General features: G+C 71.1%; 56 protein-coding genes and 4 pseudogenes (1 of these 60 cut by a window edge). 27 read left to right on the top strand and 33 right to left on the bottom strand.

Features of this window, described 5'->3' with window-relative positions; all coding sequences use genetic code 11:
• On the bottom strand, positions 1–226 hold the 5' portion of the coding sequence (locus tag ACFPFQ_RS43210; protein WP_379629085.1) for a TetR/AcrR family transcriptional regulator. It extends 446 nt beyond the left edge of the window; the window shows 226 of its 672 coding nt (coding positions 1–226); its start codon is at positions 224–226; the stop codon falls past the left edge of the window.
• A 52-nt stretch (positions 227–278) separates the two neighbouring features.
• Here ACFPFQ_RS43210 and ACFPFQ_RS43205 point away from each other — a divergent pair, with 52 nt between their 5' ends.
• A complete protein-coding gene (locus ACFPFQ_RS43205) occupies positions 279–719 on the top strand; it encodes a YybH family protein (RefSeq protein WP_379629084.1) in 441 nt (146 codons plus the stop codon).
• Between the two features lie 815 nt (positions 720–1,534).
• Here the strand turns inward: ACFPFQ_RS43205 and ACFPFQ_RS43200 are convergent.
• Positions 1,535–2,200 carry a TetR/AcrR family transcriptional regulator gene (locus tag ACFPFQ_RS43200; RefSeq protein ID WP_379629083.1) on the bottom strand — a complete coding sequence of 222 codons (666 nt, stop codon included), beginning with the start codon at positions 2,198–2,200 and terminating at the stop codon, positions 1,535–1,537.
• A gap of 57 nt (positions 2,201–2,257) precedes the next feature.
• Between ACFPFQ_RS43200 and ACFPFQ_RS43195 the strand changes: the two genes are divergently transcribed.
• A complete protein-coding gene (locus ACFPFQ_RS43195; RefSeq protein ID WP_379629082.1) occupies positions 2,258–3,634 on the top strand; it encodes an FAD-dependent oxidoreductase in 1,377 nt (458 codons plus the stop codon).
• Positions 3,635–3,865: 231 nt separating this feature from the next.
• Here the strand turns inward: ACFPFQ_RS43195 and ACFPFQ_RS43190 are convergent, their stop codons facing one another.
• On the bottom strand, positions 3,866–4,711 hold the full coding sequence (locus ACFPFQ_RS43190) for an SRPBCC domain-containing protein (protein ID WP_379629081.1): 846 nt from the start codon (positions 4,709–4,711) through the stop codon (positions 3,866–3,868).
• Entirely contained in the window at positions 4,708–5,052 is a 345-nt protein-coding gene (locus ACFPFQ_RS43185; RefSeq protein ID WP_379629080.1) for an ArsR/SmtB family transcription factor, read from the bottom strand. Before ACFPFQ_RS43185 ends, ACFPFQ_RS43190 begins: the two co-directional genes overlap by 4 nt.
• Positions 5,053–5,693: 641 nt before the next feature.
• Between ACFPFQ_RS43185 and ACFPFQ_RS43180 the strand changes: the two genes are divergently transcribed.
• Entirely contained in the window at positions 5,694–6,356 is a 663-nt protein-coding gene (locus ACFPFQ_RS43180; RefSeq protein ID WP_379629079.1) for a phosphatase PAP2 family protein, read from the top strand.
• A 461-nt stretch (positions 6,357–6,817) separates the two neighbouring features.
• Here the strand turns inward: ACFPFQ_RS43180 and ACFPFQ_RS43175 are convergent, their stop codons facing one another.
• Positions 6,818–7,435, bottom strand: a complete 618-nt coding sequence (locus tag ACFPFQ_RS43175) for a TetR/AcrR family transcriptional regulator (RefSeq protein WP_379629078.1) — start codon at positions 7,433–7,435, stop codon at positions 6,818–6,820.
• Between the two features lie 221 nt (positions 7,436–7,656).
• On the opposite strand from ACFPFQ_RS43175, the gene ACFPFQ_RS43170 reads away from it, so the two are divergent.
• Together ACFPFQ_RS43170 and ACFPFQ_RS43165 are read left to right on the top strand one after the other, a co-directional pair.
• Positions 7,657–8,658, top strand: a complete 1,002-nt coding sequence (locus tag ACFPFQ_RS43170) for an NAD(P)-dependent alcohol dehydrogenase (RefSeq protein ID WP_379629077.1) — start codon at positions 7,657–7,659, stop codon at positions 8,656–8,658.
• 79 nt (positions 8,659–8,737) lie between these two features.
• A complete protein-coding gene (locus tag ACFPFQ_RS43165) occupies positions 8,738–9,436 on the top strand; it encodes a hypothetical protein (RefSeq protein ID WP_379629076.1) in 699 nt (232 codons plus the stop codon).
• Positions 9,437–9,714: 278 nt separating this feature from the next.
• Here ACFPFQ_RS43165 and ACFPFQ_RS43160 read toward each other — a convergent pair whose 3' ends face one another.
• From ACFPFQ_RS43160 to ACFPFQ_RS43150, 3 genes are all read right to left on the bottom strand, one after another.
• Positions 9,715–9,867, bottom strand: coding sequence for a hypothetical protein (locus tag ACFPFQ_RS43160; RefSeq protein ID WP_379629075.1), 153 nt, complete (start codon positions 9,865–9,867; stop codon positions 9,715–9,717).
• Between the two features lie 308 nt (positions 9,868–10,175).
• Positions 10,176–10,340: a hypothetical protein gene (locus ACFPFQ_RS43155; protein ID WP_379629074.1), complete on the bottom strand. Its 165-nt coding sequence runs from the start codon at positions 10,338–10,340 to the stop codon at positions 10,176–10,178.
• Between the two features lie 193 nt (positions 10,341–10,533).
• Positions 10,534–11,286: an isocitrate lyase/PEP mutase family protein gene (locus tag ACFPFQ_RS43150; protein WP_379629073.1), complete on the bottom strand. Its 753-nt coding sequence runs from the start codon at positions 11,284–11,286 to the stop codon at positions 10,534–10,536.
• Positions 11,287–11,512: 226 nt separating this feature from the next.
• On the opposite strand from ACFPFQ_RS43150, the gene ACFPFQ_RS43145 reads away from it, so the two are divergent.
• On the top strand, positions 11,513–12,784 hold the full coding sequence (locus ACFPFQ_RS43145; protein ID WP_379629072.1) for a RidA family protein: 1,272 nt from the start codon (positions 11,513–11,515) through the stop codon (positions 12,782–12,784).
• A gap of 23 nt (positions 12,785–12,807) precedes the next feature.
• On the opposite strand, the gene ACFPFQ_RS43140 is transcribed toward ACFPFQ_RS43145, so the two are convergent.
• Positions 12,808–13,515: a LysR family substrate-binding domain-containing protein gene (locus tag ACFPFQ_RS43140; protein ID WP_379629071.1), complete on the bottom strand. Its 708-nt coding sequence runs from the start codon at positions 13,513–13,515 to the stop codon at positions 12,808–12,810.
• A gap of 44 nt (positions 13,516–13,559) precedes the next feature.
• On the opposite strand from ACFPFQ_RS43140, the gene ACFPFQ_RS43135 reads away from it, so the two are divergent.
• The 3 genes from ACFPFQ_RS43135 to ACFPFQ_RS43125 all read left to right on the top strand — a co-directional run bounded on the left by ACFPFQ_RS43135 (position 13,560) and on the right by ACFPFQ_RS43125 (position 15,874).
• Positions 13,560–13,961 (top strand): DUF5997 family protein, encoded by a 402-nt coding sequence (locus tag ACFPFQ_RS43135; RefSeq protein WP_379629070.1) that lies wholly within the window; start codon positions 13,560–13,562, stop codon positions 13,959–13,961.
• Between the two features lie 24 nt (positions 13,962–13,985).
• On the top strand, positions 13,986–14,189 hold the full coding sequence (locus tag ACFPFQ_RS43130; RefSeq protein WP_379629069.1) for a 2Fe-2S iron-sulfur cluster-binding protein: 204 nt from the start codon (positions 13,986–13,988) through the stop codon (positions 14,187–14,189).
• 89 nt (positions 14,190–14,278) lie between these two features.
• Positions 14,279–15,874, top strand: a complete 1,596-nt coding sequence (locus tag ACFPFQ_RS43125; protein WP_379629068.1) for a phospholipase D family protein — start codon at positions 14,279–14,281, stop codon at positions 15,872–15,874.
• Positions 15,875–15,902: 28 nt separating this feature from the next.
• On the opposite strand, the gene ACFPFQ_RS43120 is transcribed toward ACFPFQ_RS43125, so the two are convergent.
• The 5 genes from ACFPFQ_RS43120 to ACFPFQ_RS43100 all read right to left on the bottom strand — a co-directional run bounded on the left by ACFPFQ_RS43120 (position 15,903) and on the right by ACFPFQ_RS43100 (position 19,880).
• Complete coding sequence (locus ACFPFQ_RS43120) at positions 15,903–16,382, bottom strand: nitroreductase/quinone reductase family protein (protein WP_379629067.1); 480 nt, start codon at positions 16,380–16,382, stop codon at positions 15,903–15,905.
• Positions 16,383–16,433: 51 nt separating this feature from the next.
• Complete coding sequence (locus ACFPFQ_RS43115; RefSeq protein WP_379629066.1) at positions 16,434–17,003, bottom strand: dihydrofolate reductase family protein; 570 nt, start codon at positions 17,001–17,003, stop codon at positions 16,434–16,436.
• A gap of 13 nt (positions 17,004–17,016) precedes the next feature.
• Positions 17,017–17,991: a GlxA family transcriptional regulator gene (locus ACFPFQ_RS43110; RefSeq protein WP_379629065.1), complete on the bottom strand. Its 975-nt coding sequence runs from the start codon at positions 17,989–17,991 to the stop codon at positions 17,017–17,019.
• Positions 17,992–18,100: 109 nt separating this feature from the next.
• Positions 18,101–19,198, bottom strand: coding sequence for a hypothetical protein (locus tag ACFPFQ_RS43105; protein ID WP_379629064.1), 1,098 nt, complete (start codon positions 19,196–19,198; stop codon positions 18,101–18,103).
• A gap of 379 nt (positions 19,199–19,577) precedes the next feature.
• Positions 19,578–19,880 carry a hypothetical protein gene (locus ACFPFQ_RS43100; RefSeq protein WP_379629092.1) on the bottom strand — a complete coding sequence of 101 codons (303 nt, stop codon included), beginning with the start codon at positions 19,878–19,880 and terminating at the stop codon, positions 19,578–19,580.
• Here ACFPFQ_RS43100 and ACFPFQ_RS43095 point away from each other — a divergent pair.
• Positions 19,864–20,016, top strand: a pseudogene (locus ACFPFQ_RS43095) (S-(hydroxymethyl)mycothiol dehydrogenase); the annotation flags it as partial. The gene ACFPFQ_RS43100 and the pseudogene ACFPFQ_RS43095 overlap by 17 nt on opposite strands.
• Positions 20,017–20,370: 354 nt before the next feature.
• Here the strand turns inward: ACFPFQ_RS43095 and ACFPFQ_RS43090 are convergent.
• The 3 genes and pseudogenes from ACFPFQ_RS43090 to ACFPFQ_RS43080 form a co-directional block, all read right to left on the bottom strand.
• Complete coding sequence (locus ACFPFQ_RS43090) at positions 20,371–21,603, bottom strand: FAD-dependent monooxygenase (RefSeq protein ID WP_379629063.1); 1,233 nt, start codon at positions 21,601–21,603, stop codon at positions 20,371–20,373.
• 89 nt (positions 21,604–21,692) lie between these two features.
• Positions 21,693–22,112: an alpha/beta hydrolase-fold protein gene (locus ACFPFQ_RS43085; RefSeq protein ID WP_379629091.1), complete on the bottom strand. Its 420-nt coding sequence runs from the start codon at positions 22,110–22,112 to the stop codon at positions 21,693–21,695.
• Between the two features lie 142 nt (positions 22,113–22,254).
• Positions 22,255–22,698 (bottom strand): annotated as a pseudogene (locus ACFPFQ_RS43080) (enterochelin esterase domain-containing protein); the annotation flags it as partial.
• A gap of 307 nt (positions 22,699–23,005) precedes the next feature.
• Between ACFPFQ_RS43080 and ACFPFQ_RS43075 the strand changes: the two are divergent.
• The 8 genes and pseudogenes from ACFPFQ_RS43075 (at position 23,006) to ACFPFQ_RS43040 (ending at position 30,558) form a co-directional block, all read left to right on the top strand.
• Complete coding sequence (locus ACFPFQ_RS43075; RefSeq protein ID WP_379629062.1) at positions 23,006–23,329, top strand: YciI family protein; 324 nt, start codon at positions 23,006–23,008, stop codon at positions 23,327–23,329.
• Positions 23,326–24,564 (top strand): RNA polymerase sigma factor, encoded by a 1,239-nt coding sequence (locus ACFPFQ_RS43070; protein WP_379629061.1) that lies wholly within the window; start codon positions 23,326–23,328, stop codon positions 24,562–24,564. Before ACFPFQ_RS43075 ends, ACFPFQ_RS43070 begins: the two co-directional genes overlap by 4 nt.
• A 232-nt stretch (positions 24,565–24,796) precedes the next feature.
• Positions 24,797–26,284, top strand: coding sequence for a rifampin monooxygenase (gene rox, locus ACFPFQ_RS43065; protein ID WP_379629060.1), 1,488 nt, complete (start codon positions 24,797–24,799; stop codon positions 26,282–26,284).
• Entirely contained in the window at positions 26,284–27,030 is a 747-nt protein-coding gene (locus tag ACFPFQ_RS43060) for a phosphotransferase (RefSeq protein ID WP_379629059.1), read from the top strand. The genes rox and ACFPFQ_RS43060 overlap by 1 nt, the downstream gene beginning before the upstream one ends.
• A 151-nt stretch (positions 27,031–27,181) precedes the next feature.
• Positions 27,182–27,349 (top strand): annotated as a pseudogene (locus ACFPFQ_RS43055) (helix-turn-helix transcriptional regulator); the annotation flags it as partial.
• A gap of 66 nt (positions 27,350–27,415) precedes the next feature.
• Positions 27,416–27,682, top strand: a complete 267-nt coding sequence (locus ACFPFQ_RS43050; RefSeq protein ID WP_379629090.1) for a WYL domain-containing protein — start codon at positions 27,416–27,418, stop codon at positions 27,680–27,682.
• 92 nt (positions 27,683–27,774) lie between these two features.
• A complete protein-coding gene (locus ACFPFQ_RS43045; protein ID WP_379629058.1) occupies positions 27,775–29,769 on the top strand; it encodes an alpha/beta fold hydrolase in 1,995 nt (664 codons plus the stop codon).
• A 108-nt stretch (positions 29,770–29,877) separates the two neighbouring features.
• Positions 29,878–30,558 (top strand): class I SAM-dependent methyltransferase, encoded by a 681-nt coding sequence (locus ACFPFQ_RS43040; protein ID WP_379629057.1) that lies wholly within the window; start codon positions 29,878–29,880, stop codon positions 30,556–30,558.
• A 36-nt stretch (positions 30,559–30,594) separates the two neighbouring features.
• Here ACFPFQ_RS43040 and ACFPFQ_RS43035 read toward each other — a convergent pair.
• A pseudogene (locus ACFPFQ_RS43035) lies at positions 30,595–30,795 on the bottom strand (dihydrofolate reductase family protein); the annotation flags it as partial.
• Between ACFPFQ_RS43035 and ACFPFQ_RS43030 the strand changes: the two are divergent.
• Together ACFPFQ_RS43030 and ACFPFQ_RS43025 are read left to right on the top strand one after the other, a co-directional pair.
• A complete protein-coding gene (locus ACFPFQ_RS43030; RefSeq protein ID WP_379629089.1) occupies positions 30,793–31,302 on the top strand; it encodes a TetR/AcrR family transcriptional regulator in 510 nt (169 codons plus the stop codon). The pseudogene ACFPFQ_RS43035 and the gene ACFPFQ_RS43030 overlap by 3 nt on opposite strands.
• 302 nt (positions 31,303–31,604) lie before the next feature.
• Positions 31,605–32,096 carry a hypothetical protein gene (locus tag ACFPFQ_RS43025; RefSeq protein ID WP_379629056.1) on the top strand — a complete coding sequence of 164 codons (492 nt, stop codon included), beginning with the start codon at positions 31,605–31,607 and terminating at the stop codon, positions 32,094–32,096.
• Between the two features lie 79 nt (positions 32,097–32,175).
• On the opposite strand, the gene ACFPFQ_RS43020 is transcribed toward ACFPFQ_RS43025, so the two are convergent.
• From ACFPFQ_RS43020 to ACFPFQ_RS43010, 3 genes are all read right to left on the bottom strand, one after another.
• The gene (locus tag ACFPFQ_RS43020) at positions 32,176–33,111 is read right to left on the bottom strand and encodes a TIGR03619 family F420-dependent LLM class oxidoreductase (RefSeq protein WP_379629055.1); all 936 of its coding nucleotides are present in this window, start codon (positions 33,109–33,111) and stop codon (positions 32,176–32,178) included.
• A gap of 35 nt (positions 33,112–33,146) precedes the next feature.
• A complete protein-coding gene (locus tag ACFPFQ_RS43015; RefSeq protein WP_379629054.1) occupies positions 33,147–34,175 on the bottom strand; it encodes a LacI family DNA-binding transcriptional regulator in 1,029 nt (342 codons plus the stop codon).
• A 593-nt stretch (positions 34,176–34,768) separates the two neighbouring features.
• The gene (locus tag ACFPFQ_RS43010; RefSeq protein ID WP_379629053.1) at positions 34,769–35,386 is read right to left on the bottom strand and encodes a response regulator; all 618 of its coding nucleotides are present in this window, start codon (positions 35,384–35,386) and stop codon (positions 34,769–34,771) included.
• A 78-nt stretch (positions 35,387–35,464) separates the two neighbouring features.
• Here ACFPFQ_RS43010 and ACFPFQ_RS43005 point away from each other — a divergent pair, with 78 nt between their 5' ends.
• The gene (locus ACFPFQ_RS43005) at positions 35,465–38,422 is read left to right on the top strand and encodes an ATP-binding protein (protein ID WP_379629052.1); all 2,958 of its coding nucleotides are present in this window, start codon (positions 35,465–35,467) and stop codon (positions 38,420–38,422) included.
• Here the strand turns inward: ACFPFQ_RS43005 and ACFPFQ_RS43000 are convergent.
• The gene (locus ACFPFQ_RS43000; RefSeq protein ID WP_379629051.1) at positions 38,388–38,780 is read right to left on the bottom strand and encodes a response regulator; all 393 of its coding nucleotides are present in this window, start codon (positions 38,778–38,780) and stop codon (positions 38,388–38,390) included. The two genes, ACFPFQ_RS43005 and ACFPFQ_RS43000, sit on opposite strands and share 35 nt — an antisense overlap.
• A gap of 189 nt (positions 38,781–38,969) precedes the next feature.
• Here ACFPFQ_RS43000 and ACFPFQ_RS42995 point away from each other — a divergent pair, with 189 nt between their 5' ends.
• Together ACFPFQ_RS42995 and ACFPFQ_RS42990 are read left to right on the top strand one after the other, a co-directional pair.
• On the top strand, positions 38,970–39,962 hold the full coding sequence (locus ACFPFQ_RS42995; RefSeq protein WP_379629050.1) for an LLM class flavin-dependent oxidoreductase: 993 nt from the start codon (positions 38,970–38,972) through the stop codon (positions 39,960–39,962).
• Between the two features lie 79 nt (positions 39,963–40,041).
• Positions 40,042–41,517, top strand: coding sequence for a class I adenylate-forming enzyme family protein (locus ACFPFQ_RS42990; RefSeq protein WP_379629049.1), 1,476 nt, complete (start codon positions 40,042–40,044; stop codon positions 41,515–41,517).
• Between the two features lie 139 nt (positions 41,518–41,656).
• Here ACFPFQ_RS42990 and ACFPFQ_RS42985 read toward each other — a convergent pair whose 3' ends face one another.
• The 7 genes from ACFPFQ_RS42985 to ACFPFQ_RS42955 form a co-directional block, all read right to left on the bottom strand.
• Positions 41,657–41,866 carry a CbtB domain-containing protein gene (locus ACFPFQ_RS42985; RefSeq protein WP_379629048.1) on the bottom strand — a complete coding sequence of 70 codons (210 nt, stop codon included), beginning with the start codon at positions 41,864–41,866 and terminating at the stop codon, positions 41,657–41,659.
• Positions 41,867–41,943: 77 nt separating this feature from the next.
• Complete coding sequence (locus tag ACFPFQ_RS42980; protein WP_379629047.1) at positions 41,944–42,756, bottom strand: DUF2071 domain-containing protein; 813 nt, start codon at positions 42,754–42,756, stop codon at positions 41,944–41,946.
• A 79-nt stretch (positions 42,757–42,835) separates the two neighbouring features.
• Positions 42,836–43,657, bottom strand: a complete 822-nt coding sequence (locus tag ACFPFQ_RS42975) for an SGNH/GDSL hydrolase family protein (RefSeq protein ID WP_379629046.1) — start codon at positions 43,655–43,657, stop codon at positions 42,836–42,838.
• A gap of 94 nt (positions 43,658–43,751) precedes the next feature.
• Positions 43,752–45,464, bottom strand: coding sequence for a bifunctional metallophosphatase/5'-nucleotidase (locus ACFPFQ_RS42970; RefSeq protein ID WP_379629045.1), 1,713 nt, complete (start codon positions 45,462–45,464; stop codon positions 43,752–43,754).
• A 133-nt stretch (positions 45,465–45,597) separates the two neighbouring features.
• Entirely contained in the window at positions 45,598–45,888 is a 291-nt protein-coding gene (locus ACFPFQ_RS42965; protein ID WP_379629044.1) for a YiaA/YiaB family inner membrane protein, read from the bottom strand.
• 48 nt (positions 45,889–45,936) lie between these two features.
• Positions 45,937–46,482, bottom strand: coding sequence for a hypothetical protein (locus tag ACFPFQ_RS42960; RefSeq protein ID WP_379629043.1), 546 nt, complete (start codon positions 46,480–46,482; stop codon positions 45,937–45,939).
• An 85-nt stretch (positions 46,483–46,567) separates the two neighbouring features.
• Positions 46,568–47,653 carry a class I SAM-dependent methyltransferase gene (locus ACFPFQ_RS42955; protein ID WP_379629042.1) on the bottom strand — a complete coding sequence of 362 codons (1,086 nt, stop codon included), beginning with the start codon at positions 47,651–47,653 and terminating at the stop codon, positions 46,568–46,570.
• 190 nt (positions 47,654–47,843) lie between these two features.
• Here ACFPFQ_RS42955 and ACFPFQ_RS42950 point away from each other — a divergent pair, with 190 nt between their 5' ends.
• The 4 genes from ACFPFQ_RS42950 to ACFPFQ_RS42935 all read left to right on the top strand — a co-directional run bounded on the left by ACFPFQ_RS42950 (position 47,844) and on the right by ACFPFQ_RS42935 (position 50,843).
• A complete protein-coding gene (locus ACFPFQ_RS42950; protein ID WP_379629041.1) occupies positions 47,844–48,383 on the top strand; it encodes a DUF4333 domain-containing protein in 540 nt (179 codons plus the stop codon).
• 34 nt (positions 48,384–48,417) lie between these two features.
• On the top strand, positions 48,418–49,410 hold the full coding sequence (locus ACFPFQ_RS42945) for a Gfo/Idh/MocA family protein (RefSeq protein ID WP_379629040.1): 993 nt from the start codon (positions 48,418–48,420) through the stop codon (positions 49,408–49,410).
• A gap of 96 nt (positions 49,411–49,506) precedes the next feature.
• Positions 49,507–50,115 (top strand): sulfite oxidase-like oxidoreductase, encoded by a 609-nt coding sequence (locus tag ACFPFQ_RS42940; protein WP_379629039.1) that lies wholly within the window; start codon positions 49,507–49,509, stop codon positions 50,113–50,115.
• On the top strand, positions 50,115–50,843 hold the full coding sequence (locus tag ACFPFQ_RS42935; RefSeq protein ID WP_379629038.1) for a ferredoxin reductase: 729 nt from the start codon (positions 50,115–50,117) through the stop codon (positions 50,841–50,843). Before ACFPFQ_RS42940 ends, ACFPFQ_RS42935 begins: the two co-directional genes overlap by 1 nt.
• Before the next feature lie 24 nt (positions 50,844–50,867).
• Here the strand turns inward: ACFPFQ_RS42935 and ACFPFQ_RS42930 are convergent, their stop codons facing one another.
• From ACFPFQ_RS42930 to ACFPFQ_RS42915, 4 genes are read right to left on the bottom strand one after another with little or no spacing between them, the layout of a single operon-like run.
• Positions 50,868–51,554, bottom strand: a complete 687-nt coding sequence (locus ACFPFQ_RS42930; protein WP_379629037.1) for an MSMEG_1061 family FMN-dependent PPOX-type flavoprotein — start codon at positions 51,552–51,554, stop codon at positions 50,868–50,870.
• Positions 51,551–52,423 (bottom strand): alpha/beta fold hydrolase, encoded by an 873-nt coding sequence (locus tag ACFPFQ_RS42925; RefSeq protein WP_379629036.1) that lies wholly within the window; start codon positions 52,421–52,423, stop codon positions 51,551–51,553. Before ACFPFQ_RS42925 ends, ACFPFQ_RS42930 begins: the two co-directional genes overlap by 4 nt.
• 54 nt (positions 52,424–52,477) lie before the next feature.
• A complete protein-coding gene (locus ACFPFQ_RS42920; protein ID WP_379629035.1) occupies positions 52,478–52,768 on the bottom strand; it encodes a Rieske (2Fe-2S) protein in 291 nt (96 codons plus the stop codon).
• An 11-nt stretch (positions 52,769–52,779) separates the two neighbouring features.
• Positions 52,780–54,150, bottom strand: a complete 1,371-nt coding sequence (locus tag ACFPFQ_RS42915) for a sensor domain-containing diguanylate cyclase (RefSeq protein WP_379629034.1) — start codon at positions 54,148–54,150, stop codon at positions 52,780–52,782.
• Between the last annotated feature and the right edge of the window lie 451 nt (positions 54,151–54,601).

Genomic DNA, 54,601 nt, shown 5'->3' with positions numbered 1-54,601 from the left:
CCGCGACATCCCACGCCCGGTGCAGGAGCGTGGGCTTGTTCCGGAACGTCGCGTACACCGTCTCGGTGGCGACCCCTGCCTGTGTGGCGATGTCCGCCATCGTCGTGCGGCCGTAGCCCTTGTCGACGAACAGCGTGTGCGCGGCGGAGACGATCCGCCGCTGGTTCTCCCGCGCCTGCTCCTGGCGTCGCGTCGAGTCGTAGCGCCTCTTGACACCCTCACTCAATCGGGTACACCATTCTCATATTGAAAACAGGAGGACTGTATCGGAGGTCATCATGGCACAGGTCGACAAGTTCCTCGCCGAGATGCTGCCGCGATGGCAACGCGCATACCGGGCGCTCTGCGGCGGCGACGTGGAGCCCTGGGCCGCCATCTGGTCCACCCGCGATCCGGTCACATTGTTCGGTGCGGGCGGATCCGCGAGCGGGAGCGAGGGGGTGCGACAGGTCCAGACTTGGGTGGCCGGCCGCTTCGCCGGGCTGGTGGACGAGAAGCAGGAGTTGATCGCGGCCGGGGCCTGCGGCGACCTCGCCTACACCGTCGCGCTCGAACACAAGACCGTGGAGGCTCCGGGTGGTGAGCAGGTGACGTACACGCTGCGCACCACCCACGTCTTCCGCCGGGAGGACGGCGAATGGCGGATAGTCCACCGTCACGGGGATCGCCCCCCAGAGCGCGAGGACTTCCCGGTCGCGTCGGCCGCCGGCGTGGCCTGACCGGCACGTGGCATCTGACGTCGAGTCCGGTTCCTGGAGGGTCGTTCACGAATCCGTCGCGACGGCCCGACCAGCACTCGTGGAATCACTGAACGGCGGAACTCTCCCTCGCGACCGGCAGCGTCGCACAAGCGGCGACAGCGCAAGGCTGACCGCCGCGAACGGCGACATCGCCGTCCGCAGCGCCGACATGGCGCATCGACGCCCGCCCCGGCGGCGCCGGAGCGACCGTGGAGCCATTCGTGGTGCGAGACGGTGTTGCTCGGAGTGGTTTCAGTGCCTACGTGGAGGGCATCGGGCCTATTGTTGCTGCTAGATGCCCGGTGCGTTGTCGGCGGACTGCTTTACACCCGAGCGGTCGCAGGTTCGAACCCTGCTGCGCCCACCCCTGCGACAGGGACATTTGCAAGTCGCTGATCTACGGGTTCGTGTCCGTGACACCGCGATGGCACGCGGAAGATGTACGCGAAGTACCTGGGGAAGCGCGTCCGGACGTTCGTCGGGCGGCTGAAGGCAGCGGCGGTCGACGTGGAGGTGCTGGACTCCCTGTACGCCGAGCTGCGCCGATGCCGCATCAATTGCAGCTCCCGCGACGGCACGGACCACCGACAAGCGCTGCCGTCCGCATCGGTGCAATCCGCTGTCGTCGACGACGATCCGCCACATCCACTTCGTGCTCCGTGCGGCCTATGAGAAGGGCGTGCGGTGGCGGTGGGTGGCGGAGAACCCGATCCTGCTGATCGACCCTCCAGCCGCGAAGCAGCCCACCCCTTACCCGAGCCGCTCGGCAGCAGGGGCGGTCGGGTAGTTGTTGATCAGGCCTCGGATCGTGGTGGCGCGGCGTCGTCAGGGTGCAGCAGGCCCGCGGTGAGGATGTCGGCGAGCCAGTTCTGGTACTGGTCAGGGGTTCGGCCGAGTCCGAGTTGTTCGGTGTAGAGCTCTGGGCGGGTGAGGGCGAGCAGGGTGACGGCGGTTTCCTGCTGGTCCAGTCGTGCGCGACCGCTAGCCTTGGTGAGGAGTTCGGTGGCGCTGCGGTGGCTTCGGTTGTGCCGTTGCGTGGCGAAGTCCGTCCATGCGGCGGCGATGTCGGGGTCGAGGGGCGCGGCGGCGTGCAGTACCTCGAGGACGGGTGCTGCGCGGTCGTAGATCCGCCGGGCGTTGCGGGCGATGAGGTGCAGCTGGCGGACGGGGTCGGGCTCGTGCAGCTGTTCCTGCCACCAGTCCTGTTCTTGCACGTCGGCCCCGTAGTCGGCCCCGGTCGTGGCGCGTTCGACGGCGCCGATCAGCAGGGTGCGCTTGTTGAGGAATCCCTTGTAGACCGTCGGCACGGCCACGCCGGCGTGGCCGGCGATGTCCTCGATCCGGGCTCCGGCGTATCCGCAGCGTTGGAAGACCTCGCGTGCGGCGTCCAGGATCCGCGCGCGCGTGTGCGCGGCTTGTTCGGCACGCAGCCCGCTGGGGCGCTTGACCCGGCCCGTCACCTGAGTACAGTACCGCACTATTCAGTATAGTTTCACTATACTCAAGGGCGGTGGGTGATGGACAGGATCGTGGTGGCCGGCGGCAGCCTTGCGGGGCTGGTCGTGGCGCTGTTCGCGGCGCGCAGCGGGCGGGAGGTGGTGGTGCTGGAGGGCGACGACCGGCCGGTTCCCGCCGCGCCCGAAGACGTCTGGCAGGGCTGGCGCCGGCGCGGGGTGCCGCAGTTCCGGCAGTTGCACGGGACCCAGGCGCTGGGCTGGTCGATCCTCGCGGCGCGAGCGCCGGATGTCCTGGCCGAGCTGGGCGCGGTGGGCGCGTGCGCAGCGCAGCTGCTCACGCTCCCGGGGCCGGTCGCTGCCGAGCTGGTGCAGCTGCGCTGCCGTCGCCCGATCCTGGAGTGGGTGTTGCGCCGGACCGTGCTGGCCGAGCCTGGTATCGAGTTCCGGCCGGGCACCGAGGTCACCGGGCTGCGCCTGGGTGGCCGCAGCCGTCCGCGGGTCTCGGGTGTGATCACGACATCCGGTGAGCTCGCCGCGCAGCTGGTCATCGACGCCACGGGGCGACGGTCGCGGATCGGCGAGTGGTGCGTGCACGCGGGTGCGTCCGCGCCCCAGACTCGGACCGTCGAGACCGGTCAGGCGTACTTCACCCGGTGGTTCCGCCGCTCCACCCCCTTCACGGCGACCGATCCGATGTTGCGGGTCGAGCTGGCGTTCGCGACGCTACTGCTGTGCCCCGCCGATGCGGACTGGTTCTCCGCCACTTTCTTCGCGCCGGTGGGCGACCGGGCCCTGCGCAGGTTGCTGATGGACTCCGATGGGTTTCGTGCCGCCGTCGCCTCGGTGCCCTCGGCCGCGGCCTGGCTGGAGGACGCACGCCCGGTCGGGACCGTGCAGTTCATGGGCGGGCTGGCCAACCAGTTGCGCCACACCGCGCCCGACGGGCGTTCGCCGGTCGGGCTGCTGGCGGTCGGCGACTCCGCGGTGTGCACCAATCCAACGTGGGGGCGCGGTGGCGCGCTCGCGATGGCCTCTGCCGCCGCGCTGGTCGACGCCATGACCGCATTCGACAACCCGTCGGCCGTCACTCGAGCCCACACCGTGTGGACCACGCAACATCACGAGCCGTGGTTCTACGACACGCTGCTGCTCGACGCCGAGACGAACGCCGCCTGGGCAGGCAGGCCGCCGAGCCCGCACCTGGACCGTCCGTTCCGCCACGCCGCCGCTGCCCTTGTGGCACGGACCGATGCCGGCGTCGGCGTCGCCTACATGCGCTACCGCAACCTGATCGACCCGCCCGAAGCGTTCTGGGGCGACACCGAGATCGCTGATCGAGTCCTCGGCGCCACCAACGCCGGCGCCACCACCCACCTGAACGACGCGCCGTTGCCATCCCGGCAACAGTTCCTCGCGCTCGATCACGCCGTTGTCTGACAACGCGAGCCCCACCCGCATGTCACGTCCAACCCGATCTCATCGGTTCGGTGGCCATAGAGAAACGTGATCCGCTGAGGTGAGCATCCGCATCTTGCTCGATGATCACGAACGCAGCGCGTGGTCAGGCGTCGGGTTGCGTGGCGCGAATGATTGCTGCTGCGGCATGGTTGTGGACGCCGTGGGTTTCGGTGATCTCGACATCGATCAGGCCGGCATCAGCGACCGGTGTCAGTCCGAGGCGGGCAGGGTGGCGCCGGGGAAGCCGCGGACGGGGTGGATGTCGTAGGTGAAGATGCCGGCTCGGATGCCGGGGTCGGCGTCGAGGATCTGTCGGGTGATGTCGGGGGAGGCGTTGAATACGCCGAATCCGGCGATGCCGCTGTTGTCGGTGCAGGGCAGGACGACGGCGAGGAGGCCGGCGTCGACGAGTGCCATGTTGCGGCGGCCGTGTTCCCAGATGATGGGGTCGACGTCGGGGCGGACACAGGCGTCCGTTGTGCGCAGCACGATCGCGGTGTAGGGCTGGGCGGCCTGCAGGCGCTGGTGCATCTGGTCGTTGGTGATCGTCGGCAGGTCGCCTGGCCATGTCGGTGTCGGGTCGGGCTCGTGGGTGCGGTGTACGGCTGCGGCGAAGGAGTCGAGGCTCCAGCCGGAGCCGACGGCGTCGCGCATCTGTTCCCAGCCCTCGCCGTGGCGGTCGAGGTGGCGGTGGGTGAGTACGACGCGGGTGCGGTCCGGCCCGAGTGCGGTGAAGGCGATCTCGACTTCGCTGGCGCGGGCGGGGTCGGTCTCGATGGTCCAGCGGGTGGTGATGTCCCAGCTGAACACGACGCGGTCGGGTGGGTCGTAGGCGAGGATGCGGGCCCAGCGGCATTCGCTGCCGTCGGTGCCGCGGTCGATGATGTTGCCACCCACCCAGGGTTGGAAGGTCATCTCGGCCAGGGGTGCGGTGAGGATGTGCTTGTCCTCGTCCCACCAGGTGCCGATCTCGGCGGTGAAGACATGGAACGCCCGGGTGATCGGGGCGTCGACCTCGACGGCGGTGTTGACCGACGTGGTGGTCTTGACGGTCACGGGTTCTCCAGCGGGTGCGCGGGCGTGGGTGTTGGGGTTGTCGGCTGCTCGGCGGCGACGCGGAATGCCGCCAGCGATCGGGTCCAGAACGCGTCGAAGTAGGAGCGCAGGACCGCGAGTGCGTCGGGGTCGACGCTGTAGACGCGGCGGGTGCCCATGGGTCGGTCGGTGACCAGGCCGACGGTCTTGAGGATCTGCAGGTGTTGCGATACGGCCGAGCGGGTGATGGGTAGGTCGCGGGCGAGATCGGTGACGGCCGAGGGACGGTCGACGAGACGTTCGAGAATCGCTCGCCGGGTGGGTTCGGCAAGGGCTTCGAGGAGGGCATCAGCGTTAGTCATGGCTAACGAAAGCCTGCACTAACGCTCCGTTCCCGTCAAGGCTCCACGTCGGTGGCGGGGGAGCAACACAGGTCGGGCACGCTGGTAGCGACGATCCTCCTGTTGCGGGCGTGGAGCGAGGCGGCCCGCCGCTGGAACGCGAACTCCGCCGAGGGCGAAGCGACGACCCACCCTTGGTGAGGTTGCGGCCCGGATGACACCGGTGACCGGGGTGCCGATCGGCACGGCTACGACGAAGCCGGGTCCCCGTCCAGCGGCGAGGAGCTCACCGCTCGTGCGTGGCGCAGTGGTGTGTCCAGGGTTGCGGCACTGGGGGCCGCGGCCCGCTGCGGCCGGTGTCGGGTGATCCGGCGATCACCGCTCTGAACCCTGCTGCGCAGGCTCGAGGACATGAAGGACTCCCGCAGATCGGCCGCACAGCCACTGCCGGTCCGGTGGTCGACGTGTGGACGGCAACTCGCTGACAACGTCTCGAGCGGACACCGTCGACAGCGGACCGATGCGTCCGAGCGCGACTGGTCCCGATCTGTTCGGGGTATGAGAGGAAGGTGACTCGCTCCCATCGCCGCAACGAGGCCACGCGCGGCGCGCGCTTCGGTGCGCGGGCCGTGCTGGCCGCCGTTGCGCTGGGTCTGCTCGCGGTGCCGTTCGGCCTGCTGTTGTTGCTCGTGGAAGCGCAGTGGTCGCCGCTGCTGCGGGCGGATGACGCGGCGCGGGACAACCTGCACGCGTTCGCTCTGACCCGTGGCGGTTTCGTGGCGGTGATGGAGGCGCTGAGCAACATCGGGAGGTGGTGGGCCTACCTGATCTGCTTCACCGTGGTGATCGGCTGGTTGTTGTGGCGCCGGCTGGTCCGGTTGGCGTTGTTCGTCGTTGTCACGGTTGGCGGCAGCGGGCTGCTCAACGAGCTGGTGAAGCTGGCCGTGCACCGGGCCCGTCCGGTGCTCATCGATCCGATCGCGAACGAGACGGGTACGAGTTTCCCCAGCGGGCACGCCCAGGGCGCGATGGTCGGCTATGCGGTTCTGCTGCTGGTGTTCCTGCCGGTGCTGCACGGGGCTGCCCGTCCGATCGCGTTCACCGTTGCGGTGCTGATGGTTCTGGCGATCGGGTTCTCCCGGGTCGCGTTGGGCGTGCACTACGTGTCGGATGTCCTTGCCGGATATGTCCTCGGGGCTGCCTGGGTCGCGTTGATGGTCGCGTCGTTCAACACATGGCGCCGTGAGGGCGGTCGCGGGCCGGCCGATCTGGCAGCGGGCCTCGAGCCGGAGATTGGGCCGGGCCTCGATCCGCGGGAAATCTGACACGCGGGATATCTGCGCGGACGGGAGAAGTTGTGCCGGGTGGCGTGACCCCGGGTGGTCGGATCGGGTACTGCCCGACGATCTACGGCGGCTGGCTCGTTCGTGGTGCGAACTGTGGTGAGCTCGTGCTCGACGTCATTGCGCAACACCCAGCGCCGCCGCCATGTTGATGGCGCTCACGATGGCGAGAGGTGCCGACGGCGTGATCGAGTTCAGCGGCCATCTCGCCGATGCATGCGCACACCAGGCGAGGCCGGGTCCGTGGTTCGGTGCGGGCTCCACCACAACGCTGGATGATGGGGGGAGTTCGAGCAGGGCCTTGAGCATTCGAATGGCAGCGGTGCGCTTCAGGAGATGGTGGCGCCGATCCTCGAACTCCGGCCATGCCGTACGGCACCCGGTGCGGCGGTCATGGGATCGGAGTTGCGGTGCAGGGGCCCGCGCGACGGTCCGCGGGCGTTCTATGCGGAGGCTCTCAGGGGCTCGAGGGCGGCTAGGACGAGGTCGAGGCCGAAGGTGAACTCCTCTGCCGGGTCATAGCCGGCAGCGACGAGCGCCGCGGCGGACTCGTTGAGGTAAGGGAACTCGTCAGGAGGAAGCTGAGGGAGGAAGACGTCCTCGGCCACGTCCGCGAACTCATCGGCGGTGTCGAACGGCAGGCTGGCTTCCTGCAGGGCGAACCCGTAGACGTAGACGTCGAGCAACCAATTGGCGTGCGTCGCCATCAGAACCGAGAAGCCGGCCCTCCGCAGGCAGGCGGTGACCGCCTCGCGGTGGCGGAGGTGCGCGGGCCCTGGCGATGTCCTGGACTCCATCAGCCCGATCGCCCACGGGTGGCGTGCGAGAACCTGTCGGGCGGATACCGAACGCCGTCGCATCGCCGACTGCCAGTCAGTCCCCTCGGGCGGCAGCTCGATCTCCTCGAACACGACGTCGATCATGGCGTCCAGCAACTCCTCCTTGCTCGCCACGTAGTGATAGAGCGACATCGCGCCCGCGCCGAGCGCGCCGGCCAGCCGGCGCATGCTCAGCCCGTCGACCCCCTCGCGGTCGGCGAGCCGGACCGCCTCGACCACCATCCGCTGCCTGCTCAGTCCCGCGTCTGACGCGACCTGGCGTTGTTTCCTCGCAGACACAGATCATCTCCTCGTTCCCTCGACGGCTTGACAATCGTACAGCGTACGGTCATAGTCCGACGTACGGTGTACGTCGTACGGTGTACGAGCAAGTGAGAGTCACATGGCGGACGTGCGGAGGCCCTATGGGAACCGAACAGCGATCGAAGGCGTCAGCACGCCTGGTGTCAGGGACGAGCCCGGCCGGGGCGGCGACGATGCGGGCCGCCGTCCAGCACCGCTACGGCCCGCCCTCAGTGCTCGAGTCGTCCGAGGTCGGGCTACCGCTGCCCGGTCGAGGCGATGTGCTCGTGCAGGTGGGCGCGGCCTCAGTACATCCTGGCGACTACTTCGTCATGACCGGTGAGCCGTACGTGGTGCGCCTGGCGTTCGGGCTCCGCCGGCCGCGCCACGGCATCCCTGGCAGGGACCTCGCCGGCGTGGTGAGAGAGGTCGGGAAGGATGTCACCGCTCTCCAGCCCGGCGACCAGGTGTTCGGCTGGAGCACCGCTGGAACGCTCGCCCAGTGCGCCTGCGTCCCGGCGGGGAACCTCGTGTCCACGCCTGCCAACCTGTCGGTCGTGGACGCGGCAGCGGTGCCCACGTCGGCCATGACGGCGTTGCAGGCATTGCGCGACATCGCGAACGTTCGTCCGGGCCAGACGGTGCTGGTCACGGGCGCGTCGGGCGGCGTGGGCTCCTTCGCCGTACAGATCGCCAAGGCGTTCGGCGCCGAGGTGACGGGTGTGTGCAGCGCCGGCAACGTCGACCTGGTCCGGTCGCTCGGTGCCGACCACGTCGTCGACTACACGAGGACCGACTTCACCCGAATCGGGAAGCGCTACGACGTCATCCTCGACAACGTGGAAGCCCAGCCCCTGGCGGCTGTCCGCCGAGCGCTGACGCCGACCGGTGTCCTCATTCCCAACAGCGGACGCGGTGGCCGCTGGCTCGGTCCGCTGGGCCGAATCGGCAAAGCCCGCCTGTTGTCGCGGTTCACCAACCAGAGCCTGCGGCCGTTCCTGTCGGTCGGGAAGCACGAGGACCTGCTCGCTCTGGCCGACCTCCTCGCGGCCGGGCGGGTCACGCCGGTCATCGACCGCACCCATCCACTCAGCGATGCCGCCGAGGCGCTCCGCTATGTCGGTGCTGGTCACACCCGAGGCAAGGTCGTCGTCACCATCTGACGACGGGCCGGCCCACCTCAGTTGACGCGTACCCAACCCGGCCGCCACACCGCGGACGGACCCCCGGAGGAGCAAGATGATGATGACCAGGACAACCAGGGAGAACGCCCGCAGTCGTTTCGTTCGGGGCCGGCTCGTCGGCGCCGCGGCGATCGCGTTCGCGGTGTCGGTGGTGATGGAGAACGCGGTGCTGGCGGCTTCGGGCGCGCCGGCCTTCGGCGCTCCGATCGAGGAGGTGCTGGCCTACTACGCGGCCAACCGCGACTCGGTCGCGATCGTGTCCGGTCTGGTGGCCCTGTACCTGCCGCTGCTGCTCGTGTTCGTGACGGGCCTGCACGGCCTCGTGGAGCGGCGCGGCGGAGCCGGCGCCGACTGGTCGCGCATCGCCTTGGCCGCCGGCGCGACGCTGTCGGCCATCTTCGTGCTTGTCAACGTCCTGCAGATCGGGCTCGCGCTCTCCGCCGGCGGGCTCGCCGGGCCGACGCCCGCGTTCGAGCTCGTCTGGCAGGTCCACGCGGCGGCGTTCGCGCTGGCGCTGTCGACGCTCGGCACCACCTTCATCGGCGCGGCCCTCGCCGCGCACGCGAGCGGGCTGACTCCGGCTTGGCAGCGCCTGCCGGGACTGGTGGGCGGGAGCTTGCTGCTCGCCGCGGGGTTCGGCAACGTCGCGATCGCCGACGGCTCGACGCTGATCTTCGTCGGGCTCGCAGGGTTCGCCGCCTGTCTCGTCTGGCTGATCGTGACCGGCGTGCGCCTCGTCCGTAGCGACGTCGATTGACCGTCGGTCTGCGTGCTGATCGCCGGCCCGCAGGCCGGTCCGCCCACGACACTCCGGCCGTCAGAAAGGGTGGTGGGCTCGCGCGACGCGGACCTGCGCGCGCGGGACGACGTCGCCCCTGAGCGGGCCGGCGATACGCCAGGCCCGGTGCACGGGATCCTCGATCGGGTAGCTGGCTGACCGACCGGACGGCTACCGGATCGAGGTCGTGCAGTGGCCGGCCGGACACGCCGCCGGCATGACGATCGCCGATATGGGCGGCGCGTGACCCTTCCTGCTCAGCCGGTCACCGCGTCGACGGCCTCGATCACGCGGAGGTCGTCGCGGACCGCCCAGTGCCCGGTCAACCGGTCGCCATCGACGGTGAAGACGTGGAGCTGCTGCCAGGCGATCTGCGCGCCGCTCGGCGCTCGGTCACCGAGCCAGGGCACCCGTGGAGCTCCGCTCTGCGCTCCTCGAAGCTCCGTTCGATCCAACCCCAGACCATGTCCCAGGTCTGCGGCCCGCGCCCGCCGCTGACGTGATCGTGGAGATCGGGGCTCATCATCGCCTGGAAATCGGGCTCACCGTCGGCAATCCAGCGGGCGTAGGCCTGCGCGACCTGTTGGGGTTCGAGCACCGACCCACTGTGGCACAACGTTGCCGGCCTGGTCACAACAGCGCTCGTGCCTCGCGTACGGGCCAGCCGCGCACCGCCGGCCGCCACGCTGCCGTGCGGCCGACGTCGCCCGAGTACCGCTCAGGACTCGGCGAGCATCAGCATCGTCTCGAGGCGCACGCCGTCCTGGCGGACGGCCGCCGCCGCCGCATCGGTCTTCATGAACGCCTCGAAGGCCGCGAGGTCGGGGATCTCGGCGAGCAGGCCGACCTTGTTCGATCCCGCGGGATCGCGGAACGTCCCCACCGCGATGGCCAGCGATCCGAAGGCCTCGGCACGCTTCGATGAGTTCCACCAGTGCTCGACGTCCTCGACCTCGTGCGTGATCAGATACGTTGCCCTGGTTCTCCTCCCGCGGTACTGCGCTGCTGGGAGGCTGAAAAGTACTCACGCCCTGCGCTGAGGTCTCCTGCTCGGAGCGCGACCAACCCGAACGAGATCACAGCTGCTGGATCGCCTCACGGAATCCGGCGATGGCGGCGTGGTAGAACCTGGGGCCGTAGGAGACCCGTGCGACGCCCAGCTCCCGCAACGCCGCCAGGTCCAGTTCGGGTCCGACGTTGCCGTTCACCGGGCCGGGCAGCTCACCCACCAGAGCCGCGAGGTCGCTGCGGCTGCGCACGCCGATCGGATAGATGCAGTCGGCGCCGGCCTCCCGGTACAACCGACCCCGTCGCACCGCATCGGCCACCCGATCCGCCTCCGGCACCCCGCTGGATGCCAGGAAGGTGTCGACCCGAGCATTGATCACGATCGGCACCCCGGCGTCCTCCGTGGCCGAGCGGACCCCGGCGAGCCACCGCGCGTGCGCACCCGCCTCGACCAGCCCTCCCGACCCGTGGTCGGTGTCCTCCAGGTTGCACCCGGCCGCGCCGATCTCCAGCAACCGGTCCACCAGCTCACGCGGCGACATCCCGTACCCACCCTCGGCGTCCACCGTCACCGGCACCGGGACCGCCCGCACGATCCGCGCGGCCGCCGCGAACATCTCCTGCCACGGCGCACCCTGACCATCGGGGTGACCCAGCATCGCCGCGATGCCGTTGCTCGGCGTGGCGACCACGGGGAATCCGCATTCCACCACCACCCGCGCACTGGCGGCGTCCCACGCATTCGGGAGCACGAGCATCCCGTCGCCGTGCAGGTCGCGCAGCGTCGTGGCATGAACGATCAATCGCGGATCGGCTGTCATCGTCGTCCCCTCGTCAGAACAGGTATCGGGAAGCCGAACGATCTCCGACAGCACCGCCGGCTCCCACCCTCACGAAGACCAAGACACCGCGGCCGGCCGAAACTGATCGATACCCTCGGGTGATCCACCGACGGGTTCCCCCGGCCGATCCCCCGGACGTGGCTGACCCGCGCCGCGGCGGCCCGGCAGCATCCCTGTGGTTGTCGAACAGGAAGTGGTGCCCGACATGAGTGACTACAACGCAGTGCTCGCGCGGAATCCGGAGCAGGCGCCCAAGCCGATCGGTCCGTACTCCCAGAGCGTCGCCTTCTCCCACTACAACAACCTCGCGGCGCAGCTGCCGATCGACCCGGAGACCGGCGAGGTCGTGTCGGGCGGCGTGAAGGAGCAGGCCACGCAGGTCCTCGCCAACATCAGGGCCGTTGTCGAGGCGATCGACCACGTCATGGACGACGTGGTCCGGCTGTCGGTGTTCGTCACCGACATCGCCGACGTGGATGCCGTCGACGCGGTGATCGCGACCACCTTCACCGGCTACGTACCCACCCGCACGACCGTCGCCGTCACCGCACTGCCGCTCGGCGCCGTGGTGCAGATGGACGCGCTCCTCTCCAACGGCGAGGGAACGATCCCGGACGCCCCGCAGGCCGGAGACCTCGTCAAGGTCGTCGACAACACCGAGCGGGCACCGCGGAGCCCGGCGTCCTCGCAGACCGTGGCCTTCTCGCACTACAACAACGTCAGTGCGCAGCTGCCCATCGATCCGGCGACGGGCGAGCTCGTGGCCGGCGGCGTCGCCGATCAGGCCGCGCAGTGCCTGGCCAACATCAAGGCTGTTGTGCAGGGCATCGACGTTCCCCTCGACGACATCGTCCGGATCACGATCTTCCTCACGAACCTCTCGGACATCGACGCGGTGAACGAGGTCTACTCCACCTTCTTCCCGGACACGGCCATCGCCCGGACCGCGGGCTACCTCCCGGCCCGTACCGTGGTGGAGGCCTCGGCCCTACCGCTGGGTGCCCTCGTGCAGATCGAGGCGGTCGTCTCACACGGCGACGGCACGCCGCCGCAGGCCGTCGAGGACCGGCACGGGCTCGTCATCCGGGCCCACAACACGGACTCGGCACCCCGCAGCCCGCTGTCCACGCAGACCGTCGCCTTCTCGCACTACAACCACCTCTCCGCCCAGCTGCCGATCGACGCGGCGACCGGGGAGCTGGTCGCCGGTGGCGTCGCGGACCAGGCGCGACAGTGCCTGGTGAACATCAAGGCCATCGTGGAGAGCATCGACCATGCGTTGGACGATGTCGTCAAGGTCAACCTCTTCCTCACCGACATCGCCGACACGGCCGCCGTGGACGAGGTCTACTCCACGTTCTTCCCGGGTGGCGTCCCCGCCCGCAGGACGGTGTGCGTCTCGGCCCTGCCCGGCGGTGCCCTGATCCAGGTCGACGCCGTCGTGGCGAACGCCGAGGGAACCCCTCCGACGGCGTGATCCGCCCTATGCGCGGGATGGCCTCACCGGCGGTGCGTACCGCGCCGGGCGGGAGTGCGCCGGGCGGCGCTCTTCTTCGCGGGGGCAGGCCTGGCCGGTGGCGGCGTGGCGTTCCCGCGGGGGGTGCGTGAGCTGTTGGCCGTGCGCCCGCGGACGATCCCGATGAACTCCTCCATCAGCTCGGTGTTCTCCGCGTCCGGCCAGGCGAGCGCGACGCCCGACCCCGGCGCGTCGGCCAGCGGTCGGTGGACCAGGTCGCGGCGGTGGTGCAGGCGGGCCAGCGACTGCGGGACGACCAGCAGGCCGACGCCCGCGGCGACGAGCTTGATCGCCTCGGCCGTCGTCGCGGGGGTGAACGCCGCCGAGCGCCCCGGCCGGTCACCGGGCCAGACGAGGGTGTCGTCCTGCGGGCGGAGGACGATCTCCTCGGCCAGGTCGGCGACTCCTGCCTCCTCGGTCGCGGTGAGGACGTGTTCCTTCGGGACGACGGCCACAGTGGTCTCGGTGTAGAGCGGGATCGTGTGGAGCCCGGTCCGGTCGATCGGCAGCCGGAGCACGGCCGCGTCCACCGCGCCGGTCCGGATCAGCTCCACCGCCTCGTCCGTGGTCGCCGTGACGAGCTCCAGGGTGACGTGGGGGCGGCGCTCGGCCCACATCCGCACCCACTTGTCCGGCGTGACGCCGGGAACGTAGCCGAGCCGGAAGACTGCGGTGTCACTCGGCTCGGTCACCGGCCCAGGCTATCGGCTGGTCCGCACCCCGATATCCTGGGCATATGACGCGGCAGAGGTCGACCCAGACGATGAAGCCCGCGACAGCGGCGAAGAAGCTCGGCGTGCACCCCGACGCGACGCCGGCGGAGTTCCGGGCCGGGGTGGTCTCGCGCGACGAGCTCGACGCCCTGCAGGCCGACCCGCCCGAGTGGCTGCGGGAGCTGCGGCTCAACGGTCCGCATCCCCGTCAGGTCGTTGCCGACCGGCTGGGAGTGTCGATCTCCGGGCTGGCCCGTGCCGAGATCACCGAGCCGCTGACCACGGCCCAGATCGCGGCGTTGAAGGAGGAGCAGCCGGACTGGCTGCGCCGGGAGCGCCGGATCCGGGACGAGTCCCAGCGCGCGGAGGCCCGGCTGCGGGCCCAGCGGTCCGAAAGCCGTCCCGAGGGTCCGGTCGGGGGCTGAGCCATCGTCGGGCCGCACAGCACCGTGCTGCATGCCCTGCGCGACAACGGCATCCTCACCGACTCCGACTGCGAGGAGGGTTACTGCGGCACCTGCGAACTCGTCGTGCTCGGCGGCGTGCCCGACCACCGCGACACCGTCCTCTCCCGGGCCGAACGGGCGGCCCATCGCACCTTCATGCCGTGCGTGTCACGAGCCGTCACGCCCACCCTCGCCCTCGATCTCTGACCCGTCGGACGGGTCGGTGACATCGACCGTTCCGTCGAGACCATGCTGTGGCTCCGGGGACTCCCGGACGCGACGTCGAGGGGGCCGGCATGGCGGCGGACGACTGGTTGCTCACTGCCCGCGAGCGCGGGAACCCGAGGTGGCGGATGCCGGCGTGGTGCTCGGGCAACGCGGTGACGCCGCTGGTCAACGGTGCGACGTACTTCGACCGGCTCGTCGACGAGGTGGGGTCGCTACGGGCAGGTGATCATCTGTTCTTCACCGACTGGCGTGGCGATGCCGATCAGCGCCTGCGCACCGACGGGCCCACGGTCGGTGAGCTCTTCGGAGCCGCTGCTCGTCGCGGTGTGATCGTGAAGGGGTTGATGTGGCGCTCGCACTCCGACGAGCTGGCCTACAGCGAGCAGGAGAACCGCCGGCTCGGCGACGAGGTCGACGACGCGGGCGGTGAGGTGCTGCTGGATCAACGGATCCGGCGGGCGGGGTCGCACCACCAGAAGCTGGTCGTGCTGCGGCGACCCGCCGACCCCGACCGTGACGTGGCCTTCGTCGGCGGGATCGACCTGTGCCACTCCCGCCGGGACGACGCCGCGCACGAGGGCGATCCGCAGGCGTTGCCGATGAGCCCGCCCTACGGCGCCCATCCGCCGTGGCACGACGTGCAGCTCGAGGTGCACGGCCCGGCCGTCGGGATGCTCGACGAGGTGTTCCGTGAGCGCTGGGACGACCCGCAACCCCTCGACCTGCGCACCCCGATCGCCCGCCTCCGCGACGCGCTGCGCGACGCCGAGCAGACCGCAGGTCCGTTGCCGGCCCGACCGGCCGATCCGGCCCCGGCCGGCAGCGCGGTCGTGCAGGTGCTGCGCACCTATCCCGCGATCCGGCCCGGCTACCCGTTCGCGCCCGACGGTGAGAGGTCGGTCGCCCGTGGTTACACGAAGGCGCTGGGTCGGGCGCGACGGCTGGTGTACCTGCAGGACCAGTACCTGTGGTCACCCCACATCGCGCGGCTGCTCGCCGCGGCGCTGCGCCGCAGTCCGGAGCTGCACCTGGTGGTGATCGTGCCGCGGCACTCCGACGTCGACGGCCGGTTCTCGCTGCCCCCGAACCAGGTGGGGCGGTGGGAGGCGCTGCGGGTGTGCCGCGCGGCCGCGTCCGATCGGGTCCACGTGTTCGACCTGGAGAACCACCACGGCACCCCCGTCTACGGCCACGCGAAGGTGGCCGTCGTCGACGACGTGTGGGCCGCAGCGGGCAGCGCGAACCTCAACCGGCGCTCGTGGAGCCACGACAGCGAGCTGACCGTCGCCGTGCTCGATGACACCCTCGACGGGCGTGACCCGACGCATCCCGCCGACCACGGCGACCCGGCCCGCCGCTTCGCTCGCGCGCTGCGACTGCGACTGATGCGCGAGCACCTCGACCGCGCCGGCGACGACGACGTCGACGACGGCGACGACCTGTGCGACCCGATGGAGGCCGTGCTCGCCCTCGACCGGGCCGCCACCGCCCTCGACGCGTGGCACCGGGCCGGGCGGATCGGGCCCCGCCCGCCGGGGCGGTTGCGCCACCACCGGCCCGAACGGCTGCGCTGGTACACCAGGCTCTGGGCGGTGCCGGTCTACCGTCTCGTCTACGACCCCGACGGCCGCACCTGGGGCGACCGCCTCCGTAGGCGCTGGTAGCCGATCGGCCGGAGCTGGTGGTAGGCCACTACGACACCGCGTTCGGGTGGTTGACCGAATGCGGCGGCTGCGGGGTGAGCAGGACGATCGGGATCGTGCGGTCGGACTTCTGCGCGTATTCGTCGTAGAGCGGGAAGATCTGCGCCATCTGGTTCCAGAGGGGCTCCCGCTCGGCCGCGGACGCGGTACTGGCGCGAGCGGTGAACCGGTGGGTGCCGGCCTGGACGCCAACGGTCGGATCTGCGAGGAGGTTGTTGAACCATGCCGGGTCCGCCGCGGCACCACCGTCGGAGGCGACGACGACGAAGTCGTCGCCCGAGCGGCCGTAGATCAGGCAGGTGCGCCGCGGTCGGCCGGTCCGGCGTCCGGTCGTGGCGAGGACGAGGGTGCGTACCCCGTTGTTCTCGTGTCCCGCGGTGCCACCCGAGGCGAGGTAGGTGCGGGTGTGCTCGGCGACCCAGTCCACCGGCGAGTCGGTGGCGCGGTCGAGGTCTTCGGCGACGGCCATGGCAGCGGCCCCTTTCCGGAGTAGCTGTAGCTGTAGCGGTGGCGGAGCGCCCTATTGCTTGATCGCGTACCGCAGGAGTGCCAGGCCGTTGTCGAACCCGGTGGCCTCGACCAGCATCAGGTCGTGCCGATCCTCGAAGACGCGCCGTCCCCTGCCACGTGAGGTCGGGCAGACCAGCAGCCGGACCTCGTCGACGAGGCGGGCGGCCAGCAGGGACTGCATGAGGGTCAAGCTGCCCCACAGCCACAGGTCCCCGCCGGTGAGCTCCTTGAGCTCCCGGATGGTGACGACGGGGTCACCCGTCACGGTCGCGGCGGGAAAGTCGCCCCAGGGGGCGTCGGCCAGCTTCGACGAGGCGACGAACTTCGTGTGGCTGTTGAGCTTGCGGCCCCACTCGCCCTGGTCGTCGGCGTAGGGCCAGTAGTCCTTGGACTGGTGGTAGGTGTTGGCGCCGAGGATCAGGGTGTCGACCGTGTTGATGAAGCCCAGCAAGCTGTTCTGGAACGGGTTGTCGGTGACTTCGTCGTCGAACGGTTCCCCCGACACGAAGCTGAGACCCCCGTCCTCCTCCGCGGCGATGTTGTCGACGGTGACCCACTGCTGGACGATGAGCTTGCGCATGGATGGTGTCCTCTCAGGTGCGGACGTGCGGGACTCGGAAGTGGCGGCGGTAGTCGCCGGGTGAGATGCGCCAGTGGCGATGGAAGACCCGGTACAAGGTCTCGGGGGAGCCCAGCCCGCACACCTGCGCGATGGAGGTCTGGGCCTCGTCGGTGGTCTCGAGGAGCCGCCGGGCGGCCTCGGCCCGGCTGCGTTCGACGTACTTCCCCGGCGTCATCCCCGTCTGCAGCGCGAACACTCGGGAGAAGTGCCGAGGGCTCATCGAGGCCCTCGCGGCGAGCGCCGGAACGCTGAGGTCATCGGCCGGATGGGCGTCGATGTGGGCCTGCAGCTCCCTGAGTCGCTCCCGCTCGGGCAGGCGCGTTCGGGTCGGCAGGCTGAACTGGCTCTGCCCGCCAGGACGCTGGAGGTAGACGACCAGCGCGCTGGCGACGGTCCGGGCAACCTCTTGACCGTGGTCGGCGGCAACCATGGCCAATGCCAGGTCGATGCAGGCAGAGGCGCCGGCGGACGTCCAGATCGCACCGTCCTCGATGTAGATCGCGTCGGCGTCGACGTCGACGCCGGGGTGGCGGGCGGCCAGCTCGTCGGCGACCATCCAGTGCGTTGCGGCCCGGCGACCCTCCAACAGACCTGCATCGGCCAGCACGAAGGCGGCGGAGCAGATGGAGGCGATCCGGCGGGCCCGACCCGCCAGCCGGGCGACCCCGCCGACGAGGTCGGGGTCGTTCAGGTGATCGCCGGAGTCGGGCCATCCGCCCACGACGAGCAGCGTGTCGATGTGCCCCTCGACCTCGCTGAGCGCCCTGTCGGTCACGAGCGTGATGCCGTTGCCGGCCGTCACGGGGCCGGCTCGAGGTGCGACGACCTCGACCGTGTAGGTGTGCCCCACGGTCAGGTCGTTGACCGCGGAGAACACGTCTGCCGGCCCGGAGAGCTCGAGCAGTTGGAAGCCGTCGTAGACGACCATGACAACTCGTCGGGACATGCCAACCATGCTCGTAGCCGGCCGTGACGGCGTCAACGACACAAACCTTGCACTTCATGCCATCGTCTGAGTGGTAGCGGTGCTGTGCCGCCGTCTCGGCCGACCGCGATCAGACGGCCGTCGGAACGCCCGCCGCCGCCCTCTCCTCCGCCGTCCCCAGCGGGGCGACATACCGGTTCACCACGATCTTGCGGATGAAGTCGAGTTCGCTCGCGAGTACCTGCACGCCCACGGCGGTCCGAACCACACTTTCCAAGCTCGCCCAGGCACAGTTGATCGCGTCGGCATGTTGGGCCGGCTCGACCTCTCCGAACAGCTCGACATCGACGGCGGCGTCGGCGAGTCTCTTGAGAACCGCAGCGCGCCGGCCGTTGCACAGGCCACCCTCCTCATCGCGCCCGGCCGCAACCGATTCCGCCGCCTGATAGAGCGAGACCAGCTCCGCCGTATCGAGATCGAAGGTGAAGCGCAACGGTTGACCATTCATGGCGTGCGCGCCGTCCAGATATCCCGGAATGGTCTTTCCTCGCAGAATGAGCGATTGCCGCTGTCGGTCGAAGTAGTCGAGGTGGAGGTGCTGCCCGCTCCCGGAGATGGCCGCATACGTTTGATGGGTGCCGTAGTTGAACGACATGATCAGCGACTGGCCGACTTCCAGGCCGGCCAGATCGTTCTTGAATGAATGCGCGGTCACGCCGGACCCCCGAGAACTGCCGGCCGCTAGCGACCGGCGCCGGGCCACGTCTCCGATCTCGACCGGATGCCTCATGAACTTCTCCACCTCGTCGACATGATCCAACATGAATTCGACGTAGGTGGCGTACAGGTCGAGCATCCCCGGTCCGGCCAGCCGCATCGACTGCGCTGCGCCGATCGCCTCCTTGGCCTGCTGAAAGACCGAGCTGTCGGGGCCGCCCCCGACGTGGGCATCCGGGAAGAGGAAGTGGACCATCGCGCGGTCGCTCTGCCGGTTGGGGAGCCCCCCGTACGTCTTCTCCCAGTAGAGGATCCTCAGGACGGCCTGCACGTCGGCCAGCAGCGCGCCGGGTGAGCTCAGGCGCTGATCCTTCGCTACATAGAATTCGATGTCGTCGTCCTCGAACCCGAATGACTTGTTCAGTGCATTCAATTCGTCGCGTCCGAGGTGTGTCAGTAGTTCGACAATTGTCTCGACATTATGGGTCACACTGTTGATCTGCACCTTCAACTGCAGCTCCTCTGCTCGCGCTCTGCCCGCCGGTCGGCTGGATCGCGCCCCGCCCAGAAATCGTTACAGCGATGATCGCCCTGTATCCGCGTCGATGTCGACGCGGGGCCTCACCCGTTTGCGATACACCCGTACTGGCGGGGATCGGTGAGTGATCCCCGCACGGCCGGATAGGTGGGAATACCCTTCGGACAGGTGCGTCCGCGCTGGTGCGGGGGCCGCTGAAGCCGGCTCCTGGTCACTGAGCGTGCACGGCTCAACGGCGGAACCTGCGGATGCGAGTACCTACGAGCCCGCGCAGCGCGGCGTTCCCGCCTGTGAAATCGAACGGCACGTTCGTCCACCCGATGTGGACGAACGTGCCGTTCGCTCGGGATCGTCAGGCGAAGAACGGCGGGGGGACCTCCTCGGCGAGCACGATCGACTTGACGTGCGTGTACATGTCGAGCGTCTCCTTGCAGCATTGTCGGTCTCGAAGATCGTGGGCTCGACGAACCAGCCGTGCTCGCCGCCGGCGACCGTTGCCCGGCCGCGACGTAGTCGAGCACCCGCTCGCCCTGGCGCTGCGAGACCATGCAGCCCAGCCGGGTCGCGGATCGTCGGGGGAGCACACCCGGATGCGCTCGAAGGCGGCGACGAGCTTGCCCCGCACCGCGTCGTAGCCGTCGTCGTGGACGAACAGCCGTGTCCCGGCGAGGCAGGACTGGCCGTTGCCGCTCGATCGTTTCGTGTCCGAGGAGATCGGCCTCGATGCCGTCGAGGAGGCCTTCCACCGGATGGAGCGCGGCGAGGTCCTGCGCTCGGCCGTCGTGTTGTGACGCGCGACATCCCGACGGGAGCAGGGGTCATGTGTGACGTCGACGCCGTGGTGCAGCTCGTTCCCCTCGGCCGCGATGGGCGCGGGGTTTCCCACCGCGCCGACCTCGTGGCCGCCGCGCCGACGTCCTGACATCGGCGCCGTGGCGAATTGGTTGGCGCCGTCACCGGCAGGCGACTACGCGGTAGGGGGAGCACTCGGCCGCGGTCCAGTGATCAACGCCCACGGGCTCATGGTCAACACCGAACCAGTGCGCGCTCGATCACCTCACCCGCCGAGGGCGCTCTCGTGCGGGTCGACGAGATCGACGGCGCACCGAACCCCCGCCGCACACACCGCGCTCGGGGCGGTGCGCCTACGGCGTGGCCGAGGAGGTGACCGGGGTGCTGCGCGTCCCGGAGTCCGGCACCCCGGCGTAATCGGGCAGGTCGACACCGTTGATCGCGCGCTCCACCACCTGCATGAGCGCCTCCATGTCCGGCTCCGGGGCGGGGCCGTCGCTGTCCTGGGTCTCCGGTGCGGGAGCCTCGCGGCTCTGCACGTGCAACCGCCCGATCTCCTGGTTCGCTTCGACGAACGAACGCATCCGCTCCTCGTAGCCCGCGAACCCCGCCACCGGGTCCCAGTCGGCCGCCGCCAGCTCCCCGGCAAGCAGGTACGCACCGACCAGCGCCAGCCCGGTGCCCCCGCCCGACATCGGTGACGAGCTGAACGCCGCGTCCCCGATCAGCCCCACCCGACCGCTCGACCAGCGGTCCATCACGACCTGCGCGACCTGGTCGAGGTAGAAGTCCGGGGTGTCGTCCACGTGCGCGAGGATGCGCGGGGTCAGCCAGCCGAAGCCGGCCATCCGCTCGCGCAGCAGGCGCTTCTGGGCCCCGACATCGCGGTAGTCGACATCGAAGTCGACGGCGCTGAACGAGAGCATGGCCATCGCCCGGGTGGTATCCGGGAGCGGTCGCAGGCCTGCGGAGCGTCCGGGCTCCTGGTAGTCGAGCAGCCAGCGGTCCACCCCGAACTCGTTGGGCACCGTGTAGAAGGCCAGCACCATCCCGAGGTGGCGGACGAACTCCTCGTGCGGCCCGAACACCATCGCCCGCAACCCCGAGTGCAGCCCGTCCGCCCCGATCACCAGGTCGAAGCGCCGCCGGTCGCCGCCCGCGAAGACCACGTCGACCCCGTCGGCGTCCTGGGTGAGCTCCGCGATCCGGTCCCCGAACAGGTACTCGACGCCGTCGCAGGTGTCGTCGTGGAGCACCTGGGACAGATCCCCGCGCAGGATCTCGATGTCCGCGATGTACCCATCGCCGCCGTCGTCGTCGGCGCGGTAGGTCTCCAGCACCTTCCCCTCGACGTCCACGGTGTACGCGCCTGCGGTGTCGGTGCATGCCGCACGCACCGCAGCGTCCAGCCCCATCCGCCGGATGACCTCCTTGGCCACCCCGCGCGCGTCCACCGCCTGCCCACCCGGACGCAACGCCGGGGCCCGCTCCACCACCGTCACCTCGGCCCCCCGCCGATGCAACCAGTGCGCCAGCGCCGGCCCAGCGATGCTCGCCCCTGCCACCAACACCCTGATAGCGCTCACGATGGCCCCTTGCTCGTCCGGTTGTGTCCATGATGCGGGGTCGGCCGATCCGTGGTCCGCCCCCCTCCGACGGTGAGACCCGGACGGGGTCAGGAACTCATCGCTGGGCCGACCGCGAGCAGGCCCGCGAGGCCGGGGACGAGCACGCGCTGGGCGGTGACGAAGTTGTGCCCGCCGGGCTGTTCGCGATAGCCGGCGAGCTCGAGACCGCCTGCCGTCACGACGTCACGGAAGTCGCGGGCCAGTTCGACCATCGACAGACCGTGCACGCCGGGGAAGGAGTCGGGGAAGGGGCCGGTCTCGAGGCTGCCCACGGCGAGGTAGACCCGTCCGGACCCGGGCCGGGAGGCCGCGAACTGCTGCGTGATCCAGCCGCCGCGAACTGCCGGGGCATCGGCATCGGGCGGCGCGAACCAGAGCGACGGCGAGACCAGGAGCGCCCCGCCGAACGCGTCCGGGCGCTGCAGCAGGGCCCAGGCACTCGCCAGCCCGCCGAGGCTCAACGGGATAGCGGATGGTCCGGTCGTATCCCGCCGGCAGGTGCACGGTGACGGCGCGATCGCCCGGCAACGCGGTGCCCGCCAGCACGTGCTGCTCGGTCCGGCCGCGCGGGGGCGTTGCGTCGAGGTGGTCGAACCGGTCGGCGTCGGAGAGCTCCAGAACGGACTGGCAGCCGTCCGGGTCCTCGCTCGCCGGTCCGAAACCCGGGTGGTGACGCACGGGGTTGTGCGGGTCCGTCCGGCTCGACGCCGAGCTCTGCCGCAGGTACTCCGCGAACACCGCAGGATCCGGGGGTCGCGCCACCAACTCGGCCATGGATCCCTCGAGCGTGGGTGGATCGATGAGGAACTGGTAGGGCACGCCGATCCGCGGATCGGCCGGGACCGAGAGGTACCAGACGTCGGTGCCGTCCACCCTGGTCATCGGCACGCCCTGGAAATGCTGGTCCAGATCCAGGGTGCAGAGCTCGGACAGCAGCCGCACCGATGTCGCCTGCCCGACGTACACGAACGTCACGAGCACGTCGTCGCTGCCGTCGATCGCCTCGACGAGCGGACCGTGTGCCGCTTCGAGGTCCCGCCCGAGTGCCCCCATGGCGGCCTCGGCGTCCCTCTCCAGCTCATCGGCGAACCGGTCGCGACGAGATCGGTGGCGTGGCATCGTCGGGTTCCTCGGGTCGCGGCCGGTCACCGGCGCCATCCTGCCGCGCACTGCGGGGCGGGGCGACGGATCACGGCCGCCGCGCAGGTGCTTTGAGAAGAATTCGGGAAAGGGTGTCCGATCGGGGCGGTGGTGTTCGTAGTAGGGGTGCGGCCGCCCGCACGATCCAGGTCCTCCAGCTGATCGGACGACCGTGATAGGCAACAGCCCGACGTCCGCCACCACAGGAGATGATCTTCAGATGCAGTACCTGGTTTCCGTCATCGACGACAAGAACGATCCCGGCAGCACGGACCGGCAGCCCGCGATCAGCGCGTTCAACGACCGGCTGATCGCCGAGGGCTACTGGGTCTTCGCCGGTGGACTCGCGGACACCGACGCGGCCACGGTCATCGACAACCGGGGCGAACAGGCGGTGTTCAGCGACGGGCCGTTCGTGGAGTCGAAGGAGTACCTCGCCGGCGTCTGGGTGTGGGAGGCCCCCGACCTCGATGTGGCGCTCAAACTCGCCGCCGAGGCGTCGAAGGCCTGCGATCGCAAGATCGAGGTGCGGCCGTTCCGGTGAACGACGTCGACGAGGTGGTCACCCGGGTCCACCGCGAGGAGTGGGCACGCGTCGTTGCCGCCCTGACCAGGCGTTTCGGTGACCTCGACATCGCCGAGGAGGCGGCCGCCGAGGCGTTCGCGACCGCCGTCGAGAGGTGGCCGGCCGACGGCGTGCCCCCCAATCCCGGCGCCTGGCTGACCACCACCGCCAACCGCAAGGCCATCGACCGGATCCGGCGGGAGAGCAAGCGCGACGACAAGCACAAGGAGGCCCAGATCATGCAGGACGACGAACCGCTCGAGCCGCTGGGCGCCATCGACGACGACCGGCTCCGGCTGATCTTCACCTGCTGCCATCCGGCGCTGGCGATGGAGACCCGCGTGGCGCTGACGCTGCGCATGGTCGGCGGGCTGACCGTGCCCGAGATCGCCCGCGCCTTCCTGGTGCAGGAGTCCGCCACGGGGCGGCGGATCACCCGCGCCAAGGCCAAGATCAAGGCGGCCGGCATCCCGTACCGGCTGCCGTCCGCCGAGGATCTCCCCGCTCGCGTCTCCGGCGTGCTCGCCGTGCTGTTCCTCGTCTTCAACGAGGGCTACCTGGCCACCGGCCCCGACACCGATCCGGTGCGTCCCGGCCTGACCGCCGAGGCGATCCGGCTGACCCGCCTGATCCGTGCCCTCATGCCCGAGGAGGGCGAGGTGGCCGGGCTGCTGGCGTTGATGCTGCTCATCGAGGCCCGCCGGGACGCTCGCGTGTCGGCCCGCGGTGAACTGGTCGCTCTCGACGAGCAGGACCGTGGGGCGTGGGACGCGGCGCTGATCGGCGAGGGCCACGGGCTGGTGCGTGAGCGCCTTGCCGCTGCCGCCGCCGGGGTGGCTCCGGGCCGCTACCAGATCCTCGCCGCGATCAACGCCGTGCACACCTCCGCCCGCGACATGCGTGACACCGACTGGTCGCAGGTGCTCGCCCTCTACAACCAGCTCGTGCGCCTCGACCCGTCCCCGATCATCGGGCTCAACCGGGCCATCGCCGTCGCCGAACTCGACGGTCCGGAGGTGGCGCTCGCGACCGTCGACCGTCTCCGGGACACGCTGGACGGCTACCACGCCTACCACGCCACCCGCGCCGACCTGCTGCGTCGAACGGGTCGCAGCCAGGAATCGCGCTCGGCGTACGACAGGGCCATCGAGCTGGCGGGCAACACCGCCGAGACCGCCTACCTGACGCGCCGCCGCGACCAACTGTCCGGGTAGAGCGAGCGGCGCGGCAACGCCCGGAATCGCCCGCGGGGCTCGTGACCGGGAAAGCGTTGGACGGGTCGGGTGCGAGGTTGTAGCTTGCCGGTGGCCGTGACGCCGCTCGAGGAGGTGAGACCCATGAACGCTGTAGCGATGTGGGTGCTCCCACTGCCCGGCACGGTCGGGCGATCGACGTAGGTGTCGTCGGGAGCGCCTCACCAATGAGGCACTCCGAAAGGCAACACCGATGCACTCCCTGCCGTTCACCCCCGATACCGCGGTCACCCCCTTCGACGTGATCATCGCCGGTTGCGGGCCGACCGGAGCGATGCTGGCCGCCGAGCTGCGGCTGCACGACCTGCGGGTACTCGTTCTGGAGAAGGAAACCGTGCCCGCGTCGGCCGTCCGCATCGTCGGGCTGCACATCCGCAGTCTCGAACTGATGGCGATGCGCGGACTCCTGGACCGCCTCCTCACCCTGGGCAGGCGGCGTCCGGCGGGTGGCTTCTTCGCCGCCATTCCCCAGCCCGCACCCGAGGGTCTGGACTCCGCGTACGCGTATCTGCTGGGCATCCCGCAGCCGGTGATCGTGCGTGTGCTCGCCGAGCACGCGATCGAACGGGGTGCGCAGGTCCAGCGTGGTTGCGCGGTGGTCGGCCTCACGCAGGACGGCGCGGGTGTGACCGTCGAGCTGGCCGGCGGGGAACAGCTGCGTTCGCGCTACCTCGTCGGCTGTGACGGCGCGCGCAGCACGGTGCGCAAGCTGCTCGGCGTCGGCTTTCCCGGCGAGCCGTCGCGGACCGAGACGCTGATGGGCGAGATGGAAGTGGGTGTGTCGCAGGAGGAGATCGCGGCCACGGTGACGGGAGGTCGCGCGACCCACCAGCGATTCTGGCTCCGGCCGGTAGGACCGGGGACCTACAGCGTCGTCGTCCCCGCCGCGGGGGTTCGCGACCGTGCGGAACCGCCCACCCTGGAGGATTTCCGGCAGCAGTTGCGCAGCATCGCCGGAACCGACTTCGGCGTGCACTCCCCGCGGTGGATGTCGCGCTTCGGGGATGCCACCCGGCTGGCGGAGCGCTATCGCGTCGGGCGGGTGCTCCTGGCAGGCGATGCGGCGCACATCCATCCACCCATCGGCGGGCAGGGCCTCAACCTCGGCGTCCAGGACGCCTTCAACCTCGGCTGGAAACTGGCGGCGCAGGTCCGCGGCTGGGCGCCGGAGCCGCTGCTGGACACCTACCAGGCCGAACGTCATCCGGTCGCCGCGGACGTGCTGGACAACACCCGCGCCCAGCAGGAGCTGCAGTCCACCGAACCGGGCCCGCAGGCGGTGCGCAGGCTGCTCACCGAGCTGATGGAGTTCGACGTGGTGAACCGTCATCTGATCGAGAAGATCACGGCGGTCGCCATCCGCTACGACTTCGGCGACGGCCCCGACCTGCTCGGCCGCCGCCTGCCCGACATCGACGTGGAACAGGGCCACCTCTACTCGCTGCTGCATCGTGGCCGCGGCCTCCTGCTGGACCGCACCGGACGCCTGACCGTCGGCGGCTGGGCGGACCGCGTCGATCACCTCGCGGATCCCACCGCGGCGCTCGACGTTCCGTGCGCACTGCTGCGCCCCGACGGCCACGTGGCCTGGATCGGAGATGACCAGCAGGACCTGGAAGACCACCTCGCCCGCTGGTTCGGGGACAAACGCGTGGTGGCGTCGGCCGCCACCGCGCGATGATGGCCGACGTGGAGGAGGTCGAGGTCGTCGTCGCCCATCAGGCGCGCGCGACCCTGCGCGTCGGCGAGGTGTTCCTGAAGATCGATGCGGATCAGGCGAACACCGACGTCGAGGTCGAGGCGATGGCGCTGGCGCCGATCCCGACCCCGGAGGTCCTGTGGCGCAACCCGCCCGTGCTCGCGCTCGCCGCCCTGCCCGGCAGCGCGCTCGGCCGCCTCGGCGAGCCGTCGACCGCGTCGTCGGCGGCGTGGGCGGCGGCCGGTGCCGCCGTGCGGTTGTTGCACGACGCGCCGCTGCCGCCACGGCCCGGTCGGAGCGTCGAGGAGATCGGCGCGGAACTCGACGCTGAATGCGCCTGGCTCCTCACGAACGGGGTCCTTCCCGCCGACGTGGTCACCCGCAACCGCGCGGTCGCCGGGGCTGCGCTGCGGCCGTGGACACCGGTGTTCACCCACGGCGACCTGCAGATCACCCACGTGTTCGTCCACGGTGACGTGATCACCGGGGTGATCGACTGGTCCGAGGCGGCCCAAGGCGATGCCCTGTACGACCTCGCCACGCTGACGCTCGGGCACGAGGAGCGCCTCGGCGACGTCCTCAGCGGGTACGGCACCGACGTCGACCTCGACGTGATCCGCGCGTGGTGGTCGTTGCGGAGCCTGCGGGGGATCCGCTGGCTCGTGGAGCACGGCTTCGACCCGGCGGCGCCGGGGTGTGAGATCGACGTGCTGAGATCCCGGATGTGAGAGGTCCGACCTCGCACACCGTCGCGCGTGTTCGCAGGGGTTGGAACGGGTGCGAGGACCTGTGACGGCATGCGAAGTCGGCCTGCGCGCGCAGCCCGGCCGCGAACGCGTCGAACGAGGGCTGGAGGTCCGGAATGGACTCCTCGGTCTCATGCTGCTCCTGCGCAACGGCGGCCGGATGACGACGCGCGAGCTGGCCCGCCGGCTGGAGGTCTCGACCCGGACCGTGCTGCGCGACCTGGAGGCGCTCAGCAGTGCCGGCGTTCCCGTCTTCGCGATCCGGAGCCCGGAGGGCGGGTTCGAGCTCCTCGACACGTTCGACCAGCAGACCCCGACAACGGCCCCTGGTCCGCTCGGTGGGCGCGGGCGGATCCGCCGGATCCGCGTGCGGCTGTCTCCGACCGCACTGCAGTCGGCGCTCGTGCTGGGCAGGCCCCGCGGCTGGCGGCCCCGGCCCCGACCGGACGCGCCGCACCTCGACCGCCCCGACTGGGTCGAGGGATCGTTCCGGTTCGACTCCGAGGAGGGTGCGGTGTCGGAACTGCTGGCCCTCGGTGGGGAGGTCGAGGTGCTGCTGCCGCTCGAGCTCCGCGACCGGATGGCCGGGATCGGGCGAGCCATCGCGCGGTTGCACGGGCCGGTCGACCCCTGACCGAACCGGCCACGACGATCATGGCGAGTCGGCGGCGGATTCGCTGTCCACCTCCAGCAGACGCAGCTGCACGTCGGGCCGACGTCGCACGCGTGCTCGATCGCTCCGACGCCCGGACGGCGACCGAGCTCCGCCACCTCGACGCACTGCGCGCCGGAGCGACGACGCTGCAGCTCCACGGACTGGACACCCGGATCCCCGAGAATGCGGTACGAGCATCGCAGCGCCGGGTGCCGGCGAACTCCACCACGACCTGCTTGCTCTTCCTGCACGGGTTCGGTTCGACCAGGGACGACTACGCCGACTTCGCCCATCTGCCGACGGCTGCCGGACGCCCCTTCCGCGCCTACGACGCGCCGGGCTGCGGCGAGACGTCGTGCAGCGACCTGTCGCTCGTCGGCTTGCCGTTCCTGGTCCGGACGGCCCGGGCCGTCCTCGACCGGCTGGGGGTGGAGCGCTTCCACCTGGTCGGGCACTCCATGGGCGGTCTCACCGCCCTGCTGCCGGCACAGCAGGACCCGAGCCGGGTGCCGAGCTTCGTCGACATCGAGGGCAACCTCGCGCCGGAGGACTGCTTGCTCAGCCAGCAGATCGTCACCCATCCCGCAGGCGGCGCTGCGGCCTTCCTCGACGACTTCGCGGGCCGGACCAGCCGGTCATCGGTGCCGGCCGGTGCCCTCTACGCGAGCGGCGTGCGGCACAAGGTCCGCGCCGACGCGGTGCGGGGGATCTTCGAGCCGATGGTCGAGCTGTCCGACCACGGCGACCTGCTGTCGACGTTCCTCGCGCTGCCGTTCCCCCGCCTGTCCTGTACGGCGAGGCGAACGCATCCCTGTCGTACCTGCCGGAGCTCGAAGCCAACGGGGTCGGGCTGGCCGCGATCCCGCACAGCGCCCACTGGCCGATGTACTCCCATCCCGTGGCGATGTGGAGCCGGATCGCCGCGTTCCACGAGCAGGTCCGTGAGATCGGGACCCGTGCGCACGATGTCGCCCCGGCCGCGCCGGAGCTCGCGCAACCCGGATGATCGGGACGCGAGCGGGCTGCCGTCCGTGAGCGACAATCCTCGGGTGCAGCAGCGGCTCGATCAGGTGGTGCTGGCCGACGGCACCGCCGTGTCCTACGCCACCGTCGGTACCGGCCGGCCGTTGGTCTACGTGATGGGGTGGCTCACCCACCTGGAGCTGGGCTGGGAGCTGCTGCCCGAGCGGGCGCTCTACGAGGCGTTGGCCCACGGCGGCCGGCTGGTGCGCTACGACCGCGCCGGGTGCGGGTTGTCGGCCGCCACGGACCGCCCGTCGTCGTTGGAGTTCGAGCTGGAGCAGCTGGCCGCGATCGCCGCGACGCTGGACGAGCCGTTCGACCTGATGGGCACCTCGATGGGGGCCGCGGTGGCCGTGGCGTGGGCTGCGGCCCATCCCGACACCGTGCGGCGGCTGGTGCTCTACGGCGGCTGGGTGCGCGGCGCCGAGCTGTCGCCACCGAGCGTTCGCGACCATGTGCTGGGGCTGATCGAGGCGCACTGGGGCCTGGGCTCGGACGTGCTGACCGACATCTTCGCCCCCGACGCCGACCCCGCGATGCGCGCCGGTGTCGCGCGGTACCAGCGCGCCTGCTCGAGTGCCGCGACCGCCCGGGCGCTGCTGGCACTGAGCTACGACCTCGACGTCGGCGACACCCTCGGTCAGGTGCGGGCGCCGACGCTGGTGGTGCACCGCACCGGCGACCGCGCCGCACCCGTCGCGCAGGCCACGGCACTCGCCGAGGGCATCAGCGGCGCCGAGCTGGTGCTGCTGCCCGGCCGGTCGCACCTGCCGTACGCGGGTGATCGTGACGAGCTGGTGCGCGTGGTGCGCCGGTTCCTCGGCCGGCCCGTCGCCCGGCGCCGCGCGGACGGGTTGACGGCTCGCCAGCGCGAGGTGGCCGAGCTGGTGAGCCAGGGGTGCACGAACCGGGAGATCGCAACGCGCCTGGGGATCGAGGAGCGCTCTGCCGAGGGACACGTCGAACGGATCCTCCTGCGTCTGGGATTCCGGTCCCGCGCCCAGATCGCCGCCTGGTTCAGCGCCCGGCGCGATCAGCTCTGAGCCGGGCTCGATCCCGGACCGCTCGTCGACACTGGGGTGGTTCCACGCCTGACGGGCGGGCGGGATCGGCGCAGAGTGCCGGTACCGACCAGCGAGGCGAGGATTCTTGTGATCGACAACGACAGCACCATCGCTCAGGGGGCGATCTCCCCGGCGACCACCTTCGAGGTGCACCGCGGGCGTGGTCGCTTCAACGCCGCGTTCTTTGCCGTGCTGGGCCCCTACATCGAGTGGAACGTGCGGCGGCACAAGCGACGCGTGTTCGCTGAGCTTCCCCGGACGGTCGTCGAGATCGGCTCCGGGGTGGGCGCCAACCTGCGCCACCTGCAGCCGGGATCGACGCTCGTCGCGATCGAACCCAACGTTCCCATGCACCAGCGGCTCCGCGCCGCCGCCGAGCGCCACGGTGTACGTCTCGACCTCCGCGAGCGGGTCGCCGAGCACACCGGTCTCCCCGACCGCAGCGTCGAGTGCGTGATCTCCTCGCTCGTGCTCTGCACGGTGGCCGACCCTGCCGCGGTGCTGGCCGAGGTCCGTCGCATCCTGGCGCCCGGCGGCACCTTCCGCTTCGTGGAACACGTCGCGGCGCGGGCCGGTACGCCGACGCGCATCCTGCAACGGGTGCTGCGCAGGCCGTGGGCCTGGACCTTCGAGGGGTGCTCGTGCGAACGGGATCTGGCCGCCGTGCTGCACGCAGCGGGGTTCGCCCGGCTCGAGATCGAGCCCTACCGGCTGCACAGCCCGTTCATCGGCTTCAACACCCATATCGCCGGCGTCGCCCACGCCTGACCGGCGCGTGGGGCGTCCGCGCCAACCGCGGCTGACGTGCAGGGTCGGCCGGTAGGCGAGCTCCTGGATGTCGCCGTCGAGCGTCCGCTGCTCGAGCAGTTCCAGGTCGAAGTCGGCGGCGCCACCGAGCACCGGTTGCGTTCCGGTCCGCCCGGTGATCACCGGGAAGACCGTGACCTGGATGCGGTCGACCAGGCCGGCCGCCGGCAGGGCCCGGTTCAGCGCACGCCCGCCATGACGGTCAGCGGTGCGGCCGCGGCGACGACGAGGAAGACGATCGCGCCGGGGCCCAGTACCCGGCGCCGGCTGCTGGACATCGACCTGATCCTGGACACCGCGCTCGCCCTGATCGACGAGCACGGCAGGCTCACGATGACGGAGCTCGCCGCGCGGCTGGGCACGAGTGCCTCGGCGGTGTACCACCACGTCAGCGGCCGGGCGGCGATCATCGAGTTGCTCCGGGAGCGCATCGCGGGGCCACTGGGTTGGCCGCCGCCGGAGTCCTCGGACTGGGCGGCGGAGATCGCGGACTGGATGCGGGGCTACCGGCGCGTGATGGCCGAGCACCCCAACGTCATCCCGCTGCTGACGGCGCAGCGACCGCCGCGACACCCTGGCGCCGGACGACGCCGTGGACGCGGCCCCCCGCAGGCGCGCCGACGCCGCGTTCGGGCTCGGGCTCGGGCTCTCATGGTCGGCATGCGCCACCGGATTCGCGACCGCGCGACGCTCGACGGCGGCTGAGCTTCGGGGGTTCGCCCGAACCCGGGCCGGGGCCTGGCGGCCGCATCGCCCACCGGGCCCCGACCGCTGCGGCCCGCGTCCCCCCCGACGCCGCCCCCGGGTGTTGTTCCATCCCCTATGGACGGTCGCGGGGATTCGGTTCCATCCCCGATCCCCTGCTAGGCCGTTCGGCCTAACTTCGGTTCCAGCGGTTGGTGCAGCCGATCGCACGATCCCCACTCCAGAGGGAGCAGACCATGCCGAACCACCACGGAAACCACAACCACAACACCACCGTTGTGCAGCACACGGACGATCACTCGGTGACCGCCCATGGCGCGGGCTCCGTGGCGGCGGGCGGCGGCATCAGCGGCTCGACGGTCGTCACGGGCCATGCCAACACCCTCGGCAACGGCAACATCGCCGGCCACGGCAACGTCGTCGGCACCGGCAACGCGGCCGTCACGGGCAGCGACAACGCCACGAGCTTCGGCTCCGGTGCGGTCAACAGCACCCACACCGGCGCTGTCACCGTCGGCGACGGCGCCGCGTTCAACACGGGCAGCGGCAGCGCGGCGGTCAACAACAGCGACAACTCGCTGCACAACGTGGGCAACTCCTACACCGACAACTCGCAGACCAACTCGCACAACGTCGTCATCGACGCGTCGCAGACCAACAGCCACAACGACAGCAGCGACCACTCGGTGCACAACAACACCCACGTCGACGACTCGTTCAACAGCAGCCTCGACCTGTCGCAGCACCACACCATCGACATCGACCACTCGTTCAACCACGCGTTCTTCCTCTGACCCTCGCCTTCAGCCTCCCGCTGGGGAACTGCCCGCAGCTCTGCCGTCACGCGACGGCCGCGCTGCGGGCAGTTCGCTGTCAGGACGTGGTTGCGGGCGCGAACGTGGCCAGCACCTGTTCGACGTAGGCGAGCGCCGCTGCCCGCTCGACGCCGGCGGCGTTGACGCGGGGTGAGAGGTTGAGGTCGAAGAACGCCTCGGTCACTCCCTGCGCACGAAGCGCGCCGAGATCGTCGAGCACCTGGTCGCGGGTGCCGTGCAGCGGCCGCCGCTGCCGGCCGGGGTCGCGGTCGACGAGGTCGACGACACCGCGCACGAGTATCCGCACGGCCTGCGGATCGCGCCCGGCCGCCCGTGCCCCGTCGCGCACCGTCTCGACGCACGCGCCGATCCGGGTCAGGTCGTGTCCGCTGCTGCCGATCCAGCCCTCGGCGAGCCGCCCGGCGCGGCGCAGCGCCGGTGCGGCCATGCCGCCGAGCAGCACCGGTGGGTGTGGTCGCTGCACGGGCAACGGGGCCACGTGCGAGCGCGGCACCGTGTAGAACTCGCCCGCGAACTCGACGGGGTCCTGCGTCCACAGCGCGTGCAAGCAGTGCAGGTACTCCTCCATCCGCGCTCCCCGCCGCGCGAAGGGCACGCCCGCGGTGAGGTACTCCTGCGGCAGCCAGCCCATCCCGAGCCCGACGGTGAGTCGGCCGTCGGAGAGCACGTCCAGTGACGCCATCGACTTCGCCAGCAGCGCGGGTGCGGTGAAGGGCGCGCAGATCGTGGCGGTGCCCAGCCCGATCCGCTCGGTGCACCCGGCGACGTAGGCGAGCGCAGCGAGCGGGTCGAGCACGGTGCGATGAGACGGGTCGAGGTCGGCGTCGACGGGGAAGAGCGTGCGCTGGAACACCCACAGCGACGCGTAGCCGAGCTCCTCGGCACGTCGGGCGACGCGCCGCATCGTGCCCGGGGTGGCCCAGCTCCCCGCTATCGGCAGGCCGAACCCGAGCTGGGGCAGGTCACCCGTCATGCCGCCCGACTCTGCCAGGTTGCCGGCAAGGCCGGTCAGGAGGCGTCGACGGGCGCCGGGCCGCTCGAGCCGCGCACGACGAGGTTCGGCTCGAGCAGCGTGGTTCCCGTGGGTTCGACGATCGTGGTGCTCGTCAGCCAGGCCGCCAGCAGCTCCCCGGCGGCTCGTCCCACGGCCGCCCCGGCGTTGTCGACGGTGGTGAGCGCGATCCGGCGCAACCGGGCGAACACCGTGTCGTCGTACCCCACGACCGACAGGTCCTCCGGCACCCGCAGACCCCGCTCCTCGGCGGCGGCCATGACGCCGATGGCGGACAGGTCGTTGGCCGCCAGCACCGCGGTCGGGCGCGGTGTCAGCCGGAGCAGGTGCGTGCCCACGCGGTACCCGGTCTGCTCGGTCCAGTCGCCCGCTACGACCGCAGCCGGCTCCAGCCCGGCCGCGGCCAGCGCGGTGGCGAAACCCCGGTGCCGCAGGCGTCCCACCTCGCCCTCGCCGATCACGTGAGCGATGCGCCGGTGACCCAGGTCGAGCAGGTGCGCCGTGGCCAGGTGGGCGCCCCGCTCGTTGTCGCCGACGACGACGGGTGCGTGGGGGAGCAGCGGTTCACGGCTGCCGGCAACGACAGCGGGCAGGGAGGTGCCCAGCCGGCGCAGCTGGCTGACCGCGGTCTCGCCGAGCGATCCGACGAGGACGAGACCGTCGACCCGAAGGTCCGACAGCGCATCGACGGCATCGGGTTCGGTGCGGCCATCGGCCAGCAGCGCCCGCAGCCCGCCGGCCCGCAGGGGTGGTCGCAGTCCCGCGAGGACATCGACGAACCACGGGTTGGTGAGGTCGTCGATCACGACGCCGACTGTGCGGCTGCGCCGTTCCGCCAGGCTCCGCGCGGCGGCATCGGGCCGGTAGCGCAGCTCGTCCATCGCGTCGAGCACGGCCTGCCGGCGCTGGGGGCTGACCTGCGGCGACCCGCGTAGGACGAGCGACACGAGTGACTTCGAGACGCCGGCCCGGGCCGCGACCGTGCGGATGGTCGGGGCGGCATCGGGTGGCGTCGGGTCGGTCACCGCATTCCTCCTCGCACTTGACGGGGGTGTCACGTGACTGTGGACCCTACTGAATTGGATCGGTCCAAGTGGTCCGACCGGGGGAGTCGCCGTCGAGCGGCGACACGCTCTTCGGCCCTGGAGTTGGGGGGTGCAGGAGTTCGGGGTGCAGGAGCCGGGGGCGCAGGAGGCGCGGCGGGGCGGCCGTCGGTGTTCGGTCTGGTGTCCGGCTGGCTGTCCGGCGGGGTGTGGGGGTCGCGAGGTCCTGTGATGCGCTGGGTGGTGGGCGGTGTCCATCGCGGCCCTGGCCGCCACATGGTTACTTGTGGCTGTTCGGCAGGCGGTGCTGGCGTCCACAAGGTTCCATGGGGCAGGTCGGCGGCAGCTGCGGCCGGCGCCCATCGGTGTCCGTAGTCGTCGGGGGGCTGGCTGGTCCAGCAGCCACAGGGTTCCATGTGGTCGTCCGGGGGCCGGGCTCGGCAGCCATATGGTTCCAGGAGGCTGTCCGGCTGGGAGGTCCAGTAGCCACATGGTTCCATGAGGCGCCCGGCAGCCCGGATCACCAGCCACAAGGTTCCATGAGGCTGTTAGCCGTCAGCACCCATCCGCCCCGATCAGCGGTCGGCTCGCAGCAGACCGTGGCGGGCGGCGATGGCGATCGCCTCGAGCTTCGAGTGGGCGTCGAGCTTGGTCAGCACCCGCTGGACGTGGTTGCGGACGGTGTTGACGCTGATCCGTAGCTCGGCGGCGATGTCGTGGTTGGACAGGCCGGCGCCGATGAGCTGCAGGACGGCGGCCTCGCGGCGGGTCAGGTCGCCGCCGACGGACGGGGTCCTCCGCCCGATGAGCCCGCCCGCCACATCCGACGAGATCGGGGTCTCGCCACGCAGGACGGCCTCGACCGCCGCGATGACGTCGGCGACGCTGTGGCGCTTGGTGACGAACCCGTCGCAGCCGGCGTCCATCGCCTCCTGCAGGACGCTGCGCTGCTCGGCGGCGGTCAGCATCAGCACGCGGGTGCCCGGAGCGTGTCGCTTCACCGCCGCGACCCCACCGGCCCCGCTCCCGGCCGGCAGGTTGTGGTCGAGGACGACGATGTCGGGTCGGGTCTCGGCGACGGCGTCGAGCGCGTCGGCGAGGGTCCCACAGATCCCGACGACCTCCATCCCGGTGGCCGTCAGCGCCTCACCGAGCAGCTCCCCGAAGATCTGGTGATCGTCGACGAGCAGCACCGTCGGCGCCGATCGCGGTGTTACGGTGGCCCGGGTATCCGCCGGCACGCTGCGCCTTTCACGACGAGGTGGAACGCCATGCACGAGGTCCTCCGGCACGACGTCGCCGTCGACGTCGACCTGGATGAGGTCCGGGTCGTCCGCGCCGGCGAGGTCGCTTCCTTGCGTAGGTCGTCGCCTGATCGTGCCATCGTCGCGCTCTGCCGGTCGAGTTCACCTGCCGAGGCGATCGCGGCGCAGCTCGCCGGTGCCGATGTCGTCCTGCCCTGCGCCGACGGGCAGACGCCGGCGCCCGACGATCTGGCCGCCGCCTGCTCCGCCGCCCGGGTGCTCGCGGGCCGGGCCGTGATCCAGCGCGAGGAGACCGGACGGGCCGCGCACGAGGTCGCGGGCAACGCCTCCGCGGTGGCGATGGCGGCCCAGCTGCTCGCGGGCGACGAACCCCGGCGGGCCCGGCAGCTGCAGTCGCTGGCGGCACAGGGCGCCGAGCTCGCGTGGCGGGCCGGACGGGCGGGCCGGTCCGGCAGCGGGCCACTGGAACCGCTGGACATCGTCGGGGCGGTGCGCTCGCTCTGCAGGGGCACGCGCTCCGGAGACGTGGTGCCGACCGTCGACGTGGTCGGCTGCCGTACCGCCCCCGCGCTGGTCGATCGGGTGCGGTTCGCCCGGGCGCTCACCAGCGTGCTGGCCAACGCGCGGCGTGCGGGCAGCACGTCGATCGCGGTCCGCGTGCAGCACGATCCGATCGCCGCGGACGGGGTCGAGATCACGGTGACCGACGACGGTCACGGGCTGCCGGCCGGCTGGGAGCCGGGTGCCGCGCTGCGGCCGTTCGCGACCGGATGGGCGGTTCCCGGCGACGGGCTGGGGCTGACCGAGGCGGCGGAGTTCGCCGTCGACCACGGCGGCCGGCTGACGATCGACTCGCGGGCGGGCGCCCGGGGGGCCGAGGTCCGGCTGTGGCTCCCCGCCGCCGCGTCGCGCTCGGCAGCGGCGCGGGCGCCGCTGCCCTCGCCGATCACGGAGGCCGACCTGTCGACGGCGCGCATCCTCGAGGGCATCGCCCGCCGGGATCCCCTCGAGCAGAGCCTCGATGCGCTCGTCACCGCGATGGAGCAGCGCCTGCCGGAGAGCACCTGCTCGATCCTGCTGCTCGACCAGGCCACCAGCACCCTGCAGCACGGGGCGGGGGAGCGGCTGCCTGCGCTCTACCGCGCGCAGATCGACGGGCTGCGCATCGGTCCTTCCGCCGGTTCCTGCGGCACTTCCGCCTTCACCCGCAGCGAGGTCATCGCGGCCGACATCAGCACCGACGTGCGGTGGGCCGACTACCGCGACGTCGCGATGAGCCACGGGCTCGGGGCATGCTGGTCCACGCCGATCCTGGACGTCGACCGGGGGATCGTCCTCGGCACGTTCGCGGTGTACCACGCCACGGCCTGGGCGCCCGATGCGGCGGCGACGGAGCTCGTGCAGCGGCTGACCCACGTGGCCGCCGTCGCGATCGGCACGGCAGAGCTGCACGAGCAGCTCGTCGAGAGCGAGGCGCGGTTCCGCAGCACCTTCGAGACCGCCGGGCTCGGGATCGCGCTGGTCGACACGGAAGGGCGGATCCAGCAGGCGAACGCGGCGCTCACGGACATGGCAGGCCAGCGCGTCACGGGCCTGCGGCTGGTCGACGTGCTGGACGCCGACGACGCGCGCGCGATCGAGGCGGCGATGGCGGCCGCGCTGGACGGGCCCGGGCCCGGTGCCACCACCGACCGGCTGCCCCCGGCCGAGGTGGGGGTGTGGATCGCCGGCCGGGACGAGCCGCTGCGGGCGGCACTGAGCGGATCGCTCATCCGCGGCAGCGACGGCGATCCACGGCTGTTCTGCATCGAGCTGTTCGACCTCACCGAGCGCAGGCGGGTGGCGCAGGCCCGCCGCGAGCGGGCGGTCGCCGAGGCCGCCAACCACGCGAAGAGCGAACTGCTCGCACTGGTCAGCCACGAGCTGCGCACACCGCTCAATGCCGTCATCGGGTTCGCGCAGCTGATCGGCGCGGGCGGGCTGACCGAGCAGCAGCAGCACGACGGCGCGGGCCACATCCTGGGTGCCGGCCGGCACCTGCTGCGGCTGATCAACGACCTGATCGACCTGACCGGTGCGGAGACCGGTCAGCTCCGGCTCGCCGCCGAACCCGTCGCCGCCGCCGAGGTCGTGCGGGAGGCGTTGGAGATCGTGGCGGGGTTGGCGGCGGAGCGGGACGTCACGCTGCGGGGTCCGGGCGCCGGGCCCGCGGAGTGGGTCCGAGCCGACCGGCAGCGGGTGCTCCAGGTCCTGCTGAACCTGATCGGCAACGGCATCAAGTTCACCCCGGCCGGCGGGCAGGTGACGGTCGACGTCGGCCCGGGTGCGGTGGTGGTGGCCGACACCGGGCCCGGGATCGCGGCGGACCAGATCGGACGGCTCTTCACGCCGTTCCACCGGGCCAGCGACACCGGGGCGGAGGGCTCGGGACTCGGGTTGGCGCTCTCGCAGCGGCTGACCGCGGCGATGGGCGGGCGCCTGGCGGTGGCCAGCGACATCGGGGTCGGCAGCACCTTCCGGCTGGAGCTGCCCCCGTGCCCGCCTGCGCCGTCCGGCACTACCGGGCCCGCGGGTACGGCGCCGGTGCGCGCGCCGCGCGGGCGGGTCCTCTACCTCGAGGACGACCGGGCGAGCCGGCAGTTGCTCGTGTCGGCGCTGTCGCGGTGGCCTGCGGTGTCGCTCGACCTGGCCGGAACCTGCGCCGAGGCGCGGCGCCTGCTCGCCGTGCATCCGGCAGACCTGCTGGTGCTCGATGTCGAGCTGCCCGACGGCAGCGGCTGGGATCTGTTGCGCGAGCTGGCCCGACGGCAGGACCGGCGCGTTCCGCCCGCGGTCGTCGTGACAGCGGGGCAGCGCGCCGTGCCCTCCGACGTGGCGGCGGCCGCGGTGTTCGGCAAGCCGCTGATGATCGACCAGATCCTCGCGGCGATCAGCCGGCAGCTGACCGCGAGCGCGCCGAGCTGACCTCGATCAGGATCGTCAGGAACGCCGCCACGTCGATCGGCTTGGACAGGCACGCGTCAGCACCGGCCGCCCGCGCCCGCACCAGGTCATCGGCGCTGGTCACGCCGGTCAACGCGACGACGGCGACGGAGTCGTGGGCGGGATCGGCACGGATCTTGCTGATCAGCCGGTACCCACCGTCGCGGTCGACGCCCATGAGCAGGTCGGTGACCACCGCGGCGGGCGCCGGGCCGTCGGCGATCAGCCGCAAACCGCCCGCGACGTCGGCACTCGTGCGTACCCGATGGCCCGCGGACTCCAGGACCATGGTCAACAGCTCCAGGCCGGCGGCATCGTCGTCCACCGCGATCACGTCCATCCGACGGCACCTCCTCCCCAGCACGGTAGGGGGTCCGACGGGCCGGGAGATGGTGCGGATGCACCAGTCGCGGGTGGTGTCGTGATCACTTCTCCGCACCGCGGCCCCGCCCTACTGTGGCATGCACCACATCCGGGCTGCGTTGGCCACTCAGGTCGACTCCCCCTGCACGGCAAGGAGGCCGTCCGTATGAAGCTTGCTCTCTACCTGCCGAACTTCCGTACCAAGGTGACCATCAAGGAGCTCGAGGACCTCACGGCACTCGCCGAGGACCTCGACTTCGACTCCGTATGGACCCTCGACCGGATCGTCGTCCCCGAGGCTTCCGACCGCATGGAGCTCCAGCACTCGTTCGGCATGATGGCGGGGCTCCCCAAGGCCCTGCCGGTGGCCGCGCGCGGCGAGTGGTTCCAGGGCTACCCGCTGATCCCGTGGCTTGCTGCGAAGACGTCCAAGGTCCGGATCGGCATGAGCATCATCGACACGCCGTACCGCTCACCCGGCGTGCTCGCCACCGAGCTGGCCACCATCGACCACCTCGCGAACGGCCGGCTCAACGTCGGCGTCGGCTCCGGCTGGATGCCCGAGGAGTTCGCGGCCGCGAGCGCTGCGCACATCTTCCCGAAGCGGCACAAGCACGTGCGCGAGACGATCGAGATCATGCAGGGCATCTGGGAGAACGAGCTCTTCGAGTACCACGGCGAGTTCGCCGACTTCGAGAGCTGCGGGTTCGGCGTCAAGCCGCTGCAGAAGCCCGGCCCGCCGATCTACTTCAGCGGCCTGAAGGACCCGAAGCGCTCGGCCGCGCGCATCGCGAAGTACAACCTGTCGGGCTGGATCGGGATCCAGGACTCGCCCGAGGACATCAAGAACTGGCGCACCGCCATCCAGCAGGAGCTCGACGCGCTCGACACGCAGCGTTCGGTCGACGACCTCGTGATCAGCAGCATGATCTGGACGGTCATCACCGACCAGGAGGTCGACCAGTCCGACAACGGCAAGGTCACCAACCTCCTGGTGGGCACCGAGGCGCAGGTCACCGACCGCCTCAAGGCCTACAAGGACGCCGGGCTCGACATGCCGATGTTCTGGCCGCCGTTCGCGGACGTGCCGGTGGCCAAGACGCTCGACGACCTCAAGCGGATCAAGGAGGAGATCCTGCCCAAGGTCGAGGCCAGCTGAGTTCACGTATGTCGTCCGCTGATCGCGGCCCGGTCGGGTGCCGGGTCGCGATCAGCTGTGTGCGGGATCGGAGGCCCTCGTGAACATCGCCGGTCTGCTCACCGACGGGATCGCCCGGGCAGGCGACGGGCTCGCGCTGGCGCAGGGCTCGCGAAAGCTCACCTACCGCGAGCTCGGCGATCGGGTCGGCAGGCTCGCCGCCGGCCTCACCGCACTCGGGCTGCGCCGCGGCGACCGCATCGTGCTGGTGATGCCCAACCGCACCGAGCTCGTCGAGCTGCTGTGGGCCGCCTTCCACGGCGGGTTCGTCGCCGTCCCGGTGAACTGGCACCTGCATCCCGACGAGGTCGGCTACATCGTCGGGCACAGCGGCGCGGCCGCCGTGGTCGTCAGCGACGAGACCGCCGCCGTGGCCCGGAACCTCCCGTCGGGGGTGCGGGTGGTGCACGTGGGACGCGACGACGCGGACGTGCCGGCCGCGGAGCCGTCGCCCATGGTCGAGACCGCACCCGAGGACCCGGCCTGGCTCTTCTACACCTCCGGGACGACCGGCAGGCCGAAGGGTGCCACGCTCACCCATCGCAACCTCGCGGCGATGACCGAGGCCTACCTCCACGATCTGGACCCGGTCGCCGACGGCAGCATCTACCTGCACGCCGCGCCGCTGACCCACGGCAGCGGGCTGTACCTGCTGCCCTCGACCGCGCGCGGAGCGACGCAGATCATCGCGCCCGGCACCAGCTTCTCGCCACGCGAGTTCGTCGCGTTGCTCGAGGAGCACCAGGTCACCCACGCCGCCTTCCTCGCCCCGACGATGCTCAAGCGCGTGGTGGAGGAGGCGCGCGGCCGGAGCCTCCCGAGCCTGCGCAGCATCGTCATCGGCGGGGCGGCGCTCTACCAGGAGGACCTGCGGGCGGCGGTCGCCGTGTTCGGGCCGATCGTGATCCAGATGTACGGGCAGGGCGAGGCACCGATGACGATCACGGTCATGCCGGCGGCCGAGGCGCTCGCCCATCCCGGTTCGTGCGGGCGTGCCTTCCACGGCGTCGAGGTCCGCATCGCCGACCCGGACGGCGAACCCGTCCCGGCGGGTGGGGACGGCGAGGTGCTGGTCCGCGGCGACGTGGTGATGCGCGGCTACTGGGACAACCCCGATGCCACCGCTGCGACGCTGGCGGGCGGCTGGCTGCACACCGGCGACATCGGCCACCTCGACTCCGGGTACCTGCACCTCACCGACCGCGCCAAGGACGTCATCATCACCGGCGGGTCGAACGTCTACCCGCGCGAGGTCGAGGAGGTCCTGCTCACCCACCCGCGCGTCCGCGAGGCGGCGGTCGTCGGCGTCCCCGATCCGGAGTGGGGCGAGTCGATACGGGCGTTCGTCGTGGCGGCCGGCGACGCCGACCCCCCGACCGCCGACGAGCTGATCCGGCACTGCCGCGACCGGCTCGCCTCGTTCAAGAAGCCGCGCGACGTGGTCTTCGTGGGCGAGCTGCCCAAGAACGCGACAGGCAAGATCCTCAAACGGGAGCTCCGCGAGATCCGGCCCTGAGCGATCCGGCGTCTCCGGTCGGCCAGAGGGTGTTCACGCACACCGTCAGGGGATGACGCACACCGTGGACGGTGTGCGTGGACCCCTCACGATGTGCGTCAGCTCGCTACCGGCCCGCGAGTGCCGCGGCCGGGAGCGCTCAGTGGCAGGGGAACCCGAGGAAGTGGCGGGCGTCGTGCACGAACTCGTGGACGACCATCGAGTTGCCGAACACCGAGGTGGCTCCCTCGTCGATGCCGATGAAGTAGTACAGCAGCAGCCCGATCGCGAGGGCGCCGATCAGCCACGGCATGGTCTCTGAGACCGGGATGGCCACGGGACGGGCCTGGGTGACGGTGCCAGCGGTCATGATTCCTCCGGACGTGCTGCGGGCAGGGCGGTAGGGGCGGGACGAGGCCGCCCGGTCGCGCCCCGGACAGGTGTTCACTATAGATGACGATGCTCGATGATGGTGGACGGATCGGTGACCGACCGGCCCCGGTAGCGCCGCGGTGGCGTGTGGACGTCGAAGTGCAGGGTCGGCTGCGCGAGGACCGAGTGCGGGGCCATGGCGGGATCGATCAGCCCGAGGCGTTCGAACAGCGGGAACCGCGCGTGGCGGGCCGTGAGCAGGCGGGGTGTCATCGGCGGGTGCCAGATGCTGTACTCGCCGACGCCGCCGTCCGGCCGCCCGTACCAGCCCGAGGTCGGGTGGGTGAGGAAGTCCAGCCACTCGTCGCGTCCGGCGAACCCGTCGAGCCGCTCGGACGCGGTGTCACCCTCTGCACCACCCTCTGCGGCGTCGCACGCACTCGTCCGGGATCGGTCGGTGGCGATCAGCCGCCACCGGCCGGCGCCGCTGGTCCAGTCGGCGTCGATCCTGATGCGCGTGCGTCGCCACGGCATGCCCCAGACCAGCCGCGGCAGCCCGACCAGCGCATGGTCGAGGCTGGTGGCGAAGAACCACACGCCGGTCCTGCCGTGCGCCGTGACGTAGGCGCGGTAGTTGATCTGTCCGCAGGAGATCGCGACCGGCGGGCAGAACCGGAAATGGAAGGCGCGGTCGGTGAACGCGACCGCGGACACGAGCGCGCCCGCTCGCCCGTCGTCGAAGACGACCTCCCGCGGTGCGAACCCGGCGGGCAGCAGCGCGGCGAGCGCGGCCGTCTCGACCCGGTAGCTGACGACGGCGAAGTCGTCCAGCTCGGTCTCGGCGTGGTGCCAGCGCAATCGCGGCCGCAGCGTTCCCACGAAGGTCACGCCGCCAGACGCTACTGCCGAGCGCCCACCGGCTCATGGTCAACACCGAACCAGTGGGCGTTGATCAGGCAACCGGCCGCTACCGGACGATCGGCGTGACGACCTTCATGAACCGCTGCGCCAGTACCGCGTAGCCCGCGCCGTTGGGGTGCAGGCGATCGGCTGCCATCGTCGACGCGTTCGTCCAGAACGGGTCGTCGGTGTCCACGGTGGGCACCGACCGCGCGGCCGCGACCTCGCCCGCGGTCCGCACGATGACCTTGGCCAGCGCTGCCATCCTCCCGACCTCCTCGACCGTGACGTTCGGCAGGAACGCGTTCACCGTGGCGATGTCGGCCACGCCCACGCGGCGCGACTGGTCGTCGGGGAGCCCGACGACGACCGCGGCCCCGGCGGCGCGCAGCTCGCCGATCGTGCGGTCGAGATTGGCCCGGTAGGCCGCGACGGCCGCGTCCTCCTCGGCGCGGGGCGTCGGGTCGACCGTGCCGTTCTGGTAGGTGAGCCAGAGATCGTTGGAGCCGATCAGGATCGTCGCCAGCACCGGCCCGGGCGCGGCCCGCACCGCCTCGAGGGCCTGTGCGAGCTCGCCAGGGCTGCCCTCCTGGCCGTTCACGAGCATGGTGCTGTCCCAGCCGGACTGGCCCAGGTTCACCAGCGTCGAGCCCTCGCGCCCCGGCAGGGCGGCAATCATCTCGACCATCCGCCCGGCGTAGCCCTGGCCGTCGTCGTCCCCGTCGCCGGAGGTGAGGCTGTCGCCGAGCGTGATGACGGTGACCGGTCCGGCCGGGGCCGCTGCGGCGGGGCGTCCGGCCACCGCGGGCTGCGCGCACGCTCCGGTCAGCGCGGTGGCCAGCGCCAGGGTGACGAGCAGTACCGGCAGTGGCACGAGCCGCTGGGGCACGTCAAAGGCTGGCAACGAGAACCCCCGCAAAGATCGGCTGTGCTGCAAGCCAGCTCGCGACAGGCCGGACGATCGTTACGAAACCGGCACGGCGCTACCCGGCCACCGTGATCCGGTTCGTCGCCGGCGGCGCGACGTTCGGGTGTGCCGTGAGGTAGGCGGTGAACGCATCGAGGTCGACCACCCCGCCGGTGCGGTCGGTGCCGGCGGTGAACCCGGCGAAGCCGTCACCGCCGTCGGCGAGGAAGTTGTTGACCGACACCCGGTAGCTCGTGTCCGGGGCGATCGGCGTCCCGCCGAGCGCCATGTTCGTGACGCGGGAGCCGACCGGCAGCGTGGGGCCGTAGGTGTAGGTGAAGCCCTGCGACGGCGCCAGCATGCGGGTGACCGTCGGCTGCCACTGCTGCTCCAGCACGGTCTTGAGCTGGGCACCCGTCAGCGTCAACGTGGTCATCACGTTGCCGAACGGCTGCACGGTGAACGCCTCCGCGTAGCTGACCACGCCGTTGCCCTCGCCCGCGGTGGAGGACGGGAACGTCAGGTCGGCCCGCACGCCGCCCGGGTTCATGAACGCGATCTGGGCCGTCGCGGCGGCGGTCTGTTCGAGCTGGGAGTCGGCGATCAGGTTGCCCAGCGGCGACTCCCCGGACGGCGCCGCGGCCCGCACGATGTCGGCGGTGATCGTGCCGACCGGCCTGTTGCCGATGGGGGCGGCCTTGGTGCGCGCGTCGTCGACCAGGGCCTGCGCTGCGGGGTCCGGGGTGACGGTGCGCGTCACGACGTGGTTGGTGGCGACCGTGGCCGACCGCACGACGTCGCGGGTCTTCCGGTCGATCGTGAGGTCGACGACCGACAGCATCCGCCCGAACGCCGCGGCCTGGATGTAGGGCCGCGGGTTGCCTGCGGGGTCGTTGACCATGCAGTCGAACTGCTGGTGGCTGTGGCCCGCGAACACGACGTCGATCTTGGGGCTGACGCCGGCAGCGATCTCCCGTCCCGCGCCGGGGACGATCCCGCAGGCATCGGGTGGGTTGTTGGCCTCGACGCCGTCGCCCTGGTGCACCAGCAGCACGATCGTCTTGACCCCGAGGCGGTCGAGGACGTCGGCGTAGCGGTTCGCGGCGGCGATCTCGGCGCCGAAGGTGAGGTTCTTGATGCCGGCGGCGGCCACGATCCCCGGGGTGCCCTCGAGCGGCATCCCGATGTAGCCGACGGGGACCCCCTGAACCTGCGAGACCCACGTGGGCAGCATCGCCGGGATCTGGCTCTGCTTCAGCGTCACGTTCGCCGCGAGGTAGGGGAAGCCGGTGCCGGGGAAGGTGGGCCGGAACTGGCAGCCGTCGACGGGGTGGCAGCCGCCCTTCTGCATCCGGAGCAGCTCGGCGTAGCCCTCGTCGAACTCGTGGTTGCCGGCAGCGCTCGTGCGCATGCCGAGCATCCGGAACAGCGCGATCGTCGGTTCGTCGTGGAACAGCGCCGACGCGAGCGGGGAGGCCCCGATCAGGTCGCCCTGCCCGACGAACACCGAGTCGGTCACGGCGGCACGCAGCTGCGCCAGGTGGGTGGCGAGGTAGGCCGCGCCACCGGCGTCCACGGTGGTGCCGTCGGCGAGCACCACCCGGCCCGACGATCCGGCTGGTGGCTCCAGGTTGCCGTGGAAGTCGTTGATCCCGATGACCCGCAGTGCCACGGTGCCGGCGGGGGCCGGGGCCGCGGTCGCCACGCCCTGCCCGGTCACGGTGAGCAGGACTGCCGCGAGCAGCCCTACCGCAGCGGTGAGGCCGTGACGCCGGGAACCACGGATCATGGGGCTGCTCCTCACGACGGCTGCTACGAGAGGAGTCTGCCGTTGCGCCGGACGGAGCAACAGCGCCGTACGGAGGAACAGGGCGATTCGGGTGAACGGCGCGCGAGCGACAAGAGGGGTGAACGGTGGGGCCTCAGCCGTCCAGCCGGAACGGGTCGTGCTCCGCCAGCAGCTTCTCCAGGCGGGCCTGGTCGACCCGGTTGAGGACCGATTCGGTCTCCTGCCGGTCCCTGATCACCTTCGCGAGCGTGAACGACGAGGTGACCAGGTAGAGGATCCCGACGGCGAGGAAGCCACGGATCCAGCCGTCGGCGGGGATGTTCCACAGCGCGATGCCCACGGCGATCAGCCCGACCCCGAACGAGAGTGCGGACTGGACCTCGAAGGCGGCGGTCGACTTGTTGGCGGGTGCTTTTGTCGTCATGCCCGGGATGACCACCGTGGTACCTGATCGGTTGGGGCCCGATCGGGGTCAGGCGTACGACGCGACCATCCCGACGATGACACCGGTGAGGGAGATCGCGGTGAGGACGCAGCCGACGACGATCGCGAGCCGCCTGCCGCGCCGGGCCTTCGCGACGAAGAGCACCACGTAGGGCAGGAAGCCGAGCACCCCGACGCCCAGGAACGGCAGGGTCAGCGCCGCCAGTATCCCGGGGGTGCCCGTCGCGACGGCGCGGTCGCCCTCCGGCGTGAGCTGCGCGGCCCGGACGTCGCCCGCCGACGAGTCGGGCGAGGCGGCGACGGCCACCGCGGGGCCGCCGTCAGCGGGCGCGAAGCTGCCCTGGCAGTCGTAGCGGCCCTCGCCCAGATCGACGCACGATACGACGGTCAGGGTGCCGGGGGTGCCGACGGAGCCGGTGGCGAGCTGCAGCGCCGGCACCGCGAACACCACGGGCAGCACGGCGAGGCCCGCCCACAGGAGCAGCAGGATCGCCATGCCGATGCGGCCCGGGGTGTGGCCGGGGCTGACCCCCGGTTCGAAGGCGTCCGCGAGGTTCTCGAAGGCGTTGCTCACGCGTATCAGGATGACCCACGACCGGGTGGTGTGTCAGCCGTCGTGGCACCGGCCGGACCCGGATCCGCCTGCCGCGCCCGCCCGATCAGGCCGGGCGCTGCGTCGCGTAGATCAGGTTGAGGGCCTGCCCCGGCGCCGGGTTGGTGGTGACCGGGCCGAAACCGGCCGTGGCGAGCATCTGCCGCGCGAGCTGCTCGCCCCACGCCGCCCCGAGCCCGGCGCCGCCCGCTGCCAGCGAGACGGTCATGCAGTGCAGCGTGCTGATCGCGTAGATCCACGGCGCGAACGGGTTGCCGACGTTGCCCTCCAGTGCGGTCGTCGCCGCCATGTCCACCATGACGAACGTGCCGCCCGGGACCAGCGCGTCGTGCACACCCTGCAGGACAGCGCCGGGATCGGCCTGGTCGTGCACGGCGTCGATGGCGAACACGACGTCCAGCGGTGCGGCGGGTGCCAGCGCGGCGACGTCGGCCACCTCGAACGTGACGTTGGTGAGCCCGGCCGCGACGACCTCGGCGCGGCCGCGGGCGATCGCGTCCTCGGCGATGTCGTACCCGGTGAAGGTGGAGGCGGGGAACGCGGCGCCGAGCACGGCCAGCGCGTGCCCGCTGCCGCAGCCGACGTCGGCGACGCGGACGCCGGCGGTGAGCTGCTCGGTCAGCCCCGGCACGAGCGGCAGCCACGCGCTGACCAGCAGCTCGTCGAGCGGGCGGCGGTTGAGCTGGTCCATCACCCCGGTGAAGTCGGGGCTGAACGCCGAGTAGGGCACGCCGCCACCGGTGCGGAACGCCTGCTCGATGCCGTCGAGGTTGCGTCCCAGCAGCGCCACCATCGCGGCCATCGGGGCCATGTTCTTGGACCCGTCGCCGGTCAGGCAGGCGACGTGCTCGGGCGGCAGCGTGTAGCTGCCCGTCTCCGGCTCGTAGGTCATGATCTCGCCGGTGACCATCGCGCCGAGCCACTCACGGACGTAGCGCTCCTGCAACCCGGCGCGCTCGGCCAGCTCCGTCGAACCCGCCGGGCCCGCGGCTGCCGCCACGAACAGCCCGGTCCGGTGCCCAAGATCGATCATGAAGGCGAGCGCGCCGTCGGTGTAGACACCGAAGAGGTGGCGGGCGAACTCGCGCACCTTGCGGCGGTCGGGGACGGCGACATCGTGGGATGCGGTCATGGGGACGATCCTGCCCCGAAACGCGCGGTGGTTCCTGTGCGCACAGGGCACGTAGCCGACTCGCCGGTAGGAATCCGACGTACCGGAGTAACGAACCCATCGTTGAATCGACACCTACATCCGTGGTGAACCGGACAAGGCCGTGCGTGCCTGCTCCGGTCAGGTGCGATGGTCGATCGAAGGATGCGCGATGAACGGTTCGGTCAGGCTCGTCAGGTTCGGCCGTCAGGTCGCGGTGCTCGGTGCGGCGGTCGCCGTGCTGCTGGGGACGTCGGCATGTTCGGGCTCGGTTCCCAAGGACCGCGTGGCCTCGTCCATCGCCGACCTGCTCAAGCAGAAGGGCCTGAAGGTCGACAACGATGTCGTGACCTGCCCGGCGGATCTCAAGGCCGAGGTCGGCCAGTCCACGCGCTGCGAGTTCGTCACCGACGGGCAGCCGGTCGACGTCGTCGCGAAGGTGAGCTCCGTGCAGGGCGACACCGCGAACTACGACATCACCACCGAGGCCCGGCCGGTGCTCAAGTCCGTGCTGGAGAAGACCGTCGGCACCCAGGTCGGGCAGAAGGCCGGGGTGCCGATCGACAAGACCGAGTGTGCAGGCGACCTGCCGCCGCAGGTCGGGCAGTCCACCACCTGCACGGTCAGCGGGGGCGGTGAGACCGTCAAGCTCAAGGTCAGCGTCACCACCGTCGACGGCGGGCAGGTCAACTTCTCGATCGACCCCGCCTGACCCTCGGGGGAGGCTCCGCCGCGAGGATGTCCCCATGAGCAACGTGCGCTGGGGTGTGGTCGGTCCGGGCCGGATCGCGGGCAAGGTCGTGGCGGACTTCCCGCACGTCCCGGGGGCGGAGCTGGTGGCGGTGGCGTCGCGGTCCGCGCAGCGGGCGGAGGCGTTCGCTGCCGAGCACGGCGTCGAGCGGGTGCACGACTCCTACCGCGCGATCATCGACGACGACGGCGTGGACGTCCTCTACATCGCGACGCCGCACCCGCAGCACCGGGCCGTCGCGCTGGCGGCGCTGCGGGCGGGCAAGGCCGTGCTCGTCGAGAAGGCGTTCACGGTGACGCCGGCCGCGACCCGGGAGATCGTCGACGCGGCCGCGGCGTCGGGCACGTTCGCGATGGAGGCGATGTGGACGCGGTTCCAGCCTGCCGTCGTGCGCCTGCGCGAGCTGCTGGCCGACGGGGCGATCGGCGAGGTGCGCGCCGTGCAGGGCGAGCTCGGCGTGCAGGCCCCGACCGACCCGCAGGACCGCTTCTACAACCCGGCGATCGGGGGTGGCGCCCTGTTCGACCTGACCGTGTACCCGATCTCCTTCGCGCAGATGGTGCTCGGCACGCCCGACACCGTCGTCGCCTCGGGGACGCTCGGCCCGACCGGGGTCGACGTCGAGGAGTCGGTGCAGCTCGGCTGGGCCGACGGGCGCGGGGCGTCGCTGTTCACGTCGCTGCGCTGCCCGACCCCCGGCCAGATGCGGGTGTTCGGCACGGCCGGCTGGATCGACGTGCTGCCGCGCTTCCACCACCCGGACACGATCGTGCTGCACCGGCCGGGCGCCGACCCCGAGACGATCACGCTGGCGGCGGCGGGTGCGGGCTACTCCCACGAGCTGATCGAGGTCACCGAGTGCCTCGCCGCCGGGCGGACGCAGAGCGCCGTGATGCCGCTGGCCGACACCGTCGCCGTCCAGGACGTGATGGGCGCGGTGGCCGAGCAGCTGGGCATGGTGGTGCAGGAAGGGCCGGCGGACATCTGATCCCGGCCCAGGGGCCGATCCGTCGGGGTGGATGTGCCCGCGGGTCGGGGCGCTAGCCTGTCGGTTCGCGGGAATCCCACCGGCACAGGGAGCGACATGCCAGGAACGACGCGCGGTTTCCTCGGGCGGCGGCGTGAACGGGATCCGCGGCTGCCCCCTGGCCAGTACGACGCCCGCAACGAGTGGCCGGTGCTGCACGCCGAGGCCACGCCGCGCATCGGCACCGACCGCTGGACGTTCACTGTCGAGGGGCTCGTCGAGCGCGAGACCACGTGGACGTGGGACGAGATCCACGCGCTGCCGAAGGCGCGCTACGAGGGTGCCATCCACTGCGTCACGACCTGGTCGAAGTTCGACATGACGTTCGACGGCGTGTCCGTCGACGTCCTCCTCGAGGCGGCGGGGGTGCTGCCGAGCGCCACCCACGTCATCGGTGTCGCGCACACCGGCTACACCACCAACCTGCCGCTGGCCGACGTCACGGGCGGCAAGGCGTGGGTGGTCTGGAACGCCGACGGCAAGCCGCTCACCACCGAGCACGGCGGTCCGGCCCGGCTGCTGGTGCCGCACCTGTACTTCTGGAAGAGCGCGAAGTGGGTGTCGGGGCTGCGGCTGCTCGACCACGACGAGCAGGGTTTCTGGGAACGCAACGGCTACCACGACCGCGGCGACCCGTGGTCCGAGCAGCGCTACCAGGGCGACTGATGACGGCCACGCCCGGCGGCACCACCCACCGCGGCACGCTGCGCTGGCAGCAGGCGCGGGTGCTGGCGGTGCGCGACGAGACCCCGCGCGCGCGGACGTTCCGGCTGGCGCTGCCCGAGCCCCGGGTGCACGTCGCGGGCCAGCACTACGTGCTGCGGCTCACCGCGCCCGACGGCTACACGGCGTCGCGGTCGTACTCGGTCGCCTCCGCGCCCGACGGCACCGGTGAGATCGAGCTGACCATCGAGAAGCTCGACGGCGGTGAGGTCTCGGAGTTCATGCACGAGGTCGTCGCGCCGGGCGACGAGCTGGAGGTGCGCGGGCCGATCGGGGGCTTCTTCGCGTGGCCGGGTGACGCGCCGGCGCTGCTCATCGGCGGCGGCTCGGGCGTGGTGCCGCTGATGGCGATGCTGCGCCAGGCACGCGCCGAGGGCAACGCCGACCTGGTGCGGATCGTGGTGTCCGCGCGCACGCCCACCGAGCTGTACTACGCCGATGAGCTGCCCGGGCCGCAGACCACCATCGTCTACACGCGCGCGCGGCCACCGGGCGCGACCCGCGCCGTCGGGCGGCTGACCACGGCCGACCTCACCCCGCTGGTGCGCGGCGGCGAGATCGTCTTCGTCTGCGGCTCCCCGGCGTTCTGCGACGCGGCCACCGACCGGCTGCTGGAGGCCGGGGTGCCGGTGGGCTCGATCAAGCTGGAGCGGTTCGGCCCGTCGGGGTAGCGGGGCCGGTGGGATCGGGGCAGCTCAGTACAGCTCGTTGCGGTACGGCTCGCTGCGGGTGTCCTCCTCCGGCCTCGGGGCCGGGAAGTCCTTCTGCTCGCTCATCATCGCGCGCAGGGTCGGCACGGAGGCCGGGTCCGGCCACGTCGCGGTGTCCCACAGCCCGGCCCGCAGGAACGACCGCGCGCAGTGCACGTACGCCTCGTCGATCTCGACCACGATGCCGAGCCTGGGCCGCTTGCCCTCGATCGTCATCGCGTCGAGGACCGCGGAGTTGGCCGTGATGGTGGCCCGGCCGTTGACCCGCACCGTCTCCTCGATGCCCGCGACCACGAACAGCAGCCCGACGTGGGGGTTGGTCAGGATGTTGCGGAACGCGTCGACGCGGCGGTTGCCCAACCGGTCGGGCACCACGATGGTGCGGTCGTCGATGATCTGGACCGTGTTGACGGCGTCGCCGCGCGGCGTGACGTCACAGGTGCCGTCGGCGTCGGCCGTGGCCAGCAGGAAGAACGTGGACGTGGTCAGGTAGCGCCGCAGCAGGGGCGTGAGGTGCGTGGTGTGCTTCGACATGATCAAGTCGCTGGCCTCGCCGACGATCCCGCGCAGGTGCTCCTCGGTGCGCACCGCGTCATCGAACAGCGCCGCGCGCGCCGTCCTCGCTGCTGTCGTGGTGGCTGTTGTGGCGCCCGTGCCCACTTGCGTCGTCATGTCCGTCCCCTCGCCGACACCCCATCGTGCTCGACCGTGGAGACGAACTCCAGGATCCTGGCGTTGACGGCGTCGGCGCAGTCGCCGGAGATGGCGTGCGACGCCTGTGGCCACACTTCGGCCCGCACGTCCGTGAGCAGGTGCGTCGCCCGTTGTCGCGCACGCTCGGCGTCGAGGATCACGCTGCGGCCGCCGAGCAGCGCCAGTACGGGCACGGTGATCGCGCGGAGGTCGTCGTCGGTCGGGTACGCGGGGGCGGGCAGCGCGCTGACGTGGTGGCGCATGCCCGCGGCGATCACGCGCTCGATCGGGGTGTCGCCGGCGGGGGCGGCCCCGGACAGGGAGGCCAGGAACCGGCGGCGCATCCAGGCGGGCGCGACCGGCAGCGCGCCGAGCGAGCGCAGCACGGTCGGCAGCGGTATGCGGGCCAGCGTCTGCGCCGGATCCAGGAGCGTCACCGACCGGATCCCGGCGGGGGAGTGGCGTGCTGTGGTGAGCGCCAGCCAGCCGCCGATGGAGGCGCCGACGAGGTGCACCGCGCCGAGATCCAGTGCGTCGAGCGTCTCGCGGAGCCAGCGGACCTGGTCGGCGGTGTCGCGCAGGGGCACGGCCTGCACGCTCATGCCGGGCTCGCCGAGCAGGTCGAGCGCGTACACCGACCGCCGCGCGGCCAGCGCGGCGACGTTCGGTCGCCACATCGCCGCGGTGCCGCCCCGACCGGGAAGCAGGACGAGCGGGGCGCCAGGGGTGGATCCGAAACGGTGGACGCGCACCGTGCCGTACCCGGTCGCGACGTCCTCGATGGCCGAGCGATAGGCGGCGGTGAAGACGGCCCGTCCCCGGGTGCTGGTGAAGTGTGCGACGCGCATGCGATCCCCCTCGGATGACCGATCGGTGATTAGTCTAACCGATCGGTCAGATAATCAGGGGAGGCCGATCTGCCCGCCCTCGATCTTGATCGCGCGGTGGGGCAGCGGCTCCTTCGCGGGGCCACCGACGACCGCGCCGTCGGCGATGCGGAACCGGCTGCCGTGGCAGAAGCAGTTGATGGTGCCGGCCGCGATGGCCCGCACCGTGCACCCCTGGTGCGGGCACGTCGAACCGAACGCCACGAACGTGCCCTCGACGGGCTGGGTGATCACCACGCCGGCCGCGGGGAGAATCACCCCGCCGCCGACAGGCACGGCGTCGGCCGAGATCAGCGGCTCGATCATCGCGACGACGGTCAGTTCGCCGACGGAGGCTGCTGGGGGCTCTGATCGTGCACCGACACGTCGTCGGCGTGGTCGGTGACCCGCGGCAGGCGGCGCGTGCTCGCCCCGATCCGGACGGCGTTGCGTCCCGAGTGCTTCGCCTCGTACAGCGCGGCGTCGGCGATCCCGACCAGGTCGGGCACTTCGGCCCCGTCCTCCGGGAACCGCGCGCCACCGATGGACACCGAGAGCCCGTCGATGGTCAGCGGGCCATCGGCGGTGGGGATCTCGACACTCAGCCCCGCGACGCTCGCGCGGATGCGCTCGGCGACGCGCTCGAGTTCGGCATGCGAATAGGACGCGGTGGCGCCCGGCAACAGGATGAGGAACTCCTCACCGCCGAATCGGCCGACCTGATCCTGATCGCGCACCTCGGTGCGCAGGCGGTTGGCGACAGCACGGAGAACGGCATCGCCCGCGAGATGGCCGTAGGTGTCATTGACTCGTTTGAAATGGTCCAGATCGAGGATCAGAACGGCGGCGGAGCGATCGCTGGTTCGCGCGCGCCGGACAAGCTGTATTGCCAGCTTCTGCCACGCCGCCGCCGTCAGCAGGCCCGTCTTGCCGTCGGTGTCGACGGCTTCTTGGAGCTTGCGGACAAGCACGGCCCGGTGCAGCACGAGCATGGGGGGAAGGACCAATGCGACGAGCCACGGACCGGCGGAGGTCATGGCCAGCGCGACGAGCGCGCCCAGGCACAGCGTGGCGATCTCGAGGAAGACCTCGTCGCCGTGTCCGAGCAGTTCTCGGACGGACTTGTCGGAGCTGATGACGACAACTCCGACGACCAGGCAGGTGTTGATCGTCGTATAGGCGAGGAGCGCACCGACAACGGGGAACAGGCCGCTGCTTCCGTTGCCGAAGCTCGGGACACCGCCGCCGAAATAGAGGTCGACCGCGGCCGCGGCATGGACGGCGAGTACGACCGTGGCATTGCTGAAGACGCTGCGGTAGAAGGGCGACTTCGCCCCGCGCCACACCCGCAGGTACAGGAACGTCATCAGGATGACGACCATGGCGGTGGCCACCAGTGGTGGCAGGAGCAGCGCCGCTGCGAACGTCCACACCGACGTGAGATCGATCTGGGCGCTCTGCAGGCCGATGCGGCGCCGGACCCGCTCCACCCGCGTGGAGACCTCGGCGTGCAACACAGCGCAACCGATCAGGCTGCCGGCGACGACGCCGTTGCTGGTGAATGCGCTCAACGGCGTAATCGTGACTTCGAACACCACGATAAGGGTGGCCAGTAGTTCGACCACAAGGACGGAGGCCAAGAGGCGGCTGGGTAGGGACCAAACGGCCCAGTGGGGTACATCCCACCAGTGGCGACTACGCGCCGTCATTAACCGCCTCCTCTCCGTTGCATTTACCCTGGATCTGATGGCGCCTGACCCGGTGATCATAGCCGGTGGGAGCCTGTCGCCCTGGTCGTGAGCGTGAACTCACCGCAATGGAGGAGGTGGCGACCATGCGTAACTGGCGCTGGGTCTAGCCCGGTCGATCCCGTCGCGCGCCGTCGGGCGGGTCACCTTCATTTCATCGCCGGACGTGTATCCGGTGAAATTGTCGATAAGCACAGATGTGCGTATTTCCTTTTTGACGCGGGTTGCTCGAGAGGAAAGGGGGTTTGTGATGCGGAACTGGCAGTGGACGTGACGGGTGGCGGTGGCGGCTTCGGATGCGGAAGGGGGTTTGTGATGCGGAACTGGCAGTGGACGTGACGGGTGGCGGTGGCGGCTTCGGATGCGGAAGGGGGTTTGTGATGCGGAACTGGCAGTGGACGTGACGGATGGC

Source organism: Pseudonocardia sp. GCM10023141 (genome assembly GCF_042653605.1).
Note: the sequence above shows the minus strand (reverse complement) of the source record. Positions and strands in the feature narration are given on the sequence as shown.

What these genes read in the sequence shown, in the direction of transcription:
- ACFPFQ_RS42915 (WP_379629034.1), bottom strand. Translation starts at nt 54,150, where the DNA reads ATGACGGCGCGTAGTCGCCACTGGTGGGATGTACCCCACTGGGCCGTT.
- ACFPFQ_RS42945 (WP_379629040.1), top strand. Translation starts at nt 48,418, where the DNA reads ATGAGCAACGTGCGCTGGGGTGTGGTCGGTCCGGGCCGGATCGCGGGC.
- ACFPFQ_RS42925 (WP_379629036.1), bottom strand. Translation starts at nt 52,423, where the DNA reads ATGCGCGTCGCACACTTCACCAGCACCCGGGGACGGGCCGTCTTCACC.
- ACFPFQ_RS42950 (WP_379629041.1), top strand. Translation starts at nt 47,844, where the DNA reads ATGAACGGTTCGGTCAGGCTCGTCAGGTTCGGCCGTCAGGTCGCGGTG.
- ACFPFQ_RS43145 (WP_379629072.1), top strand. Translation starts at nt 11,513, where the DNA reads ATGAGTGACTACAACGCAGTGCTCGCGCGGAATCCGGAGCAGGCGCCC.
- ACFPFQ_RS42930 (WP_379629037.1), bottom strand. Translation starts at nt 51,554, where the DNA reads ATGACGACGCAAGTGGGCACGGGCGCCACAACAGCCACCACGACAGCA.
- ACFPFQ_RS43115 (WP_379629066.1), bottom strand. Translation starts at nt 17,003, where the DNA reads ATGCGCAAGCTCATCGTCCAGCAGTGGGTCACCGTCGACAACATCGCC.
- ACFPFQ_RS43150 (WP_379629073.1), bottom strand. Translation starts at nt 11,286, where the DNA reads ATGACAGCCGATCCGCGATTGATCGTTCATGCCACGACGCTGCGCGAC.
- ACFPFQ_RS43125 (WP_379629068.1), top strand. Translation starts at nt 14,279, where the DNA reads ATGGCGGCGGACGACTGGTTGCTCACTGCCCGCGAGCGCGGGAACCCG.
- ACFPFQ_RS43205 (WP_379629084.1), top strand. Translation starts at nt 279, where the DNA reads ATGGCACAGGTCGACAAGTTCCTCGCCGAGATGCTGCCGCGATGGCAA.
- ACFPFQ_RS43195 (WP_379629082.1), top strand. Translation starts at nt 2,258, where the DNA reads ATGGACAGGATCGTGGTGGCCGGCGGCAGCCTTGCGGGGCTGGTCGTG.
- ACFPFQ_RS42935 (WP_379629038.1), top strand. Translation starts at nt 50,115, where the DNA reads ATGACGGCCACGCCCGGCGGCACCACCCACCGCGGCACGCTGCGCTGG.
- ACFPFQ_RS43135 (WP_379629070.1), top strand. Translation starts at nt 13,560, where the DNA reads ATGACGCGGCAGAGGTCGACCCAGACGATGAAGCCCGCGACAGCGGCG.
- ACFPFQ_RS42955 (WP_379629042.1), bottom strand. Translation starts at nt 47,653, where the DNA reads ATGACCGCATCCCACGATGTCGCCGTCCCCGACCGCCGCAAGGTGCGC.
- rox (WP_379629060.1), top strand. Translation starts at nt 24,797, where the DNA reads ATGCACTCCCTGCCGTTCACCCCCGATACCGCGGTCACCCCCTTCGAC.
- ACFPFQ_RS43030 (WP_379629089.1), top strand. Translation starts at nt 30,793, where the DNA reads ATGACGGTCAGCGGTGCGGCCGCGGCGACGACGAGGAAGACGATCGCG.
- ACFPFQ_RS42985 (WP_379629048.1), bottom strand. Translation starts at nt 41,866, where the DNA reads ATGACCGCTGGCACCGTCACCCAGGCCCGTCCCGTGGCCATCCCGGTC.
- ACFPFQ_RS43005 (WP_379629052.1), top strand. Translation starts at nt 35,465, where the DNA reads ATGCACGAGGTCCTCCGGCACGACGTCGCCGTCGACGTCGACCTGGAT.
- ACFPFQ_RS42970 (WP_379629045.1), bottom strand. Translation starts at nt 45,464, where the DNA reads ATGATCCGTGGTTCCCGGCGTCACGGCCTCACCGCTGCGGTAGGGCTG.
- ACFPFQ_RS42920 (WP_379629035.1), bottom strand. Translation starts at nt 52,768, where the DNA reads ATGATCGAGCCGCTGATCTCGGCCGACGCCGTGCCTGTCGGCGGCGGG.
- ACFPFQ_RS43020 (WP_379629055.1), bottom strand. Translation starts at nt 33,111, where the DNA reads ATGACGGGTGACCTGCCCCAGCTCGGGTTCGGCCTGCCGATAGCGGGG.
- ACFPFQ_RS43110 (WP_379629065.1), bottom strand. Translation starts at nt 17,991, where the DNA reads ATGTCCCGACGAGTTGTCATGGTCGTCTACGACGGCTTCCAACTGCTC.
- ACFPFQ_RS43060 (WP_379629059.1), top strand. Translation starts at nt 26,284, where the DNA reads ATGGCCGACGTGGAGGAGGTCGAGGTCGTCGTCGCCCATCAGGCGCGC.
- ACFPFQ_RS43000 (WP_379629051.1), bottom strand. Translation starts at nt 38,780, where the DNA reads ATGGACGTGATCGCGGTGGACGACGATGCCGCCGGCCTGGAGCTGTTG.
- ACFPFQ_RS42995 (WP_379629050.1), top strand. Translation starts at nt 38,970, where the DNA reads ATGAAGCTTGCTCTCTACCTGCCGAACTTCCGTACCAAGGTGACCATC.
- ACFPFQ_RS43120 (WP_379629067.1), bottom strand. Translation starts at nt 16,382, where the DNA reads ATGGCCGTCGCCGAAGACCTCGACCGCGCCACCGACTCGCCGGTGGAC.
- ACFPFQ_RS42965 (WP_379629044.1), bottom strand. Translation starts at nt 45,888, where the DNA reads ATGACGACAAAAGCACCCGCCAACAAGTCGACCGCCGCCTTCGAGGTC.
- ACFPFQ_RS43185 (WP_379629080.1), bottom strand. Translation starts at nt 5,052, where the DNA reads ATGACTAACGCTGATGCCCTCCTCGAAGCCCTTGCCGAACCCACCCGG.
- ACFPFQ_RS43075 (WP_379629062.1), top strand. Translation starts at nt 23,006, where the DNA reads ATGCAGTACCTGGTTTCCGTCATCGACGACAAGAACGATCCCGGCAGC.
- ACFPFQ_RS42940 (WP_379629039.1), top strand. Translation starts at nt 49,507, where the DNA reads ATGCCAGGAACGACGCGCGGTTTCCTCGGGCGGCGGCGTGAACGGGAT.
- ACFPFQ_RS43175 (WP_379629078.1), bottom strand. Translation starts at nt 7,435, where the DNA reads ATGGTGGTCGAGGCGGTCCGGCTCGCCGACCGCGAGGGGGTCGACGGG.
- ACFPFQ_RS43165 (WP_379629076.1), top strand. Translation starts at nt 8,738, where the DNA reads ATGATGACCAGGACAACCAGGGAGAACGCCCGCAGTCGTTTCGTTCGG.